At 73.5% G+C, this 55,295-nt stretch carries 52 protein-coding genes (1 of these 52 running past the window's edge); 31 read left to right on the forward strand and 21 right to left on the reverse strand.

Annotation, left to right across the window (positions count from 1 at the left end):
* The 4 genes from AB0946_RS37380 to AB0946_RS37395 form a co-directional block, all read left to right on the forward strand.
* Positions 1–533, forward strand: a 533-nt coding sequence (locus AB0946_RS37380; RefSeq protein WP_366765182.1) for an alpha-glucosidase C-terminal domain-containing protein, incomplete at its 5' end; no start/stop codon positions are given.
* 31 nt (positions 534–564) lie between these two features.
* Positions 565–1,929, forward strand: coding sequence for a maltokinase (locus tag AB0946_RS37385; protein WP_366765183.1), 1,365 nt, complete (start codon positions 565–567; stop codon positions 1,927–1,929).
* A 3-nt stretch (positions 1,930–1,932) separates the two neighbouring features.
* Positions 1,933–4,134: a 1,4-alpha-glucan branching enzyme gene (gene glgB, locus AB0946_RS37390; RefSeq protein ID WP_366765184.1), complete on the forward strand. Its 2,202-nt coding sequence runs from the start codon at positions 1,933–1,935 to the stop codon at positions 4,132–4,134.
* Between the two features lie 91 nt (positions 4,135–4,225).
* On the forward strand, positions 4,226–5,314 hold the full coding sequence (locus AB0946_RS37395) for a glutamate--cysteine ligase (protein WP_366765185.1): 1,089 nt from the start codon (positions 4,226–4,228) through the stop codon (positions 5,312–5,314).
* 9 nt (positions 5,315–5,323) lie between these two features.
* Here the strand turns inward: AB0946_RS37395 and AB0946_RS37400 are convergent, their stop codons facing one another.
* Positions 5,324–5,557 carry a DUF6480 family protein gene (locus tag AB0946_RS37400; RefSeq protein ID WP_366753039.1) on the reverse strand — a complete coding sequence of 78 codons (234 nt, stop codon included), beginning with the start codon at positions 5,555–5,557 and terminating at the stop codon, positions 5,324–5,326.
* A 148-nt stretch (positions 5,558–5,705) separates the two neighbouring features.
* Between AB0946_RS37400 and AB0946_RS37405 the strand changes: the two genes are divergently transcribed.
* The 5 genes from AB0946_RS37405 to AB0946_RS37425 all read left to right on the forward strand — a co-directional run bounded on the left by AB0946_RS37405 (position 5,706) and on the right by AB0946_RS37425 (position 12,407).
* Complete coding sequence (locus AB0946_RS37405) at positions 5,706–7,613, forward strand: AMP-dependent synthetase/ligase (protein WP_366765186.1); 1,908 nt, start codon at positions 5,706–5,708, stop codon at positions 7,611–7,613.
* 162 nt (positions 7,614–7,775) lie between these two features.
* On the forward strand, positions 7,776–8,210 hold the full coding sequence (locus AB0946_RS37410; RefSeq protein ID WP_103816643.1) for an ATP-binding protein: 435 nt from the start codon (positions 7,776–7,778) through the stop codon (positions 8,208–8,210).
* A gap of 196 nt (positions 8,211–8,406) precedes the next feature.
* Positions 8,407–9,783, forward strand: a complete 1,377-nt coding sequence (locus AB0946_RS37415; RefSeq protein WP_366765187.1) for an NAD(P)/FAD-dependent oxidoreductase — start codon at positions 8,407–8,409, stop codon at positions 9,781–9,783.
* A gap of 95 nt (positions 9,784–9,878) precedes the next feature.
* Positions 9,879–10,088 carry a DUF4287 domain-containing protein gene (locus tag AB0946_RS37420; RefSeq protein ID WP_366765188.1) on the forward strand — a complete coding sequence of 70 codons (210 nt, stop codon included), beginning with the start codon at positions 9,879–9,881 and terminating at the stop codon, positions 10,086–10,088.
* A gap of 96 nt (positions 10,089–10,184) precedes the next feature.
* On the forward strand, positions 10,185–12,407 hold the full coding sequence (locus AB0946_RS37425; RefSeq protein ID WP_366765243.1) for an FUSC family protein: 2,223 nt from the start codon (positions 10,185–10,187) through the stop codon (positions 12,405–12,407).
* A 7-nt stretch (positions 12,408–12,414) separates the two neighbouring features.
* Here the strand turns inward: AB0946_RS37425 and AB0946_RS37430 are convergent, their stop codons facing one another.
* Together AB0946_RS37430 and AB0946_RS37435 are read right to left on the reverse strand one after the other, a co-directional pair.
* On the reverse strand, positions 12,415–13,281 hold the full coding sequence (locus tag AB0946_RS37430; RefSeq protein WP_366765189.1) for a SigB/SigF/SigG family RNA polymerase sigma factor: 867 nt from the start codon (positions 13,279–13,281) through the stop codon (positions 12,415–12,417).
* 231 nt (positions 13,282–13,512) lie between these two features.
* Entirely contained in the window at positions 13,513–13,947 is a 435-nt protein-coding gene (locus tag AB0946_RS37435; protein WP_366765190.1) for an ATP-binding protein, read from the reverse strand.
* Positions 13,948–14,081: 134 nt separating this feature from the next.
* On the opposite strand from AB0946_RS37435, the gene AB0946_RS37440 reads away from it, so the two are divergent.
* Positions 14,082–14,324, forward strand: coding sequence for a hypothetical protein (locus AB0946_RS37440; RefSeq protein ID WP_366765191.1), 243 nt, complete (start codon positions 14,082–14,084; stop codon positions 14,322–14,324).
* 277 nt (positions 14,325–14,601) lie between these two features.
* Positions 14,602–15,060, forward strand: coding sequence for a cyclic nucleotide-binding domain-containing protein (locus AB0946_RS37445; protein WP_366765192.1), 459 nt, complete (start codon positions 14,602–14,604; stop codon positions 15,058–15,060).
* 25 nt (positions 15,061–15,085) lie between these two features.
* Here the strand turns inward: AB0946_RS37445 and AB0946_RS37450 are convergent, their stop codons facing one another.
* Both AB0946_RS37450 and AB0946_RS37455 read right to left on the reverse strand, forming a co-directional pair.
* Complete coding sequence (locus AB0946_RS37450; protein WP_366765193.1) at positions 15,086–16,405, reverse strand: MFS transporter; 1,320 nt, start codon at positions 16,403–16,405, stop codon at positions 15,086–15,088.
* An 82-nt stretch (positions 16,406–16,487) separates the two neighbouring features.
* Positions 16,488–17,102, reverse strand: coding sequence for a LysE/ArgO family amino acid transporter (locus AB0946_RS37455; RefSeq protein ID WP_366765194.1), 615 nt, complete (start codon positions 17,100–17,102; stop codon positions 16,488–16,490).
* A gap of 66 nt (positions 17,103–17,168) precedes the next feature.
* On the opposite strand from AB0946_RS37455, the gene AB0946_RS37460 reads away from it, so the two are divergent.
* Together AB0946_RS37460 and AB0946_RS37465 are read left to right on the forward strand one after the other, a co-directional pair.
* Complete coding sequence (locus AB0946_RS37460; RefSeq protein WP_366765195.1) at positions 17,169–18,056, forward strand: LysR family transcriptional regulator ArgP; 888 nt, start codon at positions 17,169–17,171, stop codon at positions 18,054–18,056.
* A 429-nt stretch (positions 18,057–18,485) separates the two neighbouring features.
* Positions 18,486–18,737: a WhiB family transcriptional regulator gene (locus tag AB0946_RS37465; protein ID WP_171160258.1), complete on the forward strand. Its 252-nt coding sequence runs from the start codon at positions 18,486–18,488 to the stop codon at positions 18,735–18,737.
* A 29-nt stretch (positions 18,738–18,766) separates the two neighbouring features.
* Here AB0946_RS37465 and AB0946_RS37470 read toward each other — a convergent pair whose 3' ends face one another.
* The 5 genes from AB0946_RS37470 to AB0946_RS37490 form a co-directional block, all read right to left on the reverse strand.
* The gene (locus AB0946_RS37470; protein ID WP_366765196.1) at positions 18,767–19,216 is read right to left on the reverse strand and encodes a DUF6098 family protein; all 450 of its coding nucleotides are present in this window, start codon (positions 19,214–19,216) and stop codon (positions 18,767–18,769) included.
* Positions 19,217–19,315: 99 nt separating this feature from the next.
* The gene (locus tag AB0946_RS37475) at positions 19,316–21,151 is read right to left on the reverse strand and encodes a HAMP domain-containing sensor histidine kinase (protein ID WP_366765197.1); all 1,836 of its coding nucleotides are present in this window, start codon (positions 21,149–21,151) and stop codon (positions 19,316–19,318) included.
* A complete protein-coding gene (locus AB0946_RS37480; RefSeq protein WP_366765198.1) occupies positions 21,148–21,855 on the reverse strand; it encodes a response regulator transcription factor in 708 nt (235 codons plus the stop codon). Before AB0946_RS37480 ends, AB0946_RS37475 begins: the two co-directional genes overlap by 4 nt.
* Before the next feature lie 20 nt (positions 21,856–21,875).
* Entirely contained in the window at positions 21,876–22,610 is a 735-nt protein-coding gene (locus AB0946_RS37485; protein WP_366765199.1) for a L,D-transpeptidase family protein, read from the reverse strand.
* Between the two features lie 69 nt (positions 22,611–22,679).
* Complete coding sequence (locus AB0946_RS37490; RefSeq protein ID WP_366765200.1) at positions 22,680–24,089, reverse strand: M1 family metallopeptidase; 1,410 nt, start codon at positions 24,087–24,089, stop codon at positions 22,680–22,682.
* 166 nt (positions 24,090–24,255) lie between these two features.
* On the opposite strand from AB0946_RS37490, the gene AB0946_RS37495 reads away from it, so the two are divergent.
* Complete coding sequence (locus AB0946_RS37495; protein ID WP_366765201.1) at positions 24,256–24,603, forward strand: DUF488 family protein; 348 nt, start codon at positions 24,256–24,258, stop codon at positions 24,601–24,603.
* Positions 24,604–24,605: 2 nt separating this feature from the next.
* Here the strand turns inward: AB0946_RS37495 and AB0946_RS37500 are convergent, their stop codons facing one another.
* Together AB0946_RS37500 and AB0946_RS37505 are read right to left on the reverse strand one after the other, a co-directional pair.
* The gene (locus AB0946_RS37500; RefSeq protein WP_366765202.1) at positions 24,606–26,279 is read right to left on the reverse strand and encodes an FAD-binding dehydrogenase; all 1,674 of its coding nucleotides are present in this window, start codon (positions 26,277–26,279) and stop codon (positions 24,606–24,608) included.
* A 101-nt stretch (positions 26,280–26,380) separates the two neighbouring features.
* Positions 26,381–27,001 (reverse strand): helix-turn-helix domain-containing protein, encoded by a 621-nt coding sequence (locus AB0946_RS37505; RefSeq protein WP_366765203.1) that lies wholly within the window; start codon positions 26,999–27,001, stop codon positions 26,381–26,383.
* A 134-nt stretch (positions 27,002–27,135) separates the two neighbouring features.
* On the opposite strand from AB0946_RS37505, the gene AB0946_RS37510 reads away from it, so the two are divergent.
* The 3 genes from AB0946_RS37510 to AB0946_RS37520 all read left to right on the forward strand — a co-directional run bounded on the left by AB0946_RS37510 (position 27,136) and on the right by AB0946_RS37520 (position 30,397).
* Positions 27,136–27,765, forward strand: coding sequence for an alpha-ketoglutarate-dependent dioxygenase AlkB (locus AB0946_RS37510; protein ID WP_366765204.1), 630 nt, complete (start codon positions 27,136–27,138; stop codon positions 27,763–27,765).
* Between the two features lie 81 nt (positions 27,766–27,846).
* Positions 27,847–28,593, forward strand: coding sequence for an MBL fold metallo-hydrolase (locus tag AB0946_RS37515; protein ID WP_366753019.1), 747 nt, complete (start codon positions 27,847–27,849; stop codon positions 28,591–28,593).
* A 565-nt stretch (positions 28,594–29,158) separates the two neighbouring features.
* Complete coding sequence (locus AB0946_RS37520) at positions 29,159–30,397, forward strand: DUF4032 domain-containing protein (RefSeq protein ID WP_366753018.1); 1,239 nt, start codon at positions 29,159–29,161, stop codon at positions 30,395–30,397.
* 1 nt (position 30,398) lies between these two features.
* On the opposite strand, the gene AB0946_RS37525 is transcribed toward AB0946_RS37520, so the two are convergent.
* Positions 30,399–31,262, reverse strand: a complete 864-nt coding sequence (locus AB0946_RS37525; RefSeq protein ID WP_366765205.1) for a universal stress protein — start codon at positions 31,260–31,262, stop codon at positions 30,399–30,401.
* A gap of 261 nt (positions 31,263–31,523) precedes the next feature.
* On the opposite strand from AB0946_RS37525, the gene AB0946_RS37530 reads away from it, so the two are divergent.
* Genes AB0946_RS37530 through AB0946_RS37540 form a run of 3 tightly spaced genes read left to right on the forward strand, consistent with a single transcriptional unit; the run spans position 31,524 to position 34,995 of the window.
* On the forward strand, positions 31,524–33,200 hold the full coding sequence (locus tag AB0946_RS37530; RefSeq protein ID WP_366765206.1) for an FAD-dependent oxidoreductase: 1,677 nt from the start codon (positions 31,524–31,526) through the stop codon (positions 33,198–33,200).
* Entirely contained in the window at positions 33,197–34,648 is a 1,452-nt protein-coding gene (locus AB0946_RS37535) for an ATP-binding protein (protein ID WP_366765207.1), read from the forward strand. The genes AB0946_RS37530 and AB0946_RS37535 overlap by 4 nt, the downstream gene beginning before the upstream one ends.
* On the forward strand, positions 34,645–34,995 hold the full coding sequence (locus AB0946_RS37540) for a UBP-type zinc finger domain-containing protein (RefSeq protein WP_366765208.1): 351 nt from the start codon (positions 34,645–34,647) through the stop codon (positions 34,993–34,995). The genes AB0946_RS37535 and AB0946_RS37540 overlap by 4 nt, the downstream gene beginning before the upstream one ends.
* 81 nt (positions 34,996–35,076) lie before the next feature.
* On the opposite strand, the gene AB0946_RS37545 is transcribed toward AB0946_RS37540, so the two are convergent.
* On the reverse strand, positions 35,077–36,840 hold the full coding sequence (locus AB0946_RS37545; RefSeq protein WP_366765209.1) for a M4 family metallopeptidase: 1,764 nt from the start codon (positions 36,838–36,840) through the stop codon (positions 35,077–35,079).
* Between the two features lie 334 nt (positions 36,841–37,174).
* Here AB0946_RS37545 and AB0946_RS37550 point away from each other — a divergent pair, with 334 nt between their 5' ends.
* Positions 37,175–38,341, forward strand: a complete 1,167-nt coding sequence (locus tag AB0946_RS37550) for a serine hydrolase domain-containing protein (protein WP_366765210.1) — start codon at positions 37,175–37,177, stop codon at positions 38,339–38,341.
* 180 nt (positions 38,342–38,521) lie between these two features.
* Here the strand turns inward: AB0946_RS37550 and AB0946_RS37555 are convergent, their stop codons facing one another.
* Together AB0946_RS37555 and AB0946_RS37560 are read right to left on the reverse strand one after the other, a co-directional pair.
* Positions 38,522–39,880 (reverse strand): carbohydrate-binding protein, encoded by a 1,359-nt coding sequence (locus AB0946_RS37555; protein WP_366765211.1) that lies wholly within the window; start codon positions 39,878–39,880, stop codon positions 38,522–38,524.
* A gap of 91 nt (positions 39,881–39,971) precedes the next feature.
* Positions 39,972–40,988 carry a LysR family transcriptional regulator gene (locus AB0946_RS37560; protein ID WP_366765212.1) on the reverse strand — a complete coding sequence of 339 codons (1,017 nt, stop codon included), beginning with the start codon at positions 40,986–40,988 and terminating at the stop codon, positions 39,972–39,974.
* A gap of 126 nt (positions 40,989–41,114) precedes the next feature.
* Here AB0946_RS37560 and AB0946_RS37565 point away from each other — a divergent pair, with 126 nt between their 5' ends.
* The 10 genes from AB0946_RS37565 (at position 41,115) to AB0946_RS37610 (ending at position 51,040) form a co-directional block, all read left to right on the forward strand.
* The gene (locus tag AB0946_RS37565) at positions 41,115–42,053 is read left to right on the forward strand and encodes a helix-turn-helix domain-containing protein (protein ID WP_366765213.1); all 939 of its coding nucleotides are present in this window, start codon (positions 41,115–41,117) and stop codon (positions 42,051–42,053) included.
* Positions 42,054–42,089: 36 nt separating this feature from the next.
* The gene (locus tag AB0946_RS37570) at positions 42,090–42,935 is read left to right on the forward strand and encodes a carbohydrate-binding protein (RefSeq protein WP_366765214.1); all 846 of its coding nucleotides are present in this window, start codon (positions 42,090–42,092) and stop codon (positions 42,933–42,935) included.
* Positions 42,936–43,054: 119 nt separating this feature from the next.
* Positions 43,055–43,729 (forward strand): AIM24 family protein, encoded by a 675-nt coding sequence (locus tag AB0946_RS37575; RefSeq protein ID WP_366765215.1) that lies wholly within the window; start codon positions 43,055–43,057, stop codon positions 43,727–43,729.
* Between the two features lie 151 nt (positions 43,730–43,880).
* On the forward strand, positions 43,881–44,921 hold the full coding sequence (locus AB0946_RS37580) for a tetratricopeptide repeat protein (protein WP_366765216.1): 1,041 nt from the start codon (positions 43,881–43,883) through the stop codon (positions 44,919–44,921).
* Complete coding sequence (locus tag AB0946_RS37585) at positions 44,918–45,943, forward strand: polyprenyl synthetase family protein (RefSeq protein WP_366765217.1); 1,026 nt, start codon at positions 44,918–44,920, stop codon at positions 45,941–45,943. Before AB0946_RS37580 ends, AB0946_RS37585 begins: the two co-directional genes overlap by 4 nt.
* Positions 45,944–46,034: 91 nt before the next feature.
* Positions 46,035–46,994 carry a threonine/serine dehydratase gene (locus AB0946_RS37590; protein ID WP_366765218.1) on the forward strand — a complete coding sequence of 320 codons (960 nt, stop codon included), beginning with the start codon at positions 46,035–46,037 and terminating at the stop codon, positions 46,992–46,994.
* A 124-nt stretch (positions 46,995–47,118) separates the two neighbouring features.
* Positions 47,119–48,699, forward strand: a complete 1,581-nt coding sequence (locus AB0946_RS37595; protein WP_366765219.1) for a protein kinase — start codon at positions 47,119–47,121, stop codon at positions 48,697–48,699.
* Between the two features lie 50 nt (positions 48,700–48,749).
* Positions 48,750–49,721 carry an LLM class F420-dependent oxidoreductase gene (locus AB0946_RS37600; RefSeq protein WP_366765220.1) on the forward strand — a complete coding sequence of 324 codons (972 nt, stop codon included), beginning with the start codon at positions 48,750–48,752 and terminating at the stop codon, positions 49,719–49,721.
* Between the two features lie 170 nt (positions 49,722–49,891).
* Positions 49,892–50,320, forward strand: coding sequence for an SsgA family sporulation/cell division regulator (locus AB0946_RS37605; RefSeq protein WP_366765221.1), 429 nt, complete (start codon positions 49,892–49,894; stop codon positions 50,318–50,320).
* A gap of 114 nt (positions 50,321–50,434) precedes the next feature.
* Positions 50,435–51,040 (forward strand): DUF2238 domain-containing protein, encoded by a 606-nt coding sequence (locus AB0946_RS37610; RefSeq protein WP_366765244.1) that lies wholly within the window; start codon positions 50,435–50,437, stop codon positions 51,038–51,040.
* On the opposite strand, the gene AB0946_RS37615 is transcribed toward AB0946_RS37610, so the two are convergent.
* The 5 genes from AB0946_RS37615 to AB0946_RS37635 form a co-directional block, all read right to left on the reverse strand.
* Entirely contained in the window at positions 51,037–51,537 is a 501-nt protein-coding gene (locus AB0946_RS37615) for a DUF6328 family protein (RefSeq protein ID WP_366765222.1), read from the reverse strand. The genes AB0946_RS37610 and AB0946_RS37615 overlap by 4 nt on opposite strands.
* 53 nt (positions 51,538–51,590) lie before the next feature.
* Entirely contained in the window at positions 51,591–52,574 is a 984-nt protein-coding gene (locus AB0946_RS37620) for an aldo/keto reductase (protein ID WP_366765223.1), read from the reverse strand.
* A 12-nt stretch (positions 52,575–52,586) separates the two neighbouring features.
* Positions 52,587–53,213 (reverse strand): TetR family transcriptional regulator, encoded by a 627-nt coding sequence (locus tag AB0946_RS37625; protein WP_366765224.1) that lies wholly within the window; start codon positions 53,211–53,213, stop codon positions 52,587–52,589.
* On the reverse strand, positions 53,210–54,682 hold the full coding sequence (locus AB0946_RS37630) for an MFS transporter (protein WP_366765225.1): 1,473 nt from the start codon (positions 54,680–54,682) through the stop codon (positions 53,210–53,212). The genes AB0946_RS37625 and AB0946_RS37630 overlap by 4 nt, the downstream gene beginning before the upstream one ends.
* A 181-nt stretch (positions 54,683–54,863) precedes the next feature.
* Positions 54,864–55,295, reverse strand: partial view of an FAD-dependent monooxygenase gene (locus tag AB0946_RS37635; protein WP_366765226.1) — the final stretch only. 765 nt of this gene lie beyond the right edge of the window; the window shows 432 of its 1,197 coding nt (coding positions 766–1,197); its start codon lies off the right edge, out of view; the stop codon is at positions 54,864–54,866.

The following is a 55,295-nucleotide window of genomic DNA, read 5'->3' on the forward strand; positions in this document are numbered from 1 at the left end:
ACGAGATCGGCATGGGCGACAACATCTGGCTCGGCGACCGCGACGCCGTGCGCACCCCCATGCAGTGGACCCCCGACCGCAACGCCGGCTTCTCGACGTGCGACCCCGGCAGGCTCTACCTCCCCACGATCATGGACCCGGTCTACGGCTTCCAGGTCACCAACGTGGAAGCCTCCATGTCGTCCCCGTCCAGCCTGCTGCACTGGACCCGCCGCATGATCGAGATCCGCAAGCAGAACCCCGCCTTCGGACTCGGCTCGTTCACGGAACTGACCTCCTCCAACCCGGCGGTCCTGGCGTTCCTGCGCGAGTACGGCGACGACCTGGTGCTGTGCGTGAACAACTTCTCCCGCTTCGCCCAGCCCACCGAACTCGATCTGCGGGCCTACGACGGACGGCACCCGGTCGAGCTGATCGGCGGAGTGCGCTTCCCCGCCATCGGCGAACTGCCTTACCTGCTCACCCTGCAAGGCCACGGCTTCTACTGGTTCCGGCTCACCCGAGTCGCATCCCGCATCGGCCGCCGACGCTGAACGCCCGGCGCCGAGGAAAGGACGCGTCACCATGCCGAAGACCATCACCCCCCGACCGCGCACCGCGGCCGGGCCCGACGGGCCACTGGCCTCGCTGGGCGGGCTGCTGCGCGACTGGCTGCCGAGGCAACGCTGGTTCGCGGGCAAGGACCGGCCGGTCACCGATCTGTCGGTGCTGTCCGTGACGGAGCTGTTCCCGGGGTGTCTGCACCTGCTGGTGCACGCCTCGCACGTGCCGGTGCCCACCCCCGGCGGCACTCCCCCGCCCGGGGACTGCTACCAGCTGCTGCTCGGGCTGCGCCAGCACCTCGCCCCACGGCTGGAGCGGGCGTTCATCGGACGGGCCGTGGACGGCCCGCTGGCCGGGCTCGCGGTGTATGACGCCCTGCACGACCCGCGCTCGGCCCATCTGCTGCTGGAGCGGCTGAGGCAGCCCGGCACGGCGGGCCCGCTGCGGTTCGAGACGGACCCGGCCGCCCGGGTGCCCGGCGGTCTGCCGCCGCGGCTGCTGGACGCCGAACAGTCCAACTCCTCCATCGTGTACGGCGACGCGTACATCCTGAAGCTGTTCCGCCGGATCCAGCCGGGCGTCAACCCGGACCTGGAGGTGCCGGCGGCGCTGACCGCGCAGGGCTGCACCCGGGTGCCGGCGCCGGTGGCCTGGTTCACCACGACCGCCCCGCGCCCGGCCACCCTCGGCGTGCTGCAGCCGTTCCTGCCGGACGCCACCGACGGCTGGACGCTGGCGCTGCGCGCGCTCGCCGCGGGCGACCACTTCACCGCCGAGTCCCGCGCGCTGGGCCGGGCCATGGCCGAGGTGCACCTGGCGCTGGCCGAGGCCTTCCCGCCGGCCGGGCCGGGCGAGAACGGCCGTACGGCCGAGGCGATGTGCGCGCGGCTCGACGCCGCCGCGCACGCCGTCCCCGGGCTGCTGCCCTACGTACCCGGTCTGCGGGCCGCGTTCGGGGCGCTCGCCACGTGCGACACCGGGCCGCCCGCCCAGCGCATCCACGGCGATCTGCACCTCGGGCAGGTGCTGCGGGCCGGCCGCGACTGGTTCGTCATCGACTTCGAGGGCGAGCCGTCCCGTCCGCTCGCCGAGCGGCGCGCCCCGCAGTCCCCGGTGCGGGACGTCGCCGGGATGCTGCGCTCCTTCGACTACGCGGCCCGGCAGCGCCGTCCCTGGCGACCCGAGTGGGCGCGCCGCTGCCGGGAGGCGTTCTGCGCGGGCTACGCGGCCCGCGCCGGCTGGGACCCACGCAAGAAGCACGCGCTGCTGCGCGCGCACGAGACGGACAGGGCGGTCTACGAGGTGCTGTACGAGGCGAGACACCGGCCCGACTGGCTGCCGGTACCGATGGCGGCGATCAAGCGGCTCGCCGTGTGGGGAGGCTGACCCATGGCACTGAAGGACACCACGCGCCCCGAGACCGCCGGGCCCACGCCGCCCGCGGCCGTGGCCCTGGACCCCGCCGACCGCGGCCGGCTGCTGGCCGGCGCGCACCACGATCCGCACGCCCTGCTGGGCGCCCACCCGGTGCCGGGCGGCACGCTGTTCCGGGCGCTGCGCCCGAACGCCCGGGCGGTGAGCGTCGTGATCGACGGCACGCCCACCGCGCTGCGGCCGGAGGGCGACGGTCTGTTCGCCGGCGTCCTGCCCCACGCGGAGGTCCCGTCGTACACACTGCTGGTGGCGTACGACGACACCGAGCAGGAGGTGCACGACCCGTACCGCTTCCTGCCCGCCCTCGGCGAACTGGACCTGCACCTGATCCGCGAGGGCCGGCACGAGCAGCTGTGGCGGGCGCTCGGGGCCGAGCCGATGGTCCACCAGGGCGTGTCCGGCACCCGCTTCACCGTGTGGGCGCCCAACGCCCAGGGGGTGCGGGTGGCCGGGGACTTCACGTACTGGGACGGCACGCAGTACCCCATGCGGTCGCTCGGCGCGTCCGGGGTGTGGGAGCTGTTCCTGCCCGGGATCGGCGAGGGCACGCGGTACAAGTTCGAGATCACCTCCCGGTACGGGCACCGGTTCCTGAAGGCCGACCCGATGGCGCGGGGCACGGAGGTGCCGCCGGACACGGCGTCGGTCGTGACGTCCTCGCACTACGAGTGGGGCGACGCCGAGTGGATGGCGCACCGCGGTGACACCCCCGTGCACCAGGCGCCGTTCTCGGTGTACGAGGTGCACCTGCCGTCCTGGCGGCCGGGGCTGACCTACCGTCAGCTCGCCGAGGAACTCCCGGCGTACGCCAAGGAGATGGGCTTCACCCACGTGGAGCTGATGCCGGTGGCCGGGTACCCGTTCAGCGGCTCCTGGGGCTACCAGGTCACCTCCTACTACGCGCCGACGCCCCGGCTCGGCTCGCCGGACGACTTCCGGTACTTCGTGGACGCCTGTCACCGCGCCGGCCTCGGCGTGATCATGGACTGGGTGCCGGCGCACTTCCCCAAGGACGACTGGGCGCTGGCCCGGTTCGACGGGGACCCGCTGTACGAGCCCGGGAACGCGCTGCGCGCGGAGCACCCGGACTGGGGCACGTACGAGTTCGACTACGGCCGCACCGAGGTGCGCAACTTCCTCGTCGCCAACGCGGTGTACTGGTGCGAGGAGTTCCACGTCGACGGGCTGCGCGTGGACGCCGTCGCCTCCATGCTCTACCTGGACTACTCGCGGGACTCCGGCCAGTGGGAGCCCAACGTCTTCGGCGGCCGGGAGGACCTGGACGCGGTGGCCTTCCTCCAGGAGATGAACGCCACCGTGTACCGGCGCTGCCCGGGCGTGGTGACCATCGCCGAGGAGTCGACCGCGTGGGACGGGGTGACCCGGCCGACCGACAGCGGCGGGCTCGGGTTCGGGCTGAAGTGGAACATGGGCTGGATGCACGACTCGCTGCAGTACATCCAGAAGGAGCCGGTGCACCGCAAGTACCACCACAACGAGATGACGTTCTCGATGGTGTACGCCTACAGCGAGAACTACGTCCTGCCGATCTCCCACGACGAGGTCGTCCACGGCAAGCAGGCGCTGGTGTCGAAGATGCCCGGCGACTGGTGGCAGCGGCGCGCCAACCATCGCGCCTACCTCGGCTTCATGTGGGCCCACCCCGGCAAACAGCTGTTGTTCATGGGGCAGGAGTTCGCCCAGGGGGCGGAGTGGTCGCACACCCACGGCCCCGAGTGGTGGCTGCTGTCCGACGACTACCACTCGGCCGGCGACCACCGGGGCGTGCAGGCCCTGGTGCGGGACCTGAACACGGTGTACCGGGCGACGCCGGCGCTGTGGCAGCGGGACACCGACCCGGGTGGCTTCCGGTGGGTGCTGTGCGACGCGGCCGACGACAACGTGCTGGCGTTCCTGCGCTTCGCCGCCGACGGGAACCCGCTGCTGGCGGTGTCGAACTTCTCCCCGGTCGTCCGGCACGGCTACCGCCTGTGGGTCCCCGACGGTTTTCCCGCCTGGCGCGAGGAGCTGAACACCGACGACGCCCGGTACGGCGGCGGCGGCGTCCGCACCGAGGGTCCCGTCAAGCCCGAGGAGGGGTTCCTGAACCTCACGCTGCCCCCGCTCGCCACCGTATGGCTGACGCCACAGGACTGAAAGCCGCAGGTGTCGGCGCCCGTGCGAGGGGCAGTCGGGGTCGTACAGACAGCGACTGCCCCCGTGGCACGGACAGAAGGGCGGCACCCAGGTGCGCACCGTCGGAGTGGAGGAGGAACTCCTCCTGGTCGATCCGGACAGCGGCGACCCGAAGGCACTGGCGGCGGCGGTCCTCGCACGGGCCGCCCAGGACGATCCCGGCCAGGACGTCTTCGAGAAGGAGCTGTTCGGGCAGATGCTGGAGTTCGCCACGCATCCGCAGTCGGACATGGCGGACCTCGGCGACGAGATCGTCCGCTGCCGCAAGGAGGCGGCCCGGCACGCCGGGCAGATCGGCTGCGGGGTCGCCGCGCTGGCCACGTCCCCGCTGCCGGTCAGTCCCGCCCTCAGCGTGAACGACCGGTACCAGTGGCTGGCCCAGCGGTACGGGATCCCCACGTGGGAGCAGCTGGTCTGCGGCTGCCACGTCCATGTGTCGGTGGAGTCCGACGAGGAGGGCGTCGCGGTCCTCGACCGGCTCCGTCCGTGGCTGCCGGTGCTGCGGGCGATCAGTGCGAACTCCCCGTTCTGGCAGGGCCGGAACTCCGGATACGCCAGCTATCGCAGCCGGGTGTGGAACCGGTGGCCGTCGGCCGGCCCGACCGAGCCGTTCGAGACGGCCGAGCGGTACCACAGCCGGGTGGCCGACATGGTGGACACCGGGGTGATCCTCGACGAGGCCATGGCCTATTTCGACGCACGGCTGTCGGCCCGGTACCCGACGGTGGAGATCCGGGTGTCGGACGTGTGCCTGGGCGCGGAGAGCGCGGTGCTGATCGCGACGCTCTGCCGTGCCCTCGTGGAGACGGCCGCCCGGGAGTGGCGGGCGGGCCGGCCGGCGCCGGACCCCGGTGTCAGCCTGCTCCGGCTGGCCGACTGGCAGGCGGCCCGCTACGGCCTGGAGGAGGACCTGCTCGACCCGGTGACCATGCGGCCGCGGCCCGCGCCCCGGGTGCTGCGCTCCCTGCTGGAGTACACGGGGGACGCGCTCACCGAGTCCGGTGACGCGGCCCGGGCCGAGCGGGCCGTCGAGGAGCTGCTGCGCACGGGCAACGGCGCGCGGGAGCAGCGCAGGCTGCTGGAGCACACCGGCAGCCTGCGGGACGTCGTCGCCGAGTGCGTGCGGCGCACGCAGGGCTGAGCGGAGCGGTCAGAGGATCAGTACCAGGGCGTACGCCAGGAAGAAGGCCGCGATCAGCACGACCAGCAGCAGGATCAGGGTCAGCGGTGCCTTGGCCCAGCCCCTGCGCTGGACGTGCGGTTCGCGGGGGCCGGCCTCGGGCATGCTGCTCTCGGCCGGCGGGGTCTCGCCGGGCGGGACTCCCCCGCCTGGTTCCAGACCGGTCGTGCGCTCGGGCTCCGGATCGGGGTTCACATGACTCATGTGTCCCGAGTCCCCAGGACACGCCCACATCATCAGCCGATCACGACTTCTCCGTTCCTCTCACCGAACGCGCCTGCCTGGGCTACATTCGAGCACCGCCGACACCGAGCCGATCGGCGGAGTGACCTTCCGTACCCAGGAGCAGCGCATGCGGAACCTCGCCCTCGCTCCCGCCCCCGCTCCCGCCGTCGTCCCGCCGCTCACCGGCGGCCTCGCCGACAGCGTGTTCGCCACGGCGGAGCGGAACCCGGCGCTGCCGGTCCTCGCGCGCCGGGACGGTCCCGACGCCCCCTGGCAGGAGGTCACGGCGGTCGAGCTGCGGGACGAGGTGGTCGACCTGGCCAGGGGCCTGATCGCCGCCGGTCTCTCGCCCGGCCACCGGGTGGCCCTGATGGCCCGCACCCGCTACGAGTGGACGGTGCTCGCGCACGCGCTGTGGGTGGTGGGCGCCGAGATCGTGGCGGTCCATCCGGCGTCCTCGCGGGACCAGGTGGAATGGATCCTGCGCGACGCCGGCTGCGTGGCCGTGGTCGTGGAGGACGAGCAGGGCGTGATGACCGTCGGCACCGTGTGCACCCGGCTGCCACGGCTGCGGCACGTCTGGCAGCTCGACGCCGGCGCCCTTGCGCAACTCGTGGAGCGGGGCACGGCCGTCCCCTACACCACGGTGGAGTCGCTGCGCCGGATCGTGCTGCCGGACTCCACGGCGGCCGTCGTCTACACCTCCGGCACCTCCGGGCGCCCGATGGGCTGCGCGCTCAGCCACCGCGGTCTGGCCTACCCCTGTGACACGCTGCTGGCCGGCTGGGCGCACACCGCCGCACCCCCGGGCGAACAGCCCTCCGTGCTGGCGTTCCTGCCGTTCTCGCACGTCTACGGCATCATGATCATGCTGATGTGTGTGCGGGGCGGCGTGCTGCTGGCGCACGAGCCGGAGCTGACCGGTCCGGCGCTGGCGTCGGCCCTGAGCACGTTCCGGCCGACGTACCTCTACGGTGTGCCGTCGGTGTTCGAGAAGCTGTACAAGACGTTCCTGCGCACCGCCCAGCAGGCCGGCCGGGGTGCGCTGTTCGAGCGGGCCGCGCAGACCGCGCGGGACTTCGCCGCCGCCGAGGAACGCCGGCGGCTGGGCACCGGGCCGGGGCCAGGACTCGAACTGAGGCTGCAACACGCCCTGTACGAGAGGACGGTGTACCGCAGGCTGCGGGCCGCGCTCGGCGGCCGCGTGGTGCGCGGGACCTCCGGCGGCAGCGCCCTCAACCGCGAACTGAGCCTGTTCTACGAAGGCATCGGCGTCTACCTCCACGACGGGTACGGGCTCACCGAGGCCTCCGGCGGGATCACCATGCAGCCGCTGGGCCGGGAGAAGTCCGGGACCGTGGGCCTGGCGCTGCCCGGCACCGAGATCCAGGTGGCCGACGACGGGGAGATCCTGGTGCGCGGTCCGTCGGTGTTCCAGGGGTACATCAGCGACGAGCACGCGACCCGGGCCGCGCTGCGCGGCGGCTGGCTGGCCACCGGGGACATCGGCCGGCTGGACTCCGAGGGCTATCTGACGATCACCGGGCGCAAGAAGGACATCATCGTCACCAGCGGCGGCAAGAGCGTGGCCCCGGCCCTGCTGGAGCAGCGGCTGCGGATGCATCCGCTGGTCCACCAGGCGGTGGTGATCGGCGACGACCGGCCCTGCGTGGGCGCCCTGATCACCCTGGACCCGGAGTTCCTCGCGCACTGGCGGGCCGCCCTGGCCCTGCCGGGCGACGCCCAGGGACGGGAGACCCGGGAGGAGAACGCCCTGCGGGAGGAGATCGCGCGGGCGGTGGCCTCCGCCAACAGTGCGGTGTCCCGAGCGGAGTCGATCAGGGTCTACCGTGTCCTCCAGGAACCGTTCGCACCGCACAACGGGCTGCTGACGCCGTCCATGAAGCTGCGCCGGGACGCCGTCGTGCGGCACTACGCGGCCGAGATCGAGGCAATGTACCAGGCGCGCTCCCGGTCGCGGCCGGGTCCGCCGGAGCCGGCCGAGTGGGACGAACCGGACGATGTCTTCGGCTGACGGCGCCGCGGAAGTACGGCGAACGGGCGGCGGGTCCGAGGGGAGACGGATAGCCTGCGCGGCTGGGGGAACCCGCAGCCCAGCGAGAGATCAGCAACGACGACCGTTCCGGCCGGAACGGGCCGAGCCGGCCCGGGACGGGCCGGGACCGGGGAATGCGAGATGGTGACGGAGCCGCGCTGGGACGACACACCGCCCTCGGAGGAGAGGTACGAGCGTACGTTCTCCTTCCCCGGGGAGCTGCGCAACGTCACGGGCGCTCGGCTCGCGGCGGAGGAGTTCCTGTGCGCCCTCGCCCGCGACGCCCCGCCGGGAGCGCACGAGTACTGGGACGACATCCTGCTCGTCGTGACCGAACTGGCCGCGAACGCGATCCAGTACGCGCCCGGTCCGTTCGACCTGCGGATGCGCCGCACGTTCGACGGGGTGCACGTGACGATGCGGGACACCAGCACGACCAAGCCGGAGCCACGGCCGTTCCACCCCCGCACGGGCGGTGGCGGCATCGGCTGGCACCTGGTGCACACGCTGTGCACCCAGGTGAGTGTGGTGGTGCACGACCGCGGCAAGGACATCCACGCGTTCCTGCCCTGGTGACCGGTGTTCGACGTGTAGGTGTGCGCCAGCCGGTTACTCCACGTCCCAGTGGGGGCATGCTGGTCCCCATGCGTTCGTCTGCCTGCCGCACCCAGCTGGCGGAACGGCTGGAGGCACGGTGGGATCGGAGTTGGCGCAGAGCGATCCAGGGCATGCGAACGGCGTCGAGTCGGACCGCCCGGAGCCGCAGAAAGGGATGAACACCGTGACACGACCCAGGATCCTGGTGGTTGGCGCAGGCTTCGCCGGAGTCGACTGCGTCCGCCGCCTGGAGCGGAAACTCGCCCCGGACGAGGCCGACGTCACCCTGGTGACGCCGTTCGCCTACCAGCTCTACCTGCCGCTGCTGCCCCAGGTCGCCTCCGGCGTGCTCACGCCGCAGTCGATCGCCGTGTCCCTGCGCCGCAGCAGGAAGTACCGCACCCGGATCATCCCCGGCGGCGCGATCGGGGTGGACCTGAAGGCCAAGGTGTGCGTCATCCGCACCATCACCGACAAGATCGTCAACGAGCCCTACGACTACATCGTGCTGGCACCGGGGAGCGTGACCCGCACCTTCGACATCCCGGGCCTGACCGAGCACGCCTTCGGCATGAAGACCCTCGCGGAGGCCGCCTACGTCCGCGACCACGTCATCTCGCAGCTCGACCTGGCGGACGCCAGCGACGACCCCGTCGAGCGGGCGGCGCGGCTTCAGTTCGTGGTGGTCGGCGGCGGCTACGCGGGCACCGAGACGGCGGCCTGTCTGCAGCGGCTGACGCACGCGGCCGTACGGCGCTACCCGCGGCTGGACCCGGGCCTGATCAAGTGGCATCTGATCGACATCGCGCCCAAGCTGATGCCCGAGCTGGGCGACAAGCTCGGCCGCAGCGCGCAGGAGATCCTCAGGCGGCGCGGCATCGAGGTCTCGCTGGGCGTGTCGATCGACAAGGCCGGCCCGGAGGAGGTCACCTTCACCGACGGCCGCGTGGTGCCGACGCACACGCTGATCTGGACGGCCGGGGTGGTCGCCAGCCCGCTCATCGCCACGCTCGGCGCGGAGACGGTCAAGGGCCGGCTGGCGGTCACCGCCGAGATGTGCCTGCCGGGGTACGACGGCGTGTTCGCGCTCGGTGACTCGGCGGCCGTGCCGGACCTGGCCAAGGGCCAGGAGGGCGCCGTGTGCCCGCCCACCGCCCAGCACGCCATGCGGCAGGGCAGGAAGGTCGCCGACAACGTCATCGCGGCGCTGCGCGGGCAGCAGATGCAGCCGTACGTCCACAAGGACCTGGGTCTCGTCGTCGACCTCGGCGGCAAGGACGCCGTGTCCAAGCCGCTGGGGATCGAGTTGCGCGGCGTTCCCGCGCAGGCGGTGGCCCGCGGCTACCACTGGTCGGCGCTGCGCACCAACGTGGCGAAGACCCGGGTGATGACCAACTGGCTGCTGAACGCGGTCGCGGGCGACGACTTCGTGCGCACCGGCTTCCAGGCCCGCAAGCCCGCCCGGCTGAAGGACTTCGAGTTCACCGATTCCTACCTGTCCCCGGACGAGGTCCGGGCCCGGGTGGAGGGCGCGGGCATCGACCACCCGTGAGGTGACGTGACTCACAGGGGACCGCCGATCACTTCACCGCGGATCGGCGGTCTTCCCTGTTGATCGCAGACGTCACACGGAGGGGACATCCCGGCATGACCGAGAAGGCCGTCAAGGGCCCGGCCAGCTATTTCCCGTCGATCGAGAAGACGTACGGCCGTCCGGTCGGCGAGTGGCAGGAGCTGATCCGCTCCTCGCCGCTGACGAAGCACATGGAGCTGGTCGGCTGGCTCAAGTCCGAGCACGGCATGGGCCACGGGCACGCCAACGCGCTGGTGGCCGCCACCCTGGCCGGAGAGAGGTGAGCCGGGGCCGCGTGCGATGCTGGGTCGGAGATCGATTTCCGGCACGGGAGAGAGCGCGGCGGCGTGAGGGCAGTGGCACGGTCGGGACGGGTACGGATGTGGGACCGGCTCGCGGCGTCGGATCCCGGACTGCTCCGCCTGACCGCGGGACTGCGCACGGTGACCGCGATCGCCCTCACCCTCGCCGTCCTGGCCGCGCTGCACGTCCCGGTGCCCCAGCTGGTCGCCGGGGCGATCGCGGCGATGGTCGCCACGTTCGCCATCCGGGAGAAGCAGCGCGCCCAGCAGGCCGTGACGCTGGCGTGCGGCCTGCCGGTGGCGCTGGCCTCGGTGTCACTGGGCGCGCTGCTCAGCCAACGGGTCGTCGCCGGCGACCTGTTCTTCGTCGTCCTCATCTTCTGCGCCGTCTACGGCCGCCGGTTCGGTGACCGGGGCACGGCACTGGGGCTGATCGGCTTCCAGGTCTACTTCCTGTCGCTGTTCGTGGGCGCGACGGCGTCCGTGCTGCCGGAGCTGTACGGCGTCATCTGCGTGGCGTTCGCGTGCAGCGCCGCCGCCCGCTTCGCGCTCCTCCCGCAGACCCCCGCGGGCACCCTGGACCGGCTGCGGCGGGCCTTCCGCGCCCGGCTCGCCCAGTTGCTCGCCACCCAGGCCGAATTGCTGGACGCCGGCCCCGACGAGGCCGAGAAGGTGCTCGAGGACCTGCGCACCGGCACCGCGCGGCTGCACGAGACGGCCTTGCTGATCCAGGGCCGGCTGGAGGACGGCACGTCGGACCCGGCGGTGGCCCGGCTGCTCCAGCGCCGGATCGCGGACGCGGAGATCGCCGCCGAGCGGCTCGGCCTGCTGCTGCTCACCGCGCGCAGCGCGCAGCGGACCGACACGCTCACCCTGCATCTGCCGGGCGCCCCGCTGCCCTCCGGCGGCGAGCTGCCGGTGCGGGACGGGGCGACGGCCGCGCTGCACCGGGATCTCCAGGCGCTGCGGCTGCTGACGCTGCGGCCGGCCGGGGAGGCGTCGGGAACGGCGCTCGCCCAGGTGCGCAACCGGCTGCTCGGCTACCGGGAGGAGGAGAACCTGCCCCCGGCCGCACCGGCCGTGCAGGACGTCTTCCGTGGCCTCGGTGAGACCGCGCGGGCCGCGCTGGGTCTGCGGCTCGCCCTGGACGGGCCACAGGACGAGTCCGACGACACCCCGGCGACCGCCCGCTCGCGCGAGGAGCTGGACGCGGAGGACGCCGCGATCGAGGTCAGCGAGGAGAGCGAAGCGGAGGAGGCGCGGCCGACCGGTCTGAAGCGGCCCACCACCCGGGCCGCCGTCCAGGTGGCCGTCGGCTCCTCGCTCGCCATCGTCGGCGGTGAGCTGCTGTCCGCCCAGCGCTGGTACTGGGCGGTGCTGACGTGCTGGATCGTCTTCCTGAACACCGCCTCCACCGGGGAGATCCTGGTGAAGGGCTACCGGCGGCTGCTGGGCACGGTGCTCGGCGTGGTGGCCGGTATCGGGCTCGCCGCCCTGGTGGGGCACCACACGTGGACGGCGTTCGCGCTGGTGCTGCTGTGCATCTTCGCGATGTTCTACACCGCGCCGCTGTCCTACACGCTGATGTCGTTCTTCGTGACGGCGATGCTGGGGCTGCTGTACACCCTGCTGCACACCTACAGCCTGTCGGTGCTCGTGCTGCGGATCGAGGAGACGGCGCTCGGAGCGGCCTGCGGGGTGATCGCGGCGGCCGTGGTGCTGCCGGTCCACACCGACCGCCGTACCAACGAGCTGCTGGTCGCGGTGCTGGACCGGCTCGCCGACGTCACGCGCGGCGCCGTCGACCAGCTCAGCGGCGGGGCGGGCGGCGACCTGGTGGAGCAGGCGCGGGAGCTGGACCAGGCGCTGGCCGACCTGCGCGCGGCCACCCAGCCGCTCACGCATCCGATCACCCCGCTGCGCTCGCGCCGGAACACGGTCCGGTACGTGGTGGCGTTGCTGGAGACCTGCGCGTACCACGGGCGGTCCCTGGCGGCCACCGCCGAGCTGCTGCCGACGCATCCGTCGATCGCGGCGGACCCCAGGCTGCGCGGGGCGGGCGCGCGGATCGTGCACAACATCGAGGCGATCGCCGCGCACGTCACGGACCCGAGGTCCGCCGCACAGATCGAAACCGGCCCCAGCATCGCGTCGATGCTGGAGCCGGGAACCCTGCGCACCCCCCGCTACGGCCGCGTGACCGACCGGGTGCTGCGCCATCTGCAACGCCTGGACGAGGCCGTCTCCGGCCTGGCCCGGCCGCTGGGCCTGACCGGAGGGCCGGCCCAGCCGCGGAGGTGAGCGGCGCTCACCTCGGGTCGGCGCCCGGGCGGCGGCTGCCCAGCACCTCGTCGCGGACGCGGGCGCAGCTGCGGCTGATCAGCCGGGAGACGTGCATCTGGGAGATGCCGAGCCGGTCGGCGATGCGGCTCTGGGTCATGTCCTCGAAGAAGCGCATGTAGAGGATGGCCCGCTCGCGCTCGGGCAGCCGGCGCAGTCCCTCCTTGGCGGCCTCGCGGTCGACCACGACGTCGTAGGAGGTGTCCGTGGCACCGAGGGTGTCGGCGAGGCTGTAGCCGTCGTCGCCGCTGGAGAGTTCGGCGTCCAGCGAGAGGGTGCTGAAGCTCTCCAGCGCCTCCATGCCGGCGTTCACGTCCTCCTCGCTGAGCCCGGTGTGGGCGGCGATGTCGGCGACGGTGGGTTCGGGGCTGCCGGGGTTCTGGGTGAGTTCGCGCCGGGCCACCCGCACCCGGTTGCGCAGTTCCTGCACCCGGCGCGGCACCCTCAGGGCCCACATCCGGTCACGGAAGTGCCGCTTCACCTCGCCGGTGATCGTCGGCACGGCGTAGCTCTCGAAGGCGCCGCGCGAGGGGTCGAAACGGTCGATGGCCTTCACGAGTCCCAGGGCCGCCACCTGACGCAGGTCCTCGACGGACTCGCCCCGGTCGCGGAACCGGCCGGCGATCCGGTGGGCCATGGGGAGCCATGCGGTGACGAGTTCGTCGCGTACGGCGTCCCGCTCGGGTCCGTCCTCCAGCTCCGCCAGCCGGACGAACAGCTCCGCCGTGTCCGGGGCGTCGTCGTGGTTCCGTCGGCCGGGCGCCGCGGCGGCGCCGGCGGTGTCGCCGGTGGTGGCGGTCGTGCCGGGACGGCTTGTCGACATGTCGGTCAGCATGCGGAATCGCTCCTGAACGGGGTTTCAGGGCACATGGCCGGAACTGCGGTTCCAGGTCCTGGCCCGAACGGTGGTGTCAGGGTTCTCCGCGGGTGAGCCACCAGGCCCGCCGGAAGGGGGCCCAGCAGCGGGTTTGTCCCGCGGGGCAGGCGCCTCCGGTCCGAAGCACGAAACTCCGTCTGCCCCTCGCCCCCACGCGCAAACACGCTGAGCGGAACTTCCCGGACCGCTTCAGCGCAGCGGTACGACGGCCGTGATGCATTTGCCGCCGCGGGGCAGCTCCGCGACCCGGATGTCGCTGGCCAGACGGCACACGATGGGCCAGCCACGGCCGCCGGGATGAGGGTGGCCGGGCTCGTCGTCGGCCCGGTCGGTGACCGGGAGGTCGTCGCTGTCGTCGCTGACCGAGACGCGGACACCGCCACCGTCGACGTCGACGTCGAAGCCGGTGATGCCGCCGCCGTGCAGCAGGGCATTGGTGGTGAGTTCCGACGTGACCAGCAGGGCGTCCTCGACGGCCTCGTGCGCACACGGCAGGTCGCGGGCCCGGCACCGCTCGGTCATGACGCGTTCCACCGTTCTGCGGGCCTCGGCCGGCCGGCACGGCACGTGGTCGTGCGTCTCCGGCAGGGTCGCGATGGAAGTGGTCCGGTGATTGTCGAGCATCCCTTCCTCCCAGATCCTCCCTGAACAGTGCCCGGATTGCAGGGTTCTCTCCCTTTCGACTGACCCGCCGGAGTGTTGTCAAACACCCTCGGTGCCCGTGTCATCACGGCGGACCGAGCGGGTACCCGCCGTACATGACCGATGTGGTGGACGCGGACGAGTTGTTGCGGCGGATCCGGCGGGGCCAGGAGCGCGCGGCCGAGGAGGAGCGGGCCTGGCGGGAGCGGGCGCAGAACCTGACGGCGACCGACCCGGAGGGCGCGCGGGAGGCGGCCGACCGGGCCCGGGCCTTCGAGGCGGTGCTGCGGGTGCTGGAGGAGATCGTCCGCCCGGGCGGTGGCCCGGTGCGGGCGGAGGGGGTGAAACAGGTCACCTGACCCGCTTCCGGTTACCCAAAAGTACGGCAGATGGTTTATGGTTCATCCATAAGTGACGCGGGAGCGGCGTGGAAGCCGTCCTTCCCCGCTTCTGGTGTCACCGCATACGGCCCTGGCTGGTTTCCCCCGTCCAGCCAGGGCTTTTTGCTGCCCCGAGCGCGACACGCGGCCACGGACCCGGCCCCCTCGACGTGCTCCGGACGGTCACAGCGGCTGAAATGGGCTGGAGAGGCACAGCACCCGCACCGCAACCGCCGCCGGCGAGGAGCCATGCGCCATGACCAAAGCGATCAAACTGCTGACCGCCCTCCCCCAGGCGCAGCGTGAGCGCCTGATGGAGCTGGCGAAGGAGGTGTCCTTCCCGGAGGACACCCGCATCTTCGACGCCGGCGGCACCGCCGACCGGTTCTGGGTGATCCGCTCGGGCGCGGTCCACCTGGACCAGCAGGTCACCTCGCGCCAGCGGGTGACCGTGGCCACGCTGGGCGCGGGCGACATGCTCGGCTGGTCCTGGCTGTTCCCGCCGTACCAGTGGGACTTCGGCGCGATCGCCTTCAGCAACGTACGGGCGTACGAGTTCGACGGGCCGTCGGTGCTCGGGCTGTGCGTGGAGGATCCGCTGCTCGGGCTCTCGCTGGTGCGGACGGTGGCCGAGATCCTCGCCCACCGGCTGGAGACCACCCGGGGAAAGCTGATGGAGCAGTACGCGATCCGGCGGCGCAGCAGCCCCCTTTAGAGTCCGCCCCGGGTGCGCCGGGCGCTCAGATCCGGTAACGGCGCAGCGCCGGGACCGCGGCGGCCAGGGCCAGCATCACCACGACGACCAGGGCGCCCCCGCCCGCGACGGCGGCCCGCGGACCGAACGCCGAACCGGCGGTTCCGTGCAGCACGTCGGCCAGGCGCGGTCCGCCCGCGACGACCACCGTGAACACCCCCTGCATCCGGCCGCGCATCTCGTCGGTCGCGGCGGACAGCAGGATGGCGCCGCGGAAGACCATCGAGACCATGTCGGCGACACCGGCCGCGGCGAGGAAGGCCACGGCGACCCAGAGGTTCCCGCTGAGCCCGAACCCGGCGACGGCCACACCCCAGCCGACGACCGCCCCGATGACCATCCAGCCGTGCCTGCGGGCCCGCGAGAAGACACCGGAGAACAGGCCGCCGAGCACCGCGCCGACCGGGATGCCGGCGAACAGCACACCGAGCGCCAGGCCCTCGCCGTAGGAGCCGTACGTGTCCGCGGCCAGCTCCGGGAACAGGGCGCGGGGCATGCCGAACACCATGGCGACGATGTCGGCGAGGAACGACAGCAGCAGCACCTTGTGCCGGGAGATGTAACGGAAGCCCTCCGCTATCGCGCGCACTCCGGCCCGGCGGGCCGTGGCGCCGAGCGGCGGCAGGGCGGGCAGCCGGAAGACGGCCCACACCGTCACGCACAGGGCCAGGGCGTCGATCAGGTACAGCTCCGGCAGCCCGATGACCGGGATCAGCACACCGGCGAGCAGCGGGCCGGCCACCAGGCCGGTCTGCATCACCGTCGAACCGAGGGCGTTGGCGGCCGGCAGCTGCTCCGCCGGGACCAGCCGGGCGATGGAGGCGGTGCGGGCGGGCGAGTTGAGCCCGAAGAACGCCTGTTGCAGGGCGAGCAGCACCATGAGGACGACGACCGAGTCCACACCGGCGAAGGCCTGCGCCCAGAACAGCAGCGAGGTCACCGCGATACCGAGGTTGGTGACCAGCAGCAGCCTGCGCCGGTCCACGGTGTCGGCGACCGCCCCGCCCCACAGCGCGAAGGCCACCATGGGCACGAGGCCCGCGAGGCTCGCGTAGCCGACCCAGGCGGAGGAGTGGGTGATGTCGTAGATCTGCTTGGGCACGGCGACGGCGGTGAGCTGGCTGCCGACGGCGGTGACGATCGTCGACGACCACAGGCGCCGGTAGGCGGGGATGCGCAGCGGGCGGGTGTCCATCGCCCAGCGGCGCCAGCCGCGCCTGGGCGGGTCCTCGGCCGCCGGCGCGTCGGTGTCGGGCCGGCTCTCCGTGCGGCCGGTGTCGGTGCTGCTGCTCTCGCTCGTGTCCACGGACGTCCTGTTGCTCGTTACATCTTTTTGCTTCGAGAGCCTAACTGTTGCAGGAAGTCCTGTGCGCGGCGAACGGTCCGTCTCAGGAGCCGGCGACCAGGGTCGTGCCGAGGGCGAGCATCGTGAGGGCGACCAGGCCGTCCAGGACCCGCCAGGCGCCGGGCCGGGCCAGGAACCGGCCGAGCAGCCGGGCGCCGAAGCCGAGCGCGGCGAACCAGCACAGGCTGGCGAGCGCTGCGCCGAGTCCGAACGTCCAGCGCAGCGGGCCCCGGTCGGCGGCCAGGGAGCCCAGCAGGAACACGGTGTCCAGGTAGACGTGCGGGTTCAGCCAGGTCATCGCGAGACACATGAGCACGGCCCGGCGGCGCGAGCCGGCCGCCTCGCCCTCCGCGCGCAGTCCGGTGCCGGGCCTGAGCACCCGGCGGGCGGCCAGGGCGCCGTAGCCGAGCAGGAACACCCCGCCGACGATCCCGATCGCCCGCAGCGCGCCGGGCCAGGCCACCACGACCGCGCCGACGCCGCCGACGCCGAGCGCGATGAGCACCGCGTCGGACAGGGCGCAGATGCCGACGACGGCGAGGACGGCGTCCCGGCGCACCCCCTGCCGCAGGACGAAGGCGTTCTGGGCGCCGATGGCGACGATCAGGGAGAGGCCGGTGCCGAAGCCGGCGGCCGCGGCGGACAGGGCGTGGTTCATGCCGTCGACGCTAAGGAAGCCCTGATCACAAGTACAGCTAAAGATTTTTACGTACCATTAGCGTTCGTGATGTCAGAGCTGCCTCTGGAGCAGGTCCGGACGCTGCTGGCCGTGGTCGACGAGGGCACCTTCGACGCGGCCGCCGCCGCGCTGCATGTGACGCCGTCCGCGGTCAGTCAGCGGGTCAAGGCCCTCGAACAGCGGACCGGCCGGGTGCTGCTCCAGCGCGGCCGGCCGGTACGGCCCACGGAGTCCGGCGCCGTGCTCGTGCGGTTCGCCCGGCAGCTCGCCCGGCTGGAGCGGGACGCCTGGGGCGAGCTGGGGCTGAGTGGCAGCGGGGAGCCGACGCGGGTGTCGGTCGCGGTGAACGCGGACTCGCTGGCGACCTGGTTCCTGCCGGCCCTGACCCGGGTTCCGGGCCTGTGCTACGAACTGCGCCGGGAGGACGAGGACCACACGGCGGCGCTGCTGCGCGAGGGGCTGGTGATGGCGGCGGTGACCTCCTCACCCGACCCGGTGCCCGGCTGCACGGTCCGTCCGCTCGGCCGGATGCGCTACCTGCCGGTGGCCGCCCCGGAGTTCACCTCGGCCCACTTCGGCGGACGGCCCCTGCCGGAGGCGCTGTCCCTGGCACCCGTCGTGGTCTTCGACCGCAAGGACGACTTCCAGGACGCCTTCGCCCGCCGGCTCGGCCGCGCCTGTGCCGGCCCGTTCCGGCACCACGTGCCCACCTCGGAGGGGTTCCTGGACGCCGTCGCCGCGGGGCTGGGCTGGGGCATGGTCCCGGAGGTCCAGGCGGGCCCGCTGCTCGACCGGGGCCGGCTGGCCGTGCTCGCCCCCGGCGCGTGGATGGACGTCACGCTGTACTGGCAGCAGTGGAAGCTCGACTCGCCGGCACTGGCGTCCCTCGCCGAGGCGGTGACGACGACGGCATCGCAAACGCTGCGCGGCTGAGCCCGCGTCCCGACGGAACCCGGCCCGGGCACTGAAGCACCGCTCCGCACCGTTCGGCTGCGGGACCGCGCGTGTCCCTCCCCCGGCGGTCCGTCAGCTTCCCGGCGGCCGACGGGAGCTCGCCGAGTGACGGGGTTTCTCCGTGGGGAGGCCGGCCGGTGTGAACTCCTCGGCGCCAGGTGCCCGTCGGGAGGGCCGGTGTTCTGCGGGGGCCGCGGCCCGCCCTGTTGGGCGTCTTGCGCGCGCGTGGGCCGGTGCCGCCGGGGCGACCGCCGCGCGCTCGTCACGCTATCTCCGCGCGTTCCGCCGTTTCACGCCCTCCTGACCGGTCACCCGAACCGGAGAACGCGTGCGGAACGCCTCCACGCCCCAACGGCGACGCATGCGACAAGGCACGGACGACTTCGATCCGAACCAGGAGAGATTCCGATGGAGAACTGGCGCGAACATGCCGCGTGCCGTCACGAGGACCCCGATCTGTTCTTCCCGATCGGCACGACCGGACCCGCGCAGGTGCAGGCACAGCAGGCCAAGGCGGTGTGCGGGCGCTGCCCGGTCCGGGAGCAGTGCCTGGACTGGGCGCTGGACACGGGCCAGAGCATCGGGGTCTGGGGCGGTACGACGGAACTGGAACGCCGGGCGCTGCGGCGCCGCGCCCGCTCCCGGCAACGCTCCGGCTGACCGGCGGCCCGGCGGGGCCGGAGGGGGGCTCAGCGGCCACCGCGGCGCAGGGTCCCCCACTCCCGCTCCTGCCGGGCCACCTCGTCCCGGGCCGCGTCGATCACCTCACCGGCGATCCAGCACAGCGGCTCGACCTCCGCCACGAGCGGCTCGTTGTCCGGGCCCCGGCCCCTCTCGTGGCCCCGCAGCACCCAGGGGCGCACGCCGGGGCCCTTGTCGTGCGGCAGGTGCGCGTAGTCGTAGAGGCGGCGCGCCACCCACAGCTCCACCGACCGGTCCTCCCACCACTTCTCGACGTCGAGCGGGTTGGCGGACAGCCCGGGCATGGGGACGCCGGTCAGTTCGTCGATGCTGGAGACGCGGTCGAGGTCGGTGCCCGGCCCTTTGGACCAGCGCACGTACAGTCCCTGGTGCTGTTCCACCAGGCGGGCCACTTCGGCCAGCGTGGACATGACCGGCAGGTCGTCCGCTCCGCTCATGGCATGACCTCCCTCAGCCTCCTCCTGCTGCGCTCGCGCGACCGGAGTACCCCCGGCGCGCCCCGGAAATCGGATTCCGTTGCTCCGCCCTCACCCGTCTCAGAGCTCGTCGCCGGGCGGCGGGGCGGCCGGCAGCCGCAGCGTGAAGACCGTTCCCGCCCCCGGTTCGCTTCTGACCCCGGCCGTGCCGCCGTGGGCGGCCACCAGGTGGCGGACGATCGGCAGGCCGAGCCCGCTGCCCCCGGTACGGCGGCTGCGGGACTTCTCCGCGCGCCAGAACCGCTCGAAGACGTGCGGCAGGTCCTCGGGCGCGATGCCCGAGCCGGTGTCGGTGACGGTGAGGACCACCTCGTCGCCGTTCCGGCGCGCGGCGAGCGTGACGGTGCCGTCGGCGGGGGTGTGCCGCAGCGCGTTGGAGACCAGGTTCCCGAGGGCCTGCCGCATCCGCACCGGGTCGGCGTCCAGCCAGGCGGCGGCGTCGGCCCCGGTGCGCAGGGCGACCTGGGCGGCGTCGGCGGCGACGCGGTGGGCGGCGGCGACCTGGTCGAGCAGGTCACCGGCCGGCAGCAGCTCCCGGTGCAGGCGCAGGGTGCCGGCGTCGGCCGCCGCCAGGTCCTGGAGGTCGTCGATGATCCGCTGGAGGACGAGCGCCTCCTCGTGCAGCGAGTCCAGCAGCGCCGGGTCGGGGTCGACGACGCCGTCCCGGACGACCTCGAGCCAGCCCCGGATGTTGGTGAGGGGGCTGCGCAGCTCGTGCGCGATGTCGCTGACCATGGCCTTGCGCTGCGCCTCCAGGCGGGCGCGGCGCTCGGTGAGGTCGTTGAACGCCTCGGCGAGGATGCCGGTCTCGTCCCGGGTGGTCACCGGCACGCGCACGTGCAGCTCGGGCGGCTGCTGTGCGGCGAGCGTGAGCGCGCGCAGCGGCCGTACCAGCCGGACGGCGACGACGGCGGTCACGGCCACGGTGACGGCGAGGACCAGCCCGGCGACGCCGACCACCTTGGCCTTGTTGGCCGGTGACATGTCGAAGCGGGCGGGGTTCTGGTCGCCGATGCCGAGGAACAGCTCGGCCACCGGGGCGACATAGGGCTGGAGCTGGGTACGGCGGGCGGTCTGGACACAGCGCTGGGCGGTCCGTGTGGCCTCGCCGGTGCCGAGCCTGGCGAGCTTGGCGACCAGGAAACCGCCGCCGAAGGGGTCCTTGCCGCCGGGGTCGAACGTGAAGAACAGGCGTCCGCCGAGGGCCAGTCCCTCCTTGTGCAGACAGGGCCGCACCAGGTCGGACAGGGCGTCCAGGGCCTTCCGTTCGGTCGCGGTGGGGGTGTTGAGCCGGCCGTCCTCGCACACGTCGGCGCCGTAGGCGGAGGGGTCGGCGCCGTCCGCGACGGTGACCACCGGCCGCCCGCTCTCGGTCCGTTCCGTGGTGGCCGTCAGGCCGTGGCGTTCGTAGCAGTGTTCGCGTTGCGCGGCCAGCGAGTCCAGTTTGACGCGTTCCGCGGCCGGCAGCAGGTACGGGCCCACCGCGCGCGGATCGATGCCGCTGAGCTGGGCGCCCATCTCGGTGTAGGTGTCGGTGCGCAGCGGGTCGACGGTGGCGGCGGGCCGGGGCGGCAGCGGGGTGCCGGGGGGCGCGGAGTCGGCGACCAGGGTGCGGTCGGCGGTGGTGAGGGCGATCCGGCGGCCGGTGCGGGCGGCCAGCTCCCGCAGGGTGGGCCGGATGCCCGCCCAGTCGGAGTGGGTGGCCGCGTAGCCGCTGAGCTGGGCGAGGATGCGGTTGCCGGCGGCGAGGTCCTGTCCCTGCTCCTCCTTCAGGGCGCTGGTGGTGGTGGTCACGGCGAGCCAGGCGGTGGCCGCCACGGAGCAGACGGCGATCAGCGCGGACACGAACAGCAGCCGGACGACCAGCCGTTTGCGCACCGGGATGCGGCGCCTCACCGCCGGGTGCCGCTCAGCTTGTAGCCGACGCCGAACACGGTCAGCAGCCGCACCGGCCGCCGCGGGTCGGCCTCGATCTTGCGGCGCAGGTTCATGATGTGCACGTCGACGGCCCGCTCGGTGGAGGCCCGGTCGAAGCCGCGGGTGCAGTGCAGCAGTTGCCGCCGGGTGAACACCCGCTCCGGCTCCCCCGCCATGGCCAGCAGGATCTGGAACTCGGCCGGTGTGCACTCCACCGGCGCGCCGTCGCAGCGCACCTCGTGCCGTACCGGGTCGACGCTGATCCCGGCGGCCCGCACGACCGGGTCGTCGTCCCGGGTGCCGACGCCCCGCCCGCTGCGCCGGAGGACGGTGCGGATACGGGCCATCAGCTCGCGCGGGCTGTACGGCTTGGTCAGGTAGTCGTCGGCGCCGACGTCGAGGCCGAGCAGTACGTCGTCCTCGGCGGAGCGGGCGGTGAGCATGACCACCGGGATGTCCGGCTGCTCCGGGCCGGCGCGCAGCGCCCGGCACACGCCGAAGCCGTCGAGGACCGGGAGCATCAGGTCCAGGACGACGAGGTCGGGCCGCAGCCGGCGGGCGGCGTCGAGTGCCGCCGCGCCGTCGTGGACGACGGTGGCGGTGTGGCCCTCGGCCAGCAGGGAGCGGCGGAGCAGTTCGGCCTGTTTCTCGTCGTCCTCGGCGACCAGCACATGTGCGCACACGAGTTCGGATCCTAAGCGGCTCAGTGCGCGAGCCAGTCGGCGTACCCCATGACGACGACCGGGTGCCGGCCGGGGTCGAGGGTGCGCAGGAGGTCCTTCATGTGCGCCTTGGCGACGCTGACGCAGCCGTGGGTGGGTCCGCCGTGGTCGACGTGCAGCCACACTCCCCCGCCGCGTCCCGGGCCGAGGGGCCGGGTCCAGTCCAGGGGCGAGGTGCCGGGCCGGCGGTTGTAGTCGATGGCGACGACGTAGTCGAAGGAACCCTCCAGGGGTTCGCCCTCGAAGCCGGTGCCGGGCGAGTGGAATCCGCTGGAGTGGTGGTACGGGAGCTTGCCGCCGGGGTCCGGGAGCAGGCCGCCGGCGTCGGAGAGGGTGTAGACGCCGAGCGGGGAGCGCAGGTCGCCGAGCACGTGGTGGGCGCTCCAGCCGCGCAGCGCGTTGTGGCCGGGCCAGGCGGGTCCGGCCTGCCAGCCGGTGGGGGTGCGCTGGTGCAGCACGACGGTGCAGAGCGGGGAGTTTTGGCCGCGCCCGGTGACGACGACGGCCTGGGTGCAGCGCTCGGGTATCGCCGCGGCCCGCTCGGGCCCGAGGCCGGGTATGCCGCGCGGGGCCGCCGGTGTGCTGCCGCGGGGGGTGGGTGCCGGTGCCGGACGGCGGGCCGGGGCCCGGCGTTCGGTCGCCTCGGCTCCGCCGCCGCAGCCGGTGAGCAGCAGCGGGGAGGCGAGGAGAGCGACGGCGGTTCTGCGTCGGATCATGAGCCGATCTTGACCGGCAGTTGTTTGGAACCGGTCAGCGTCACGGGTACGGGTGGAACCGCTCCGCGGTCACGGGCGGTCGGGCTTGCCCGGCGTGTAGAGCCAGGTGCGGAACAGCCCGTCCAGCCGCTTGCCCGAGGTCTTCTCGGCGAGCCGGACGAACTGTGCCGTGGTCCCGTGCCCGCCGCGGTGTCCGGTCGCCCAGGCCCGCAGGGTCCGGAAGAAGTCCCGGTCGCCGACGGCCCGGCGCAGCTCGTGCAGGGCCATGGCGCCCCGGGCGTAGACGGGGGTGCCGAAGATGTTCGCGCCGCTGCCCGGGTCGCCGGGCGGGTAGGCCCACAACTCGTCGCTCGCGGGGCGGGAGTAGAGGGAGTCGAAGGCCTGCTGGGCGCTCCGGCCGCCGTGCTGCTCCTCGTAGAGCCACTCGGCGTAGGTGGCGAAGCCCTCGTTGAGCCAGATGTCCTTCCACGCGGTGAGGGTGACGGAGTCGCCGAACCACTGGTGGGCGCTCTCGTGGACGAGGGTGCCGAGGTCCGGTGCGGAGTCGTACACCGGCCGGGTCTGGGTCTCCAGGGCGTAGCCGACGTCCGGGGCGTGGTCGACGATGGCCCCGGCGGCCCGGAACGGGTACGGCCCGAACAGCTTGCTCTCCCACTCCAGCACCGAGGGCAGCTTCTTCAGCACGGGCGCCGCGGCGCGGGCCTCGCGGGCGTCCACCGCGTTGTACACCTGGATGCCGTCGGGGGTGGTGTACCGCTCGACCCGGAACTTCCCTATGGAGGCGGTGGCCAGGTAGGCGGCCATGGGCTGGGTCTGACGCCACCGGAAGGTCGTCTTGCCGCCGGTGGTGCGCTGCCCGAGCAGGACGCCGTTGGCGACGGCGGTGCGCCCCTCGGGGACGGTGATGGTGAAGTCGTACGACGCCTTGTCCTTCGGGTGGGCGTTGGCCGGGAACCACGTCATCGCGCCCTGCGGCTCGCCGGCGACGAACGCGCCGTCGTCGGTCGGGATCCAGCCGTCCGCCGATCCGTCGGGGTCGGTGACCGGCTTCGGGGTGCCGTGGTAGGCGACGGTCACGCGGAAGTCCTGCCCGGCGCGCAGGGCGTGGCGCGGGGTGACGACGAGTTCCTGGCCGTCGCGCCGGAAGGCCGCCTTCGTGCGGTCGACGGTGACGGCGGTGACCGTCAGGCCCTTGAGGTCGAGGTCGAAGCGGCTGAGCCGCTGGGTGGCGCGGGCGGTGAGCACCGCGGTGGCGTCCAGGCGGCGGGCCGAGGTGTCGTAACGCAGGGTCAGGTCGTAGTGACGGACGTCGTAGCCGCCGTTGCCGCTGAGCGGGAAGTACGGGTCGCCCGCGCCGGGCGCCCCGGTGGTGCCCGGGGCCGTGGGGCCGGCGGCGCCGAGGAGGGCGGCCACGGCGACGGGGACGGTGGCCAGGACGGCGGTACGGCGACGGGCGGGCTGTCTGCGGGACGGCGTCACATGTGCTCCTCGGAAGTGGCCGGTGATCGACTGGCCGTCAGAGTAGGCGCCGCGCGGGCCCGGTTTCCCCCTTGTTCCGGTCAAGTCGTGCCGCGTCGCCGCCGGGTGCGCGGAGATCGGCGCAGTACGCTCGCACGACCGTCCACGACCCGAGAGGGGCCCCGCCGTGAGCGTGCGTGTGCGCCGGATCTACGAACCGCCCGAGCCGGACGACGGCCTGCGCGTCCTGGTCGACCGGCTGTGGCCGCGCGGCCTCGCCAAGGACGCGGTGCGGGTGGACGAGTGGCCCAAGGAACTGACCCCGTCGAGCGAACTGCGCACGTGGTACCACGGCGGGGGCTCCTACGAGGAGTTCAGGAGCCGCTACGAGCAGGAACTGGAGGCACCCCGGGCCGCCGAGCTGCTGGACCGCCTCCGGGAGTCGGCCCGCAAGGGCACGGTGACCCTCCTCACGGCGTCCAGGAGGACGGAGGAGAGCCACGCGCACGTCCTGGCGGAGCTGGTGGAGGGCTGAGGTCAGCCGGTGTGCCGGGCAGCGTGCCGGCCCGCCGCGCGGCCGGAGAAGAGACAGCCGCCGAGGAAGGTGCCCTCCAGGGCGTTGTAGCCGTGGACACCGCCACCGCCGAACCCGGCGACCTCTCCGGCCGCGTACAGTCCCTCGATCGGCGTGCCGTCGGTGCCGAGCGCCCGGGAGTCCAGGTCGGTCTGGATGCCGCCGAGGGTCTTGCGGGTCAGCACGTGCATCCGGACCCCGACGAGGGGGCCGGCGGCCGGGTCGAGGAGGCGGTGCGGGGCGGCGACGCGGCCGAGGCGGTCACCGATGTAGCGGCGGGCGTTGCGGATGCCCTGGACCTGGGCGTCCTTGCTGTAGGGGTTGGCGATCTGGAGGTCGCGGGCCTCGATCTGGCGGCGCACCCGGGCCGCGTCCAGCAGCGGCTCCCCGGTCAGGGCGTTCATCTTCTCGACGAGCTGTTCCAGGTTCCCGGCGGTGACGAAGTCGGCGCCGTGGTCGAGGAAGGCCCGCACCGGTGCGGGGGCGCCCTTGCCGAGCAGCCGGTCGCGCAGCACGGCCTTGCGGTCCTTGGCGGTGATGTCGGGGTTCTGCTCGGAGCCGGAGAGCGCGAACTCCTTCTCGATGATCTTCCGGGTGAGGATGAACCAGGAGTGGTCGTAGCCGGCGATGTCCTCGGTGGTGCGCAGGTACCGGAGGGTGCCGAGCGTGTCGTAGCCGGGCAGGCAGGGGTCGGGCAGCCGGCGGCCGAGGGCGTCGAGCCACAGGGACGACGGTCCGGGCAGGATGCGGATGCCGTGGCCGGGCCATATCGGATCCCAGTTGTGCAGGCCCTCGGTGTAGTGCCACATGCGGTCGCGGTTGACGAGGCGTACGCCCGCCTCCGCGCTGATGTCGAGCATGCGGCCGTCGACGTAGGCGGGGACGCCGGTGACCATCTTGGCGGGGGGTGTGCCGAGCCGCTCGGGCCAGTGGCGGCGGACGATGTCGTGGTCGGCGCCGATGCCGCCGGTGGTGACGACCACGGCCTGGGCGGTGAGTTCGAAGTCGCCGGCCCGGTCGCGGCTGGAGGCGACGCCGCGCGGGGAGTCGTCGGGGGCGAGGACGGTGCCGCGCACACCGCGTGCCGTGCCGTCCTCGACGACCAGTTCGTCCACCCGGTGGCGGTGGTGGAAGGTCAGCAGCCCGTCCCGGGCGGCCTGCCGTGCGTACCGCACGAAGGGCTCGACCACGCCGGTGCCGGTGCCCCAGGCGATGTGGAAGCGGGGCACGGAGTTGCCGTGCCCGTCCGCCCGCAGGTCGCCGCGTTCGGCCCAGCCGACCGTCGGCAGCAGTTCGATGCCGTGTCCCTGGAGCCAGGACCGCTTCTCGCCGGCCGCGAACTCGACGTAGGCGCGGGCCCAGCGCACCGCCCAGGAGTCCTCGTCGGCGAGCCGGTCGAACCGCGCGCTGCCCTGCCAGTCACTCCAGGCGAGGGCCGGGGAGTCCTTGATGCCGAGGCGGCGCTGCTCGGGCGAGTCGACGAGGAAGAGCCCGCCGAAGGACCAGAACGCCTGGCCGCCGAGGTTGGCGGCGTTCTCCTGGTCGACCAGGGCCACCCGGCGGCCCCGGCTGGTGAGCTCGTGCGCCGCGACCAGGCCGGCGAGACCCGCTCCGACGACGATGACGTCCGCGTCCATGACGACTGTGTCCTTCCTGACGGTGCTCGGTGCGGTACTCGGTCCGGTGCCGGCCCGTGCCGGTGCGCTGCGCTCGTACGGCGGTGCCGTTCCGGCCGCGCTCAGGTGGCGGGGGTGCGGCTGCCGTCCGTGAGCAGCGCGGTGAGCAGCTGTTTCAGCCAGATCCGGGCGGTCTCGACGTCCCGGTCCAGCAGAAGTTGGGTGGTGACCCCGTCGTAGGCGGCGACCACGGCGTGCGCGGCGCCGTCGACGTCGCCGAGCACGGCGGGCAGTGCGGTGTGGCCCCGGGCCCGGGAGAGCCGGTCGGCGATGGCCTCCCGGAGCCGGGCGCGGTGTTCGAGGAGCGCCCGGGCGACGACCGGGTGCCGGGCCGCGTGCACCAGGAAGTCGGTCTTCACGAGCAGCCAGTCGACGTCCAGCAGCAGCACCTCCGTGACCCGGTCCACGGAGGCGGGCACGTCGAGGTCGGGGCCGTCCTGGGCGAGGGCGTCGGCCACCTGGGCGGCGATGAGGTCGGCGCGCTGCTGGTACAGGGCGAAGAACAGCTCGTCCAGGGTGGCGAAGTTCGAGTAGAACGCGCCCCGGCTGAACCCCGCCTCCTCGCAGACCTCCTCGATGGAGACGCGGCCGTAGCCCTTCGCCGCGAACACCGCGAACGCGGCGTCGAGCAGCCGGGCGCGGGTGTGGACCCGGCGCCGGGTGACGCGTCCCGCCGTCTCCATGGCTGCCTCCTCCGGTTCGATACGCGAATGTATCGGATACACCGATGTATCGAAAGCCTCCGGCCGGGCCGGATCTCCTGCGGCTCCCCTTGATCAATAGGAACGTATTTTCGATTAAGGAGTACGCTGGGCCCATGTCCACGCACCTCCAGGGCTCCCTGTTCGACCAGACCGACGAGCTGCGGCTCGGCCCGCTCGGCGGGCTGCGCCGGACCGAGCTGGGCTCGGGCGCCTGGATCGACGTCCTGCCGGGCTGGCTGAGCGGCGCCGACGACCTGTTCGAACACCTGGCGGCCGAGGTCCCCTGGCGGGCCGAGCAGCGCAAGATGTACGACAACGTGGTGTCCGTACCGCGCCTGCTCGCCTTCTACCGCGCCGCGGACCCGCTGCCCCACCCGGTCCTCGACGAGGCCCGCACCGCCCTGTCCCGGCACTACGCCGGCGAACTGGGCGAGCCGTTCACCACGGCCGGGCTGTGCTACTACCGCGACGGCCGGGACAGCGTCGCCTGGCACGGCGACCGGATCGGCCGGGGCTCCCGGGAGAACACGATGGTCGCGATCCTCTCCGTGGGTGAGCCCCGCGACCTGCTGCTGCGGCCGGCCGGCGGGGGCGGCACGGCGGTCCGGCGCCCGCTCGGCCACGGCGACCTGATCGTGATGGGCGGCTCCTGCCAGCGCACCTGGGAGCACTGCGTTCCCAAGACCAGCCGGGCCACGGGACCGCGCATCAGCATCCAGTTCCGTCCGCACGGTGTGCACTGACGACCGGGCCCGCTCGCGCGGGTCGAGCGCCCGTCTGGTTGGCTGTCCCCGACGATCCGCCGCGGAGGGCTCGGAGACATCATGCGGGCAGAGGTAAGACAAGTCGCCGACGGCACCTATCTGGTGCACGGCCACAACACCAACTGGGTGATCCTGAAGGACGGCGACGCCGTCACACTGGTGGACACCGGCTACCCCGGGGACCGGGCCGGGCTGCTGGAGTCCCTCGCGGAGGTGGGCAGTTCACCGGACGCGGTCACCGCCGTCCTCATCACCCACGCGCACAACGACCACCTGGGCTCAGCCGAGTACCTGCGCGCCGCCCACGGCACCCCGGTCTATCTCCACCCGGCCGAGGTCCCGCACGCCCGGCGCGACTTCCTCCAGCAGGCGACCATCGCCGACGTGGTGCGCAACGCCTGGCGGCCCGGCGTGCTGCCCTGGGCCGTGCACGTGATCCGCGTGGGCGGCACGGAGCAGCACCCCGTCACGGCCCCCGAGCCGTTCCCCACCGAGGGGGCGCTCGACCTGCCGGGACGGCCAGTCCCCGTGCACACCCCCGGCCACACGGACGGCCACTGCGTCTACCACCTGCCCGACGCCGGCATCGTGATCTCCGGGGACGCCCTGGTCAGCGGGCACGCCACCTCCCGGGTCAAGGGCCCGCAACTGCTGCCCGACTTCTTCCACCACGACCGCGCGCGGACGCTGGCCTCCCTGGACGTGGTCGCCGCGCTCGACGGCGACACGCTGCTGCCCGGCCACGGACCGCTCCATCACGGCTCGGTACGCGCCGCGGCCGAACAGGCCCGCGACCGGGCGTCCTAGCCGGCCACCCGGCCCGAGACACCGGCCCACCCGGAGACACCGTCCCCCGGGAGACCCGGCGCCCCCGAAGCGCGCAGGGTCTCCCGGAGGGCCGGGTTGCCCTGGGCGCGCCGAGCGTTGGAGCGAACGGGGCGCGCGACGATCTTGCCCCTCCGAAGCCTGCCCCCGTCAGGAAACCGGAACACCCGACGTACGCCGGACCGGCGGGAGGAACAGACCGCGCAGAGGCCGGAGCCACCGGACTCCCGGAGCGCCGGACCGAGCCTCACGGAGCGATAGCCGCCCCTCGCACCAGCCGAACCCCGGCCCCGCTGGAACCCCAACCCCCGAACCACGCCCCCCGCAGGAACCGGACCCACCCGGACCGTGTCGAGCCCCCCGGCGGGGCCCCACCGCACAGTGGACCGGAACACACCGAGCCTCCCCGCGCACCACACCGCGCGGAAGAACCGGCCCCCTCCGGAGCCCCCGGCCCCGCTGGGAACCCCGGCCGCCCGAAGCACGCGGAGCGCCCCGCAGGGACCGGCTTCCTCGAACCGATGTACGGGGCCTTAGGGTTCGTGCCATGGCCTTGCAGATCAGCGCCACGAACCCGGAGCATCCCGCGCTCCTGCTCGCGCTCCCCTGGGACACCCCGCTGGAGGAGTGGCCCGAGGAGTACCTCGTGCCGCTCCCCCGCGGCATCTCCCGGCACGTGGTGCGCTACGCCCACGCCGGCGACGAGGTGATCGCCGTCAAGGAGCTGGCCGAGCGGCCCGCGCTGCGCGAGTACGAGCTGCTGCGCGACCTGGACCGGCTCGGCATCCCCGCCGTCGACCCGCTCGCCGTGGTCACCGGCCGCACCGACCCCTCCGGCGACCCGCTGGAGCCGGTGCTCGTCACCCGGCACCTGCGCGGCTCGATGCCGTACCGGTCGATGTTCGAGACGACCATGCGCCCGGCGACCATGCACCGGCTCATGGACGCCCTCGCCGTCCTGCTGGTCCGCCTGCACCTGGCGGGGTTCGCCTGGGGCGACTGCTCGCTGTCCAACACCCTGTTCCGGCGGGACGCGGGCGCCTACGCGGCCTACCTGGTCGACGCCGAGACCGGCGACCTGCATCCCCGGCTCAGCCCCGGACAGCGGGACTACGACCTGGACCTGGCCCGCGTGAACATCAGCGGGGAGCTGCTGGACCTGGAGGCGTCCGGCGCGCTGCACCCGTCCGTCGACCCGGTCGAGTTCGGCCACGAGATCTGCACCCGCTACCACGGCCTGTGGCAGGAGCTGACCCGCACCTCGGTGTACCCGGCGGGCAAGTACCACTACATCGAGCGCCGGATCCGCCGCCTGAACGACCTCGGCTTCGACGTCGCCGAGATGCAGATCGAGCACTCCTCCAACGGCGACACGGTCACCTTCGTGCCGAAGGTCGTCGACGCCGGCCACCACCAGCGGCAGCTGCTCCGGCTGACCGGTCTGGACGCCGAGGAGAACCAGGCCAGGCGGCTGCTGAACGACCTGGAGAGCTGGATGGCCACCCAGGAGGACTACGCGCCCGGCGATCCCCTCGCCGCCCGCCCGGAGGTCCTCGCCCACCGCTGGGTGCGGGACGTGTTCCGGCCGACCGTGCGGGCCGTGCCACCGGAGCTGCGCGGCTCCATGGACCCGGCCGAGATCTACCACGAGCTCCTCGAACACCGCTGGTACCTGTCCGAGCGCGCCCAGCACGACATAGGTCTCGACACCGCCGTCCAGGACTACATCGACAACGTCCTGCCCAAGGCCCGGGCCGGCCTGGAGACGGCGGCCGGCCCGGAGTAGGTCACTCGTGCGGGACCACGGCCACCGGGCAGTCGGCGTGGTGCAGCACCCCGTGCGCGACCGAACCGATCCGGGCGCCGACGGCCGTGCGGCGCGCGCGGCGCCCGACGACCATCAGCTGGGCCCGGCCGGTCATCGACAGCAGCACCTGGCCGGCGCTGCCCATCTCGACGTGCTCGGCCACGGGCACCTCGGGGAACCGTTCCCGCCACGGCCGGAGGGCCTCGGCCAGCGCCTGCTTCTCGTACGGTTCGAGACCGCCCGCGTCGTCGAGCAGCTTGAGCGAACCGGGGCTGTAGGCGAAGACCGGCGGCAGGGTCCAGGCACGGACGGCGCGGACGGCGGCGCCACGGGACGCCGCCGTCTCGAACGCGAACCGCAGCGCCGCCGCGCTGTCCTCGGGGCCGCCGTGCTGGCCGACCACGACGTCCCGGCCGGCCGCCTCCGCCGCGGGCTGGTCCTCGGCGCGGACCAGGACCACGGGCCGGGCCGCCTCCGCGATGACCTGCTGGCCGACCGAGCCCAGCAGGAACCCGACGACGGGTCCGTGGCCGCGCGAGCCGAGCACCAGCATCTCGGCGCCGGCCGCCGCGTCGGCGAGCGTGTGCGCGGCCGCGCCCTCCACCACGTCGGTGCTCACCGTCAGCCCGGGGTGCCGCTCCGAGACGGTGCGCACGGCCTCCTCGACACCCGCGGACACCCACCCGCGCTGGGTGTCCCGGCCGGCGGCGAGCGCCTCCGCGTACCGCCAGGCATGCACCACCCGCAGCGGCAGCTCCCGGCGCACGGCCTCCCGGGCCGCCCAGTCCAGAGCGGCCAGGCTCTCCTCCGTACCGTCCACCCCTGCCGTGATCGGGCGTGTCATCCGTGGGCCTCCTCGTCGTCGTGTCCTCGGGTACCGGGTGCCCGCTGCCGGGCGCCGGCGCACCGTCATGATGATCGCTCCCACGACCCGTCACGCCGGTCCCCCGGACAGCGGGACGCGCGCGCCGGTCGCTGTCAGGCAAGTACCGGTCTCCGTAGGACAAGCGCATCCAGGCGGACCGAACATACGATGGCCTGGAACCGGCGCGGTGGTCCGCACGACACCGACCGGAGGGGGAACCGACACTCGGGTGGGAGACGTATGACACAGGCCGCCGACACCGCGCGGACCGTCATCCTGACCGTGGACGACGACCCGGGGGTCTCCCGTGCCGTCGCCCGCGACCTCAGACGGCGCTACGGCGGGACGTACCGCATCGTGCGCGCGGAGTCGGGCGAGTCCGCGCTGGACGCGCTGCGCGAGCTGAAGCTGCGCGGCGACCTCGTCGCGGTGATCCTGGCCGACTACCGCATGCCGCAGATGAACGGCATCGAGTTCCTGGAGCAGGCACTCGACGTGTACCCGGGCGCGCGCCGGGTGCTGCTGACCGCGTACGCCGACACCAACGCGGCGATCGACGCGATCAACGTGGTCGACCTGGACCACTATCTGCTCAAGCCCTGGGACCCGCCGGAGGAGAAGCTCTACCCGGTCCTGGACGATCTGCTGGACGCGTGGCGCAACAGCGCCTACAAGCCGGTGCCCAGCACCAAGGTCGTCGGGCACCGCTGGTCGGCGCGCTCCTCGGACGTGCGGGAGTTCCTGGCCCGCAACCAGGTGCCGTACCGCTGGTACTCGGTGGACGAGCCGGAGGGACAGCGGCTGCTGGCGGCGGCCGGGCAGGACGGGCAGCGCCTGCCGCTGGTGATCACCCCGGACTGCACGGTCCTGGTGGAGCCGGAGGCGCCCGAGCTCGCCGCGCGCGTGGGCCTGGCGACGACACCGACGGCCGACTTCTACGACCTCGTCGTGATCGGCGGCGGTCCGGCCGGGCTCGGCGCGGCCGTGTACGGGGCCTCCGAGGGCCTGCGGACCGTGCTGGTGGAGCGTTCGGCGACCGGCGGGCAGGCCGGGCAGAGTTCCCGGATCGAGAACTACCTCGGCTTCCCCGACGGGGTCTCCGGCGCCCAGCTCACCGACCGGGCGCGGCGGCAGGCGGCCAAGTTCGGCGCCGAGATGCTGACCGCCCGCGAGGTGACGGGCCTGGAGGTCAACGGCGCCGCGCGCGTCGTGCGGTTCGCGGACGGCTCGGCGATCGCCGCGCACAGCGTGATCCTCGCGACCGGGGTGCAGTACCGCCAGCTGGAGGCGGCGGGCTGCACCGACCTGACCGGCTGCGGGGTGTTCTACGGCTCGGCGCTGACCGAGGCCGCCTCCTGCCAGGGCCAGGACGTGTACATCGTCGGCGGCGCCAACTCGGCGGGCCAGGCGGCCATGTACCTGTCCCGGGGCGCGAAGTCGGTGACGCTGCTGGTGCGCGGCCCGGACCTGTCGGCGTCCATGTCGCACTACCTGATCCAGCAAATCGGCGAGGCCGCGAACATCTCGGTGCGCTGCCACACGGTCGTCGAGGAGGCGCACGGCGCCGAGCACCTGGAGCAGCTGACCCTGCGGAACACGGTGAGCGGGGAGAGGGAGCGGGTCGACGCGCAGTGGATGTTCGTGTTCATCGGCGCCGCCCCGCTGACCGACTGGCTGGGCGAGACGGTGCTGCGCGACCGGCGCGGGTTCATCCTGGCCGGGCCCGACCTGACCGCCGACGGGCGGCCGCCGGCCGGCTGGGAGCTGGACCGGCCGCCGTACCACCTGGAGACCAGCATCCCCGGGGTGTTCGTGGCGGGTGACGCCCGCTCCGAGTCCGCCAAGCGTGTCGCGTCCGCCGTCGGAGAGGGAGCCATGGCCGTGATGCTCGTCCACCGGTACCTGGAGCAGTCGTGAGCGGGCAGGTCGTGGCGTGCAGCCCGCAGGAGGTCGGCTCGCTGTTCCTCTTCGAGAAGCTCAGCGACGAGCAGCTGGGCCGGCTGTGCGCCCAGGGACGGGTGGAGCTGTTCCAGCCCGGCCCGGTCTACGCCGAGGGCGAGCCGGCCACCTGCTTCTACGTGATGATCGAGGGCACGGTCGTGCTGTCCCGCCGGGTCGGCGGCGACGACGTGGAGGTCATCCGGACCTCGCAGCCCGGGGTGTACGCGGGCGCGATGCAGGCGTACCTCGGCGACCGGGTCCAGCAGGTCTACAACAACTCCATGCGGGTCACCGAACCGACGCGGTTCTTCGTGCTGCCGGCGCAGCTCTTCTGCGACGTCATGCACGAGTGGTTCCCGATGGCCGTGCACCTGCTGGAGGGCCTGTTCTTCGGGGCGAAGAACACCCAGGCGATGATCGGGCAGCGGGAGCGGCTGCTGGCGCTGGGCTCGCTGTCGGCGGGGCTCACGCACGAGCTGAACAACCCGGCCGCGGCGGCGGTCCGGGCCACCGCGACCCTGCGGGAGCGGGTCGCGAAGATGCGGCGCAAGCTCGGCCTGATCGCCGAGGGCCCGTTCTCCCGCGATGTGCTGGCGCGCCTGGTCGAGATCCAGGAGCGCACCGCGGAGCGGGTCGCGAAGGCCCCGGCGCTCAGCCCGCTGGAGGCCAGCGACCGGGAGGACACGCTCACCGACTGGCTGGAGGACCACGGCGTCGAGCAGGGCTGGCAGCTGGCGCCCACGTTCGTGCAGGCCGGGATCGACGTGGACTGGCTGGAGCAGGTCGCGGCGGCGGTGGACGAGGAGATCCTGCCGAACGCGGTCGGCTGGCTCAACTACACCATCGAGACCGAACTGCTGATGAGCGAGATCGAGGACTCCACCACCCGCATCTCGCACCTCGTCGACGCGGCCAAGCAGTACTCGCAGCTGGACCGGGCGCCGTACCGGGTGGTGGACGTGCACGAACTCCTCGACAGCACGCTGCTGATGCTCTCCGGGAAGATCGGGCGGGGCATCGAGGTCGTCAAGGAGTACGACCGCACGCTCCCGCCGGTGCCCGCCTACCCGGCCGAGCTGAACCAGGTGTGGACCAACCTGGTGGACAACGCCGTCTCGGCCATGAACAGCACGGGCGGCCAGGGCACGCTGACCGTGCGGACGGCGCTGCACAACGAGCAGTTGCTGGTCGAGTTCCGGGACACCGGTCCCGGTGTGGCACCGGAGATCAAGGACCGGATCTTCGACCCGTTCTTCACCACCAAACCGGTCGGCGAGGGCACCGGGCTCGGCCTGGACATCTCCTGGCGGATCGTCGTCAACAAGCACCACGGCGCCCTGCGGGTGGAGTCGGTGCCCGGCGACACCCGCTTCCAGGTGCTGCTTCCCCTGACCGCAGAGACGCCCGAAGAGGAGCCTGTATGAACGACATCGACGGAATCGACCCCAGCGCCGCACCCAGCGGCGCGGGCTGCGTGGAGTGCGAGGCGACGGGCGGCTGGTGGTTCCACCTCCGCCGGTGCGCGCAGTGCGGGCACGTCGGCTGCTGCGACGACTCCCCCTCGAAGCACGCCACCGCCCACTACCGCGAGACGGGACACCCGATCATCCAGAGCTTCGAGCCGGGCGAGGACTGGTTCTGGGACTTCAGCACCGGCCAGCTGTACGGCTCCGGGCCCGAACTCGCTCCCCCGGACTGCCATCCCGCCGACCAGCCGGTGCCGGGCCCGGCGGGCCGGGTGCCGGCGGACTGGGCGCGGACACTGCGCTGAGAACGCGCGACGGCTCCCCGGACACGCGGATGCCCCGCACGGGGCGGGGCATCCGGTGGTGCCGGTGTGGTGCGGTGTCCGTCAGTGACGGGCGCTCGGCGTGTTGGCGGCGGTGACGTTGACCGCGGCCCACGACTTGTCCACGGTCTTGTACTCGGTGCTGCTCGCGCCGTACAGGTCCTTGGCCGCCTTCAGGGTCGCGGTGCGCGCCTGGTGGAAGTCGGTCGTGGAGACCATGTAGCGGGTGAGCGCACGGTAGTAGATGGCCGTCGCCTTGGTGCGGCCGATGCCCTTGACCGCGATGTTGTGGTACGTCGGCGAGTTGTAGTTGACGCCGTTGATCGTCTTCTTGCCGCTTCCCTCGGCAAGGAGGTAGTAGGCGTGCGAGGAGACACCCGAACCGGCGTGCACCTCGGTGTAGTAGGTGTCCGCCGACCAGTAGTCGATCGTGCCCTCGAGCTTGTCGAGGGACGGGTGGTCCAGGCGGCGCAGGAACTTCTGCGCGAGGCCCAGCTTCTCGCCGATCAGGTAGTCCGGCGTGTCCTTCGTGTTCTTGGCGTAGAACTCGACGTTCGAGCCGAAGATGTCCGCGAGCGACTCGTTCAGCGAGCCGGGCTCGCCGTACTGGTTGCCGTCGGAGTCGACGAAGGTCGGCTGGAGGTTGGCGGTCGCCTCGACCACGCCGTGGGTCAGCTCGTGACCCGTGACGTCGAGCACGACGAGCGGCTTCTTGAACAGGTCGCCGTCGCCGTCGCCGTACAGCATGCAGTTGCAGGCCGGGTCCCAGAAGGCGTTGGCGACCTGCTTGCCCCAGTGGACCATGCCCTGCGCGGCCTTGCTGTTGTTGGCGATGCCCTTGCGCTTGAACGTGGACTTGTAGAAGTCCAGCGTCTTGGTGATGCCGTACTGCGCGTCGGCGGCGGCGCTGACCCGGCTGGTGGTCTTGCCGTTGCCCCACACGTTGGTCGTGTTGGTGAGCTTCGTGCCCGCGCTGAACTTCTCCGTGTACGAGCCCTTGGCGTCCCGCGTCTCGGTGCCGTACCGGTTCGGGTCCTTGAGCTGGTAGTGGCCGCGCGAGGTCTGCGTGGTGGTCAGACCGACGGTGCCCACGAAGAGGGTCTTGCCGGTGCCCTTGGCGGCCGACGGGTAGGCCGCGGCGCCGGCGCCGTGGGAGCCGACCAGGCCCGAGACGGCGGCGTCGGAGCCGGTGCCGGTGGCCGGGTCGAGGGTCTCGCCGCGCTCGCGCAGGGCGTCGAGCAGCTTCGGCGACAGGAACTCGTCCCTGGTCGGCGTGTTGCTGCGCACCTTGCCGGTGACCGCGTCGACGACGACCGTGCGGGCGCTGTCCTTGTCGGTGACGGTGACCTGGTAGGCGAGCGCGGAGGCACCGCCGCGGGCGTCGACGACGAGCTGCGCGCTGCCGGCGTCGCCCTTCGCGGCCTGGGCGGCCTTCGCGGCGGCCTGACCCGCGGTCAGCTTGGCCTTGGCGGCGGCCGGCTTGACCGCGTGGTCGGCCGCACGGGTCACGCCCGTGTAGCCGAGCCGGCGGTCGAGGTGGACGATGAGGTCGCCACCGAGCACCGGCAGGTCGTCGTGGGTGCGGACGAAACGGACGTGCCGGGCACCCTCGGGGTCGATCATGACGTCCTGCGCGTGCAGTTCGTCGCCCTGGGAGACGCCGGTCGCCGAGGCGTGCGCGAAGGCCGCGGTGCGCGCCGCCTCCACCACCGCCGTGGCGTTCGGGGCGGCGGAGGCGGCGGACCGCTCCACCCCCGTGGAAGGAGCCGCGAAGGCCGTACCGGCCAGGCCCGTGGCAGCGGTCGTCACCGCGATGGCGACGGCCACGGTGCGTATGTGCGGTCTACGCAATCTGATCAGGGTTCCTCCGTTCGAAGGCGGCCGGACTGCCCAACCGCCTTGAGGCGTGGCGCGGTTGGGCGCCACGGGGGCCGGTCAGGCCCCGAGGGGCCACCCTTGCGGATCAGTCATGCGCACGTAAAGCCGGAATGATCCATTTCGCGAACTTCTATGGCAATCCTTTACGAATGCCAGCCGCAGAGTGATCACAGGATGACCAACTGTGTGTCGGCTGTGGAGACGCGGGCTCGATCCCCTAGGTTCCCAAGACGGAATGTGACCGACATCGCATCGGGAACCGGCGGATGGGAGTGGGCAGGAGATGGTCTCGGCAACGAGGGGGCGGGGAGCGGTCCTCGCGGCGGTCGCGCTGTCCCTGCTGGCGGTCCCGGCGCGGGCGGCGACCGGGGGGCCGGGCACACCGGTGCCGGCGGCGCTGCCGGCACCCGACACCGCGGGCCTGGCCGCGGTGCTGCGGTCGGCGGTGGCGCAGGGCGCGCCGGGGGCGCTGGCCCGGATCGACGACCGGGGCCGGACGTACCGGGTCGCCCAGGGCGTGGCCGACCGCGCCACCCGGCGGCCCATCAGCACCGACGACCGCTTCCGGATCGGCAGCGTCACCAAGACCTTCTCGGCCGTCGTGCTGCTCCAGCTCGTGGACGAGCACCGGCTCTCGCTCGACGCGCCGGTCAACCGCTACCTGCCCGGCCTGCTGCCGGACGACCGGATCACGGTCCGTCATGTGCTCGGCCACCGCAGCGGACTGTACGACTACACCGACGACATGTTCGCCAGCAGTGTCTCCGGCTTCGAGGCGGTCCGGAACAAGGTCTTCACCTACCGGCAGCTGATCGCCCTGTCCCTGAAGAAGCCGCGCACCAACGCGCCGGGCGCCGCGTACTCCTACTCCAACACCAACTTCGTCGTCGCCGGACTGCTCATCGAGAAGCTCACCGGGCAGTCCGTGCGGACCGCGTACGAGGACCGCGTCATCCGGCCGCTGAGGCTCAAGGACACGTTCTACGTCCATCCGGACACCGCGGTCCCGGGCCGGTACGCGCACGGGTACCTGACGCCGGACACGGCGGGCGCGCCGCTGGTCGACGCGACGGCGCAGACCGTGTCCTGGGCGCAGAGCGCCGGGGCGATCATCTCCAGCGCGCGGGACCTCGACGTCTTCTACGGCGCGCTGCTCGGGGGGAAGCTGATGTCCGCCGCGCGGCTCGCCGAGATGGAGCGGTTCACCGAGGTGACCGGCACGACGGCGTACGGACTCGGGCTGCGGCGGCGGGATCTGTCCTGCGGGGTGTCGGTGTACGGGCACACGGGAGCGGTGCAGGGGTACTACACGTACGCGTTCGGCACGAAGGACGGGGGGCGGAGTCTGACGGCCGTGGCCAACACGTCCAACAACGGGAAGGTGCTGGACACGTTGGCGGGCGCCCTGGAGTCGGCGTTCTGCGGCAAGCCGGGCACGGCCGGGAACTAGCCGCCGCGCGACACGGGAAGGTGCTGGACACGTTGGCGGGCGCCCTGGAGTCGGCGTTCTGCGGCAAGCCGGGCACGGCCGGGAACTAGCCGCCGCGCGACGGTGCCGGCCGCCGCCCGGGACGCTCCGGTCGTGACGGCCGGAGTGTCCGGGCGGACGGCGGTGCCCGGGATCAGCCGCTCACTGCCTCTGCCACAGCGCGGGGGTGTTCGGCGGCTCCCAGCCCTGCTGGGCCTGGTGGGTCTGCAGACAGCGGTACGTGGCGCCGCCGTAGGTGACCGTGGCGCCCGCCTGGTAGACGGTGCCGGCCGACCAGGTGCCGCCCGGATCACCGGGATCGCCCGGGTCGCCGGGACCGCTCGTGGTCGTCTTCAGCGTCAGGCCGTACGACTGGAGGATCGGGTTGACCGGCTGGAAGTACGTCGTGCCGCCGCTCGTGCAGTTGCCCGTGCCGCCCGAGGTGACGCCCTGCGCCTGGCTGCCGGAGACGAACGAGCCGCCCGAGTCGCCCGGTTCGGCGCACACCGAGGTGCGGGTGACCCCGGTGACCGTGCCCTCCTGGTAGGTGACGCTGCTGTTCAGCTGCTGCACCGTCCCGCAGTGCCAGCCCGTCGTCGAACCGGAACGGCACACGGAGGAGCCCACCGTGGCCTGGGTGGAGCCGGTGACCTGCGCGCTGGAACCGTTGACGTACGGCGTCGCCGTCCAGCCAGCGTTCGCGGCCACCCACGCCATGTCGTTGCCGGGGAAGACGGAAGCCTGGAAGGTGCCCTGCGCGACCCGGTTGGAGCCGGTGGTGGCACTGCCGGCCCGTCCGCAGTGGCCGGCCGTGGCGAACCCCTGCTGGGTGCCGCGGGTCACCGGGAAGCCGATCGAGCAGCGGGTGCTGCCGTCGATGTAGTAGGCGTCGCCGCCGCGCAGGTCGTAGAGCGGACGGGGGTGCTCGGCGGACTTCACGACCCGGACGAGGGAGGCGTCGACGTGGGCCGCCGCCAGCAGCGAGCGTGCGGCGTCCGTGCGTACCGCCCGCACCACCAGCGTGTTGGTCGGGACGTCGACGTACCAGACCGGGGTGTCCGTGGTGGCGTGCCGGGCGGCGACCCGGTCCAGGCGTGCCTTGGCCGCGTCGAGCACGGTCAGGGAGTGGTTCACCACGCGCGCGGCGGCGCCCCGGGCCCGGATCGCCGGCACGTCGGCCGGGTCCGTGGTGGCGACGGTCAGCGTGTCCGACTCCGCGCCGCTCACCCAGGCGCCCGCGTAGTGCCCGCCCAGTGCGGCCCGCAGCCGGCCGGAGGCGGCGCCCGACTCCGCCTCGTTGTCGAGGCGGCGTTCGGCCTGCTGCCGGTTCAGGCCCAAGTCCCTTCGCAGCGCCCGCAGGAGGGCGGGCGGGGCGGCGTCGGTGCGCAGCGTCCCGGCCGCCGTGCGCGCGGCCGGGAGGCCGGACGGCCGGGCGCTCGCGGAGCCGCTGAGCCCGGCCACGAGCAGGGCGCCCGCCGCCAGGGCGGCGGCGCACGCGGCTGAGAGGTGTCGTTGGAGCATGGGGAGGTCTCCTCGGATTCGGTGGAGTGCCGGAACCGTACGGAGCGCCCGCCCGTTCCCGTAAGACGTCAGCCGACCCCCTGCCCCGGTGTTATGGCAGCCGCGCGTCCCGCCCGCGTGCCCGCGAGGACGCGCGCCCGGTGCGGCGGTGCGCCGTGGCCGCCGGTTCCCCGCGGTGGGCGAGCCAGCGGGCGTAGCCGTCGCTGCGCGCCGCCGCGTCCTCGTGCGCCTTGCGGCTCTGCGCGAGCACCGTGGCCGCCATGCCCGGTCGCTGGCCGGCCGGGCGCCAGCCCAGCAGGTGCCGCCAGACCAGCGGGGTGCCGGCGAGCGGACGGGTGGTGAGGCCGGGCGTCGACGGGAAGGTGGCCCGGCACAGGCCCACGGCCCGGCCGACCTGCACCAGGTGGACGCAGGACGCGGTGTCCGTCTCGTACATGCGGCGGGGGGTGAAGCCGGCCCGGGCGCAGGCCGCGGTGAAGCAGTCGCCGAAACAGCCGTCGCCCGGGACGCACGCCCACGCCTCGTCCGCGAGCGCGGCCAGGTCGGTCTCCCGCCCCCGGGCGAGCGGATGGGTGTCGGCGAGCATGACGAAGACCGGGTCGACGGCGATCTCCTCCCAGACCAGGTGGGTGCCGTGGGGTGGGGGCGCGGATCCGCAGGTACCGGCGAGGGCGAAGTCCAGGCGTCCCTCGGCGAGCAGACCGGCCAGTTCCCGTTCCGACCAGGAGGCGCGGGTGGTCAGGCTGGTGCCGGGGGCGGCGTCGGCGAGCCGGTCCACCAGCGCGCCGAGCAGCGGCCCGTGGGTGCCGCCCAGCCGCAGCCGCTCCCCCTCCCGGCGCCCGCGGGCGAACTCGGCCGCCTCCAGTTGCAGTTCGCTGACCGCGGGGAGCACGACGCGGGTGCGCTCCAGGACCAGTTCGCCGAGCGCTGTGGCCCGCACCCCGTTCCGCCCCCGTTCGAACAGGGTGCCGCCCAGGGTCCGTTCGATGCGCCTGAGCTGCGCGCTCAGTGCGGGCTGCGCGAGCCCGAGCACCGTCGCCGCCCTGGTCAGACTTCCTGCCTCCGCGATGGTCCGAAGGGTCCTGAGATGCCGCAACTCCAGCTCCATGAGGGGAGCTTGCGACGCCGTGGGGCGCGGGGCAAGGGGTTGGTACAGACCATAGTGCGGTAGGTGCTCCCTGCCCGTGAGGAACGGCGAGCCGTCCGGCTCGCCCGGAGGAAGGGAGCACGAGCCATGCGCGGCACCACCGTCCCACCGGGAGCACCCGGTCTGCCGACAGCTGCCGGGGACGTGCCCCTGCACCGGCTGGAGGTGGCCGGGCCGGGGGACCCACCGTTCGCCGCCGGCTCCTTCGACGCGGTGGGGCCGCTGTCCCGGTGGGGCCGTCCGCACCGGCACACGTTCTACGAGATCGTCCACGTCCGCTCCGGTTCCGGCACGCACGTCGTCGACCTGGCGCGGTGGCCGGTCCGGCCGCCGCGCCTGGCCGTGGTGCTGCCCGGGCAGGTGCACCACTGGGAAGGCGGCCGGGGACCGGAGGGGACGCTGGCGCTGTTCACCGACGACTTCCTGGTCGACCACCCCGGCGACCGCGCGGTGCTGCGGCGGCTCGGGAAGCGGGGCTGGTTCGCGCTGGACCCCGAACACGACAGGTCCGTGGGGCGGTTGATGGCGGAACTCGTCGCGGAGCACCGACAGCGCGCCCCGGGTCACGAGAGCGTCCTGCGCTCGCTGCTCCACGTGCTCGTCGTACGCGCCGCCCGGCTGCCACGGCACGGCGAGGACGACCGCGGCGCACGGGTGCTGGGCCGTTCGGCCGCCGTGTCCGAGGCGTTCGCGCGGCTGATCGCGCGCCCGGAGGCGGCCGGGTGGACGGTGCGGGAGTGCGCGACCCGGCTCGGCGTGACGCCCGGCTACCTCACCGAGGCGGTACGGGCCGCCACCGGCCGTCCGCCGGGACGGCTGCTCATCGAGGCCCGGGTCTACCAGGCGCAGCAACTGCTCGCCCACACCCGGCTGTCGGTGCGGCAGGTCGCCGCGCGCACCGGCTTCACCGACCCGGCCTACTTCAGCCGGTTCTTCCGGCGGGAGACGGGCAGCAGCCCCGGTGACTTCCGAAAACACCACAGCCCCCGCGACCAGTCCCTCGAAGTGCCGCCCACGCGCCCCTAGTTTCGTTCCGCATCCGACCCCCCACGAGGAGGAGACATGGACGGAGCAGGCAGAAACGGCGCCGGGGCGCAGGACGAGCCGGGGTCCGGGCGCCTTGTCCACCGCAAGACGGTGCTGCGCGCGGCACTTGCCGCCACCGCCGCGGTGCCCGTCGCCCTGATCGGCGGTCCGGCGCTCGCCCGCACGTTCGTCGCGGGCGGCACGGCGCCCGGGCTCACCCCGCCGTGCGACGACGGCGACCACCCCACTCCGGAGCAGATCGAGGGCCCCTATTTCACGCCGAACTCACCGGAGCGCACGAGTCTGCTGGAGCCGGGCCTGCCGGGCACCCGGCTCACCGTGACCGGCTACGTCTTCGGCCGGGCCTGCCTCCCCCTGTCCGGCGTCCTGCTGGACTTCTGGCAGGCCGACACCAACGGCGCGTACGACGGCACCGGTTTCCGGCTGCGCGGCCACCAGTTCACCGACTCCCGCGGCTCCTTCGCGCTGACCACGATCGTGCCGGGCCTGTATCCGGGCCGGACCCGTCACCTCCACGTCAAGGTGCAGGCACCGCACCGTCCCGTCCTGACCACCCAGCTGTACTTCCCGAACGAACCGCGCAACAGCACCGACACCCTCTTCGACCCCCGCCTGCTGATTGCGGTGCGCGACGGGAGCGGCGGCCGGGAGGCGTCGTTCGACTTCGTCCTCGACGTCCCGCAGGACCCCGGCCCGGGTCCCGGTCCCTCCTCGCCGGAGAACACCTGGACGCCGGGGACCGCGTACCGGGCGGGTGACTGGGTCACGTACGCGGCGCGCGCGTACGTCTGCCTCCAGCCGCACACGTCCCAGCGGGGCTGGGAGCCCCCGGCGGTGCCGGCGCTGTGGCAGGCCGCCTGACGGGGAGGGGCCGCCCGTGCCGGACGACGTGCGCCGGCACGGGCGGGCGCCTGCCCCGGAAGAACCGGTATGTTCCGTGATCTTGGCGGAATGACATCCTCCGGGACACCATGCCCCGCATGAAGGGTGATCTCTTTTCCAGTCAGCACGTGGTGCAGCCGGCCGTGGAGCCGGGGATGTCCGTCGAGAACGCCAAGTGCGTCAAGTACGCGGTGAACGGCGAGATGTACGCCCGGCAGGGCGCGATGGTGGCCTACCGCGGCAGCCTCAAGTTCGAGCGCAAGGGGCAGGGCGTCGGCGGCATGCTCAAGCGTGCGGTCACCGGTGAGGGACTGCCCCTCATGGCGGTCCGCGGACAGGGCGAGGCCTGGTTCGCGCACGAGGCGCAGAACTGCTTCATCGTGGAGGTCGAGGCCGGTGACCAGTTCACCGTCAACGGCCGCAACGTGCTCTGTTTCGACGCCTCGCTCTCGTACGAGATCAAGACGGTGAAGGGCTCCGGCATCGCGGGCGGCGGCCTGTTCAACAGCGTCTTCAGCGGGCAGGGCCGGCTCGGTCTGGTCTGCGAGGGCAACCCGCTGGTCATCCCGGTGTCGGCGCAGGCGCCGGTGTACGTCGACACGGACGCCGTGGTCGGCTGGACCGCGCACCTGGAGACCTCGCTGCACCGCTCGCAGTCCATCGGCTCGATGCTGCGCGGCGGTTCGGGCGAGGCCGTGCAGCTGATGCTCCAGGGTGAGGGCTTCGTCGTGGTGCGGCCCAGCGAGGTGACGCCCCAGAAGGACCAGCACTGAACCTTCACAGGTGATGCCGGGGGGCGGGCAACCCGCGTCGCCGTACCGGCGTCTTGATCGTCGACAGACCGAGCCCCGGCCCCTCGGGCCGGGGCACTTTTCCGAGACGCTATACACGCCATGTATACACTCGGTGTATAGAAGGGTACGCATGTACGGCAAGGCTTTCGCCCCGGAGTACCAGGGCACCCTGACCACCCTGTCCGTGAACTCCTCGCTGGTCGACGTGCTGGCCGCGGGCACCGAGCGGCTGCGCGAGGCCGAGCACGCCGGACGCCCCGGCGAGGCGGCGCGCTGCGGGCTCGCCGTCGCCGAGGCACACCGGCGGCTCGGCCAGGTGCGGGAGGCCGACCGCGCCTGGAAGGCGAGTTACCGCGCCGCCCGGGAGGCCGGCGACACCGCCGCGATGGCCTGGGCACTGTGGAGCGGGGGCACGCTCGCCCGGCAGCGCGGGGCCTTCCCGCTGGCCTGGCGGCTGCTGGGGCTCGCGGCCGAACTCGGCGAGCGCGGCGGGGACGTCGTCGTGCGCGGCTACTCGCTGGCCGGCCTCGCCGAGACCGGCCGCATCCAGGGCGACTACGCGGCCGTCGGCCGGCTGCACGAGCGACTGCTGGCCGAGGCCCGTGAGCGGGGCGAGGCCCGGCACACGGTGTGGGCCCTGGAGGGCATCGCCCAGATGCACCGCAACACCGGGGACTACGAGAGGGCGTACGCCCTGTTCGAGGAGGCGGCGGAGATAGCCGGCCGGGCCGAGGACCGGCGTGGGCACGCCTGGGCGCTGCGCGGACTCGCGGACATCCTCTCGGTGCGCGACGGCGCCACCGAGCGGGCGCTGGAGCTGCTGGCCGAGGCGGAGCGGACCTGCCGGGAGATGAACCTCTCCAGCGCGCTCGCCTACAACCACAAGATGCAGGGCAACGTCCTGTACCGCGCGGGCCGGTACGCCGAGGCCCGCGACACCTACGAGCTGGCGCTGAGCGAGTTCCGGGCGATGAGCGAACCGCGCGGCGAGGCGCTGTCCCGGCTGGGCCTCGCCAAGTCCCTCGCCCGGCTCGGCCGCGACCGCGCCGAGACCGCCGCCGAACTCGCCGACCTCGCCCGGACCCTGGAGCGCGGCGGGCTGCGGCACGCGCGGGAGATGGTGGCCCGGGCCCAGCGGGAGTTCGGACTCGACGCGGAGGGCACCCGATGACGGGGCCCGGCACGCCGGTGCGGGACTCCGCCCGGCACGTCCTCGCCCGCTGCCACGAGCTGGTGCGGCCGGAACTGCGGGACGCGGTGGGGCGGCTGCACCCGTGGGTCGCCGAGATGGCCGCGTACTCCTTCGGCTGGTGCGAGGTCGGCGGGGCGCCCGCCACCGCGCCGGGCGGCAAGGGCGTACGGCAGGCACTGGCCGTCCTCGGGGCCGAGGCGGCGGGCGCCGGCGGCCGGGCCGGGATCCCGGCGGCGGTCGCGGTGGAGCTGGTGCACGCCTTCTCGCTGCTGCACGACGACATCATGGACGGCGACGCGACCCGGCGCCGCCGCCCCGCCGTCTGGCGGGCCTACGGCACGGGTCCGGCCGTACTGGCCGGGGACGCCCTGTTCGCGCTGGCGGTCGACACCCTGGCCGCCCTGCCCGAGGGCCCCGGCGCGGTGCGGCTCCTCTCCCGCGCCCTCGCCGACCTGGTGCGCGGACAGGCCGACGACCTGCTGTTCGCCACCCGGCCCTGGACCGGCCCGGAGCGGGTGACACCCGAGGAGTACCGGTCGATGGCGGAGGGCAAGACCGGCGCGCTGCTGGGCTGTGCCGCGGCGCTGGGCGCCACGCTCGGCGGGGCGCCCGGGGACACCGCCCACGCGCTCGACCGGGCCGGCCGCCACCTCGGGATCGCCTTCCAGCTGGTCGACGACGTGCTCGGCATCTGGGGCGACCCGGCCGTCACCGGCAAGCCCGTGGGCGGCGATCTGCGGGAGCGGAAGAGGACGTTCCCGGTCCTGGCCGCGCTCGGCTCCCCGGTGGCGCGGCGGCTGCCCGCGCTGCTCGGCCCGGACGGGCACGCCGAGGAGGCCGCCGCGCTGATCGAGGCGGCGGGGGGCCGGACGGCGGCCCTGGCCGAGGCCCGCGCCCACACGGCCGCGGCACGGGAACTGCTCACCGCCGCGCCGCTGGCCGCCGGGGCCGCGGAGGATCTGACGGAGCTGCTGGAATCCCTGGTGGGCCGCGCGCTGTAGCCATGATCCGGAAGGGCGTTGACCTCCGGCCCCCCGGCGGGTGAAGGTGCGAGCGGCGCGGTCCCGATCCGCGCCGGAAGGGTGGAGCACCGTGATCGAGATCTCGGACATCGAAACCGCCGCCCGGCGGATCGCCGGGCACGTCGTGCGCACGCCGACGGTACCGAGCCCCGGCCTCGGCGCGCTGCTCGGCGTCCCCGTCACCGCCAAGCTCGAACTGCTCCAGCGCACCGGCTCGTTCAAGGCCCGCGGGGCCACCGCGAAGCTGCTGTCGCTGAGCGAGGCCGAGCGGGCGGCGGGCGTGGTCGCGGTCAGCGGCGGCAACCACGGGATCGCGCTCGCGGTGATGGCGGCGGCCCTCGACGTGAAGGCGACCGTGGTCATGCCGCGCACCGCGCCCGCCCGTTCCCTCGCGCTCGCCGAGGAGGCCGGGGCGGTGGTGCGGCTGACCGACGGCATGGACAGCGCCTTCGAACTGGTGACACGGCTCCGGGACGAGGGCCTGACCCTGGTCCACCCGTTCGACGACCCGGTCGTGATCGCCGGACAGGGCACCGTGGGGCTTGAGCTGGCCGAGGACGCCGGGGAGCTGACGGACGTCGTCGTCAGCGTCGGCGGCGGCGGTCTGATCGCCGGGGTGGCGGCGGCCCTGCGCGCCCGGCGGCCCGGGGTGCGCGTGTGGGGCGTGGAGACCGAGGGCGCGGAGGCGATGTCCGGCGCGCTGGAGGCCGGCGGTCCGGTGCCCGTCCCGCTCTCCTCACTGGTCACCACGCTGAGCGCGCCCTCGGTGTCACGGCTGACGTACGACCATGTGTCCGCGCTGGTCGAGGAGGTGCTGGTGGTACCGGACCGGGACGCGGTGCGGGGCTGTCTGGACCTCGCCGAGCACGCCAAGGTGTGGGCCGAACCGGCCGCGGGCTGTCTGCTGCCGGCGGCCCGGCAGGTACTGGAGCGGGTCGGCGAGGGGGCACGCGTCGGGCTCGTCGTGTGCGGGGGCAACACGACACCCCGGGAACTCACCGACTGGGCCGGCCGCTTCGGACTGCTGTGACGGCGCTGCTGCCCCTGCTTCACCGCCGGCACCGCGCCGTCACAGCTTTTGGGCGCGCCCCTGAACGCACCCCCGCTCGCCCCGCGTACCTCTGGGAAAGACGAGGCAGGGGTTTCAGCGAGGGATGACCATGGCCAAGGCGCACGTCTCCGCACACGAGTTGGTCGCCGGACGGTACCGGCTCCTGGAGGTCTTCTCCCGCGAGACGAACCGCCTGTGGTGGTACGCCGAGGACCTGGCGGCGCAGCAGCCCCGCCTCGTGGCGCAGACGGCCCTGCCGGAGCCCGTCGACCGGGACGCCGCGCGCCGCGTCACGGCCCGGGTCGTCCGCACCTCGGAGACCATGCGGCTGCTGCGCCCCGGCCAGGTGGCGGCGGTCGTCGACGCCGTGGTGGAGGCGGGCGCCCTGTGGACGGTCACCGAGTGGGTCGACGGCACACCCCTGGGGGAACTCCTCGCCCAGGAGGGCTCGTTCCACCCGGTGCGGGCGGCCCGGCTCGGCCTGGAGCTGCTGGACGTGCTGGAGGCCGCGCACGACGAGGGCGTCACCCACGGCGAGCTGAGCCCCGGCCAGGTCTTCGTGCGGGACGGCGGCCCGGTCGTCGTCACCGGGTTCGGGCTGGCGGGCGCGACGCTCGTGCCCCGGCTGACGGCACCGTCGTACGCCTCCCCGGAGCAGGCCCGCGACGAGCGCATCGGCCCGGCGGCCGACCTGTGGGCGCTGGGCGCGCTGCTCTACACGATGGTGGAGGGCCGGCCGCCGTTCCGGGACCGCGGCCGGCCCGACGCCACACTGAAGGCGGTGGACCGGCTGCCGCTGCGCACCCCGCTGCGCGCCGGGCCGCTCACCCAGGCCGTGCAGGGTCTGCTGCGCAAGAACGCGCGGGAGCGGCTGACCCGGCCGGTGGTGCGCGAGGCGCTGACCCGGGCGCTGCGCGAGGACACGGACGCGGAGCGGCCACCGGCCCCCGAGCCCCGGGTGCGCGGCGCGTACCGGGCCGTGCGCCACCCGGGACCGCTGCGGGGCGGACGGGCCCTGATCGCCGGTACCGCGCTGGCCGTGGTGACCGTGGCCGCCGTGGCGGCGCTGGCCGCGTCCGGTGCGCTGTCCTCCGGCACGGACACGGCGGGGGCACCGCCCCGGGCCACCCCGTCCGGCCCCGCGGCCCGGCAGCCCGGCGGCGCCACACCCACCTCCGCACCCGCCCCGGCCCCCTCCTCGAAGCCGACGGCCGCCCTGCCGGCCGGTTACCGTCGGTACATCGCGCCCGAGGGCTTCTCGGTGGCGCTGCCCGGCGGCTGGCGGCGGCTGACCACCTCCCGGGTGTCCGGCCTGGCCTACCGCGTCACGTTCGGCCGGGGCGGCGGCTCCCCCACGCTCGCCGTGACCTACAGCGAGCGCGTCGGCCCCGATCCGGTGGCCGTCTGGCGGGACGACGTCGAGCCCGGGCTGAGGAAGCTCCCCGGTTACGGCCGTGTCGGCGCCGTGCGGGCGACCACGTACCAGGGCCGCCGCGCCGCCGACCTGGAGTGGCTGGCGGGCTCCGGGGACGCCCGGGCGCACACCTTCGGGCGGGGCTTCCTGCTGGGCGGGGCGCGGGGCTTCTCGCTGCGCTTCACCACCCCGGCCGCGGCCTGGGACGACGCGGCCAACCGGCTGGCGCTGAAGACGTTCCTCGGAACCTTCCGCACGCCGCGGGAGTGACACGCGCGGGTGGGCCGTTTTCCGGGCGCCGAGCCGGGGACTCGCACCCTATGGTGCAAATCGGATACACGATGATGACCGAGCAGGCAGGTCCCCGGGATCTGGTGGACCACGTGGTGAAGGCCGAGGAGGCGGGTTTCGACTTCTCGGTGATCTCGGACCACTACTTCCCGTGGCTGCGCTCGCAGGGACACGCCTCGTACGCGTGGAGCGTGCTGGGCGCCGCCGCCCAGGCCACTTCGCGGATCCCCCTGATGACGTACGTGACCTGCCCCATCCTGCGCTACCACCCGGCGATCGTGGCGCAGAAGGCGGCGACCGTGCAGTTGCTGTCGGAGGGCAGGTTCCGGCTCGGCCTGGGCGCCGGGGAGAACCTGAACGAGCATGTCGTGGGCGGCGGCTGGCCGCCGGTGGACGTGCGTCACGAGATGCTCGAAGAGGCGGTGCGCATCATCCGGGCGCTGTTCGAGGGCGGCCATGTCACGCACCACGGGGAGCACTTCGACGTGGAGTCGGCACGGCTGTGGGACCTGCCGGAGCAGGCGCCGCCGATCGGCATCGCCGTCTCCGGCGACCAGTCCTGCAAGCTGGCCGGCCACCTCGCCGACCTGGTGATCGCGACCGAGCCGAAGGCGGGCCTGCTGGAGGCGTTCGACCGGCACGGCGGCAGCGGCAAGCCCCGGGTCGGCCAGCTGCCGGTGTGCTACGACCCCGACCGGGAAACGGCGATCAAGCGCGCCCACTCCCAGTTCCGCTGGTTCGGGCTCGGCTGGAAGGTGAACGCCGAACTGCCGCACCCGGACTCCTTCGAGGCCGCGACCCAGTTCGTGACCGAGGACGACGTCGCCTCCTCCATCCCCTGCGGCGACGACCCCGACGCCTTCGTGGAGGCCGTACGGCCCTACGCGGAGGCCGGGTTCGGGGAGGTCGCCCTGGTCCAGATCGGCGGTGACTCACAGCCCGAGTTCCTGGACTGGTCGGCGAAGACCCTGCTGCCGGCGCTGCGGGAGGCCTTCGCCTGACGGCGTGCCGCCGCGCGGCACGCCTGCCACGTGCGCTCCCGGGCCGGGCGGCCCCCGCTGCCGTCCGGCCGTGCGGAGCGCCGTCTTTCGGATTCAGTCACACGGGTGAGCATTCCGGGCGCAGCGGGGGTACTAGAGGGCTCTACGCCTATTGTCCCGGAGGCCCCCGCGTGAAGTCGTTCGTGCACAAGACCCTGGTGGTGCAGCTCCTCGCGCAGGGCACCGGCAGGTGTCCGGTGCTGGCCCACCTCAGCTACGACGCCGACGACCCGTTCGCCGTCAGCGCCGTCTTCGCCCACGACGGCCGGGTGCTGGCCTGCTGGCGGCTGGACCGGCAGATGCTCGCCGACGGACTGACCGGGCCGGTCGGCGTCGGTGACGTCCGGATGCGCCCGGAGGCCACCGGTCCCTGGCACGAGCTGCGCCTGGAGTTCCTCGGGGACATCCGGCCGGACGGCGGCCGGCACCACGCGGTGGTGTTCGCCTGGGCGCCCGCCGTCGCCGCGTTCCTGCGCGAGACCCACCAGATCGTCCCGCCGGGCCGGGAGCGGATCGCGGTGGACGAGCTGCTGGCGGAGATCCTCTCCGCGGCTGAGTAGCCGTACTCATGCCGGCCGTCCCCGCCGGGCGCCACCATGGGCCTCCTACGACCCCCAGTCAAGGAGCCCGCCGTGACCGCAGTGCACCCCGCCCCGCTCCGCGCGCCGCGCCGCGTGCCGCCCGCCCTCTTCGCCGGCGTGGTGGCCGTCGGGCTGGCCGTGTCGGCGTGGGGCGCGCGCGACCGCACCACCTGGTTCCTGGAGACGGTGTGGGCGCTGGCCGGGCTGCCCCTGGTCGTACTGCTCTGGCGCCGCTTCCCCCTGACCGGACTGCTGTGCGCACTGCTGACCGCGCACGCGCTGGTCCTCGCGGTCGGCGGCCATTACACCTACGCGCAGGTCCCGGCGGGCGACTGGGTGCGCGACGCGTTCGGACTCGAGCGCAACCCGTACGACCGGTTCGGCCACCTGGTGCAGGGCTTCGTCCCGGCCGTGCTGGTCCGTGAACTGCTCAGCCGCACCTCGCCGTTGCGCGGCAGCCGCTGGCTGGCGCCGCTCACCGTGTGCGCCTGCCTGGCGTTCAGCGCCTGCTTCGAGCTGCTGGAGTGGCTGGCGGCCGAGATCGGCGGGCACGGCGCGGACGCGTTCCTCGCCACGCAGGGCGATGTGTGGGACACCCAGTGGGACATGTTCTGCGCCCTGGTCGGGGCGGTGCTCTCCGTGCTGCTGCTCAGCAGGACGCACGACCGGCACCTGGCGGCCCTGGCCCGCCGGTCCTAGGTGTTCTCGTCCGTCCGCGACGTGTGGCGGCGGCGGGCCCACAGCGGCAGGCCGTACCAGCACAGCAGGTACCAGGCGACGACGGCCGTCACGAGGTACGGAACGTAGCCGTCGTGGGTGGCCACCCGGAGGATCAGCAGCAGGGACGACGTCATCGTGGCGAGCAGCAGGACCAGGCCGACGAAGGTCATCCGGGACGCCAGCCGCACCGCCTGCGGCTTGACCCGGCGGCCGGAGACCAGGCGGTGCAGGGAGACCGGTCCGATGAGGGCGCCGGTCGCGCAGGCGCCCAGGACGACGGTCACGATGTAGATCACCTGGTCGACGGTGGCGAGCTTGCCGTACTTCGGCTGGAAGACGACCGTCAGCAGGAAGCCGAACAGGATCTGTACGCCCGTCTGCGCCACCCGGACTTCCTGGATGAGCTCGCCCCACATCCGGTCGGCCCGCTCCTCCTCGGTCTCATTCCGTCCCCTGCGTCGTCCTGCCTCCGTCATGCGGTTGCGTGTAACCGCCCGGTCGTTCCTTCAAACGGTCCGCGTGCCCGCGGCTACCAGCGGCGCTCGACCTGGTCCTTGATCCGGCGTTCGTAGAGTTCGCGGATCGCGGCCGAGGTCTGCGGCGGCAGCGGCGGCAGCTTGGCCGCGGCGGCGTTGGCGCGGGCCTGTCCGGGGTTGCGGGCGCCCGGGATCACGGTGGTCACGCCGTCCTGCTCGATGATCCAGCGCAGCGCCAGCTGGGCCGGGGTGTACCCCTCCGGGGCGAGGGCGGCGAACTCGGCGGCGGCCTCGACGCCGGTCGCGTAGTCGACGCCGGAGAAGGTCTCGCCCTGGTCGAAGGCCTCGCCGTGCCGGTTGTAGGTGCGGTGGTCGTTGGCCGCGAACACGGTGTCCTTCGTGTACTTGCCGGACAGCAGCCCGGAGGCGAGGGGCACGCGCGCGATGATGCCGACGCCGGCCGCGCGGGCGGCGGGCAGCACCTCGCACAGGGGCTTCATCCGGAACGGGTTGAGGATGATCTGCACGCTCGCCACGTTCGGCCGGGCGATGGCGGTGAGGGCCTCGGCGCAGGTCTCCACGCTCACGCCGTAGGCGGCGATCCGCTCCTCCTCGACCAGCGTGTCCAGGGCGTCGAACACCGCGTCCGAGGAGTAGACCGGGGTGGGCGGGCAGTGCAGCTGCACCAGGTCGATGCGGTCGACGCCGAGGTTGCGGCGCGAGCGATCGTTCCAGGCGCGGAAGTTGTCCAGGACGTAGTTCTCCGGGACCTGTTCGACCCGGCGGCCCATCTTGGTGGCCACCAGCACGTGCAGATCGGGCCGGCCGCGCAGGAACGCGGCGATGGTGGCCTCGCTGCGCCCGTCGCCGTACACGTCGGCCGTGTCGAAGAAGGTCACCCCGGCCTCGGCCGCCGCCTCCAGGACGGACAGCGCCTCCTTGTCGTCCACGTCGCCCCAGTCGGCGCCCAGCTGCCATGTGCCGAGCCCGACCACCGATGCCCACTGTCCCGACCTGCCGATTACGCGTTCGTCCATGGCGTCAGTCTGTCATCCGGCCGGCGGCCCCGCGCCGCCGGCCGCCCCGGCACCGGGCGTCAGCTGGGCCTGGACGGCGGGCCCGTAGCGTTCGGCGAGGTCGTCGGCGTCGGTCTCGCGCACGTGGGGGCCACGGGCGATGCCGTACATCACGCCGAGGCCGACCAGGGCGGCCACGGCGAGTTCGGCGCGCAGGCCCGCGTCGGCGCCGGTGAGCCGGGCGGCGAGGCGTTCGGTGACCTGGGCGCGGAAGTTGGCGCGCAGGACGTCGCCGTGGTCGCCGTGCAGCGGGGCGAAGACGATGCGCAGCAGCGGGTCGGCGCCCCGCTCGCGCTGGCTGGACACGACGTGCCGGACCATGTGCCGGCCGAGCGCGTCCAGCGGCGCGTCCAGCAGGGCGTCGGCGTCGGTGTCGAAGGACATCACGCGGGCGAACAGGGCGTCCTTGTTGCCGAAGTACTTCAGGATCAGCGGCGGGCTCACCCCGGCGCGCTCGGCGACGGCCCTGAGGGTGATGTCGGCGTGCGCGTGCCGGGCCAACAGGTGGCGGGCGGCCCTCAGGATGGCGGCCTTGGTGGCCTCGGCGTCCCGGCGTGCGGGTGCGGGCGCCTCGGCGGGCGGCGTGGTCATGGTCCTCATGCTCCCTCCATCGCCTCGTCGCGGGCGCCCCGGGTGCCGCCGCGGGCCCGCCGGGCGCCGGGCGCGGGGCCGTCGCCGGGGATGGACAGAGCGGCCGCGCAGGCCGCGAGGGCGACGGTGCCCGCCATGGTGAAGGCGAGCTCGTAGCCGTGGAGGCTCGGTACGGGGACGCCGCCGAGGGGGCTGCTGTGGTGGACGAGGACGGCGGCGACGGCCGCGCTGGAGACGGCCTGGCCGATGGTCCGCATGAGGACGTTGACGCCGTTGGCGGAGGCGGTCTGGGCGGCCGGCACGGCGCGCAGGATGAGGGTCGGCAGCGCGGAGTAGGCGAGCGTGGTGCCGGTCGCCACCACGGTGGCCCCGAGGATGATCATCCACAGGTCGCGGCTGTCGGCGATGCGGAGCGCGTACCCGCAGGCGATGACGGCGGCGCCCAGCGCGAGCGTGATCCGGGGGCCGCGCGCGGCGGAGATGCGGGCCGACAGCGGGGAGAACAGCAGCATGGTGACGCCGCCGGGCAGCAGGCAGAGGCCGGTGGCGACGATGGACAGGCCGAGGCCGTAGCCGGTGGCCTTCGGCGCCTGCACCAGCTGGGCGGTGACCAGGGAGTTGGCGTAGAAGGCGAACCCGGTCAGCAGGGCCGCCACATGGGACAGGCCCACCCGCGGCCGGGCGACCAGCCGCAGGTCGACCAGGGGCCGGGCGGTGCGCAGTTGCTGCAGGCACCACAGGGCGAGCACGACGGCCGCCCCGAGGAACAGCCCGAGGACCCGTGCGCTCCCCCAGCCCCAGGTGCCGCCCTGCGAGACGCCCAGCAGCAGGCAGACCAGGCCGGCGGCGAGGCCGAGGGCGCCGAGGACGTCGAACCGGCCGGGTTCCCGCACCGGCGACTCCTTGACCGCCCACCAGGTCGCCGTGACGCCCGCCGCGCCGAGGGCGCTGGTCAGCCAGAACATGGTGTGCCAGTCGGCGTACTGCACGACCAGCGCGGCGAGCGGCAGGCCGAGCGCGGCGCCGATGCCGACGGTGGAACTCATCAGCGCCACCGCCGAGCCCCGGCGTTCCGGCGGGAGTTCGTCGCGCAGGATGCTGATGGACAGCGGGACCACGGAGGCGGCGGCGCCCTGGAGGGCGCGGGCGGCGATGAGGACGCCGATGTCGGAGGAGAGCGCGCACATCACGGAGCCGACGGTCATCAGCGCGAGCGCGGCGGTGAGCACCCGGCGCTTGCCGTACATGTCGCCGGCCCGGCCGAGGACGGGGGTGAGGACGGCGCCGGAGAGCAGGGTCGCGGTGACCGTCCAGGAAACGGCGGCGGCCGACGCGCCGGTGAGCCGGGGCAGGTCGGGCAGGAGCGGAACGACCACGGTCTGCATGACCGCCATGAGGATGCCGCCGGACGCCAGCACGGGAATGGTGAGCCGGTCGCGCAGCCGGGAGGGCGGGGATATCGGGGCGGGCTGGTCCATCGGCGCTCCTGCGGGCGGCACGGTGACGAGGTGAATGCCCATTCACCTTATCGGGTGAATGGGCATTCACCAACGTTCCCTGGGCCGAACGGGGAGCCGGCGTGCAGCGGACGCGGTGGTGCCGCGCCTCCGCGAAGCCCCCACGGGGGGCGGCGTATTGCTCGACGGCGGCCCGGCAGACCTAGTCCCGCCGGGCCGTCGCGCGGGCGTGCAGGGCGCGGGCGGCACGCGGGCCGAGCCAGCGCTTGAGCCGGCGCAGCGCCTCCAGCCGTCCGGCCGCCTTGTCCAGGCCGTAGTAGAGCTGGGGCGGGACGTACGGCAGCAGGGGCGAGTGCCGCTGGCCGAGCAGGGCGAACATCCGGTGCGGGGGCAGGTGGATGTAACGGGGCAGGTTCTCGTACCACTGGGCGCTGTGGCGGGCCGCGCTCTGCACGGACAGCAGTTCGGCCTGGCGCCGGCGCTGGTAGGCGGCGAGGGCGTCGGGCAGGGCGGCGTGCGCGCCCAGGGCCTCGGCGAGGCACATGGCGTCCTCCAGGGCGAGGGTGGTGCCGGCGCCGATGGAGTAGTGGGTGGTGTGGGCCGCGTCGCCGAGCAGGACCACGTTGCCGTCGTG

This window comes from Streptomyces sp. NPDC046870 (assembly GCF_040704595.1).
Lineage (GTDB): Bacteria > Actinomycetota > Actinomycetes > Streptomycetales > Streptomycetaceae > Streptomyces > Streptomyces argyrophylli.

What these genes read in the sequence shown, in the direction of transcription:
- AB0946_RS37385 (WP_366765183.1), top strand. Translation starts at nt 565, where the DNA reads ATGCCGAAGACCATCACCCCCCGACCGCGCACCGCGGCCGGGCCCGAC.
- glgB (WP_366765184.1), top strand. Translation starts at nt 1,933, where the DNA reads ATGGCACTGAAGGACACCACGCGCCCCGAGACCGCCGGGCCCACGCCG.
- AB0946_RS37400 (WP_366753039.1), bottom strand. Translation starts at nt 5,557, where the DNA reads ATGAGTCATGTGAACCCCGATCCGGAGCCCGAGCGCACGACCGGTCTG.
- AB0946_RS37405 (WP_366765186.1), top strand. Translation starts at nt 5,706, where the DNA reads ATGCGGAACCTCGCCCTCGCTCCCGCCCCCGCTCCCGCCGTCGTCCCG.
- AB0946_RS37410 (WP_103816643.1), top strand. Translation starts at nt 7,776, where the DNA reads ATGGTGACGGAGCCGCGCTGGGACGACACACCGCCCTCGGAGGAGAGG.
- AB0946_RS37415 (WP_366765187.1), top strand. Translation starts at nt 8,407, where the DNA reads ATGAACACCGTGACACGACCCAGGATCCTGGTGGTTGGCGCAGGCTTC.
- AB0946_RS37420 (WP_366765188.1), top strand. Translation starts at nt 9,879, where the DNA reads ATGACCGAGAAGGCCGTCAAGGGCCCGGCCAGCTATTTCCCGTCGATC.
- AB0946_RS37425 (WP_366765243.1), top strand. Translation starts at nt 10,185, where the DNA reads ATGTGGGACCGGCTCGCGGCGTCGGATCCCGGACTGCTCCGCCTGACC.
- AB0946_RS37430 (WP_366765189.1), bottom strand. Translation starts at nt 13,281, where the DNA reads ATGCTGACCGACATGTCGACAAGCCGTCCCGGCACGACCGCCACCACC.
- AB0946_RS37435 (WP_366765190.1), bottom strand. Translation starts at nt 13,947, where the DNA reads ATGCTCGACAATCACCGGACCACTTCCATCGCGACCCTGCCGGAGACG.
- AB0946_RS37440 (WP_366765191.1), top strand. Translation starts at nt 14,082, where the DNA reads ATGACCGATGTGGTGGACGCGGACGAGTTGTTGCGGCGGATCCGGCGG.
- AB0946_RS37445 (WP_366765192.1), top strand. Translation starts at nt 14,602, where the DNA reads ATGACCAAAGCGATCAAACTGCTGACCGCCCTCCCCCAGGCGCAGCGT.
- AB0946_RS37455 (WP_366765194.1), bottom strand. Translation starts at nt 17,102, where the DNA reads ATGAACCACGCCCTGTCCGCCGCGGCCGCCGGCTTCGGCACCGGCCTC.
- AB0946_RS37465 (WP_171160258.1), top strand. Translation starts at nt 18,486, where the DNA reads ATGGAGAACTGGCGCGAACATGCCGCGTGCCGTCACGAGGACCCCGAT.
- AB0946_RS37470 (WP_366765196.1), bottom strand. Translation starts at nt 19,216, where the DNA reads ATGAGCGGAGCGGACGACCTGCCGGTCATGTCCACGCTGGCCGAAGTG.
- AB0946_RS37485 (WP_366765199.1), bottom strand. Translation starts at nt 22,610, where the DNA reads ATGATCCGACGCAGAACCGCCGTCGCTCTCCTCGCCTCCCCGCTGCTG.
- AB0946_RS37500 (WP_366765202.1), bottom strand. Translation starts at nt 26,279, where the DNA reads ATGGACGCGGACGTCATCGTCGTCGGAGCGGGTCTCGCCGGCCTGGTC.
- AB0946_RS37505 (WP_366765203.1), bottom strand. Translation starts at nt 27,001, where the DNA reads ATGGAGACGGCGGGACGCGTCACCCGGCGCCGGGTCCACACCCGCGCC.
- AB0946_RS37510 (WP_366765204.1), top strand. Translation starts at nt 27,136, where the DNA reads ATGTCCACGCACCTCCAGGGCTCCCTGTTCGACCAGACCGACGAGCTG.
- AB0946_RS37515 (WP_366753019.1), top strand. Translation starts at nt 27,847, where the DNA reads ATGCGGGCAGAGGTAAGACAAGTCGCCGACGGCACCTATCTGGTGCAC.
- AB0946_RS37520 (WP_366753018.1), top strand. Translation starts at nt 29,159, where the DNA reads ATGGCCTTGCAGATCAGCGCCACGAACCCGGAGCATCCCGCGCTCCTG.
- AB0946_RS37525 (WP_366765205.1), bottom strand. Translation starts at nt 31,262, where the DNA reads ATGACACGCCCGATCACGGCAGGGGTGGACGGTACGGAGGAGAGCCTG.
- AB0946_RS37530 (WP_366765206.1), top strand. Translation starts at nt 31,524, where the DNA reads ATGACACAGGCCGCCGACACCGCGCGGACCGTCATCCTGACCGTGGAC.
- AB0946_RS37540 (WP_366765208.1), top strand. Translation starts at nt 34,645, where the DNA reads ATGAACGACATCGACGGAATCGACCCCAGCGCCGCACCCAGCGGCGCG.
- AB0946_RS37550 (WP_366765210.1), top strand. Translation starts at nt 37,175, where the DNA reads ATGGTCTCGGCAACGAGGGGGCGGGGAGCGGTCCTCGCGGCGGTCGCG.
- AB0946_RS37555 (WP_366765211.1), bottom strand. Translation starts at nt 39,880, where the DNA reads ATGCTCCAACGACACCTCTCAGCCGCGTGCGCCGCCGCCCTGGCGGCG.
- AB0946_RS37560 (WP_366765212.1), bottom strand. Translation starts at nt 40,988, where the DNA reads ATGGAGCTGGAGTTGCGGCATCTCAGGACCCTTCGGACCATCGCGGAG.
- AB0946_RS37565 (WP_366765213.1), top strand. Translation starts at nt 41,115, where the DNA reads ATGCGCGGCACCACCGTCCCACCGGGAGCACCCGGTCTGCCGACAGCT.
- AB0946_RS37570 (WP_366765214.1), top strand. Translation starts at nt 42,090, where the DNA reads ATGGACGGAGCAGGCAGAAACGGCGCCGGGGCGCAGGACGAGCCGGGG.
- AB0946_RS37575 (WP_366765215.1), top strand. Translation starts at nt 43,055, where the DNA reads ATGAAGGGTGATCTCTTTTCCAGTCAGCACGTGGTGCAGCCGGCCGTG.
- AB0946_RS37580 (WP_366765216.1), top strand. Translation starts at nt 43,881, where the DNA reads ATGTACGGCAAGGCTTTCGCCCCGGAGTACCAGGGCACCCTGACCACC.
- AB0946_RS37585 (WP_366765217.1), top strand. Translation starts at nt 44,918, where the DNA reads ATGACGGGGCCCGGCACGCCGGTGCGGGACTCCGCCCGGCACGTCCTC.
- AB0946_RS37595 (WP_366765219.1), top strand. Translation starts at nt 47,119, where the DNA reads ATGACCATGGCCAAGGCGCACGTCTCCGCACACGAGTTGGTCGCCGGA.
- AB0946_RS37600 (WP_366765220.1), top strand. Translation starts at nt 48,750, where the DNA reads ATGGTGCAAATCGGATACACGATGATGACCGAGCAGGCAGGTCCCCGG.
- AB0946_RS37615 (WP_366765222.1), bottom strand. Translation starts at nt 51,537, where the DNA reads ATGACGGAGGCAGGACGACGCAGGGGACGGAATGAGACCGAGGAGGAG.
- AB0946_RS37620 (WP_366765223.1), bottom strand. Translation starts at nt 52,574, where the DNA reads ATGGACGAACGCGTAATCGGCAGGTCGGGACAGTGGGCATCGGTGGTC.
- AB0946_RS37625 (WP_366765224.1), bottom strand. Translation starts at nt 53,213, where the DNA reads ATGAGGACCATGACCACGCCGCCCGCCGAGGCGCCCGCACCCGCACGC.
- AB0946_RS37630 (WP_366765225.1), bottom strand. Translation starts at nt 54,682, where the DNA reads ATGGACCAGCCCGCCCCGATATCCCCGCCCTCCCGGCTGCGCGACCGG.